Origin of the sequence: Bacillus sp. FDAARGOS_527 (assembly GCF_003812125.1) — a bacterium.
In the GTDB taxonomy this organism is placed as follows: Bacteria; Bacillota; Bacilli; order Bacillales; family Bacillaceae_G; genus Bacillus_A; species Bacillus_A paranthracis.
On record NZ_CP033795.1, the window covers coordinates 4,577,501 to 4,625,000 of the forward strand.

Annotated in this window: 49 protein-coding genes, 2 tRNA genes and 2 rRNA genes (1 of these 53 only partly in view); 52 read left to right on the plus strand and 1 reads right to left on the minus strand. The window is 36.6% G+C overall.

The annotated features are described in order from the left end of the window. The 11 genes from EGX95_RS26470 to rsmI all read left to right on the plus strand — a co-directional run. Window positions 1-921 (plus strand): 23S ribosomal RNA (locus tag EGX95_RS26470); it begins 2,002 nt to the left of the window's first position. Window positions 922-970: 49 nt separating this feature from the next. After that, window positions 971-1,086, plus strand: a 5S ribosomal RNA gene (gene rrf / locus EGX95_RS26475). A 192-nt stretch (window positions 1,087-1,278) separates the two neighbouring features. Next, window positions 1,279-1,458, plus strand: coding sequence for a sigma factor G inhibitor Gin (locus EGX95_RS26480; RefSeq protein WP_000842028.1), 180 nt, complete (start codon window positions 1,279-1,281; stop codon window positions 1,456-1,458). 72 nt (window positions 1,459-1,530) lie between these two features. Further along, on the plus strand, window positions 1,531-2,952 hold the full coding sequence (locus EGX95_RS26485; protein WP_001075283.1) for an aminotransferase class I/II-fold pyridoxal phosphate-dependent enzyme: 1,422 nt from the start codon (window positions 1,531-1,533) through the stop codon (window positions 2,950-2,952). Between the two features lies 1 nt (window position 2,953). Continuing rightward, window positions 2,954-3,580 carry a dTMP kinase gene (tmk, locus tag EGX95_RS26490; RefSeq protein WP_000677229.1) on the plus strand — a complete coding sequence of 209 codons (627 nt, stop codon included), beginning with the start codon at window positions 2,954-2,956 and terminating at the stop codon, window positions 3,578-3,580. A 35-nt stretch (window positions 3,581-3,615) separates the two neighbouring features. Beyond that, a complete protein-coding gene (gene holB, locus EGX95_RS26495; protein ID WP_000978581.1) occupies window positions 3,616-4,599 on the plus strand; it encodes a DNA polymerase III subunit delta' in 984 nt (327 codons plus the stop codon). A gap of 5 nt (window positions 4,600-4,604) precedes the next feature. After that, on the plus strand, window positions 4,605-5,432 hold the full coding sequence (locus tag EGX95_RS26500) for a PSP1 domain-containing protein (protein ID WP_000272429.1): 828 nt from the start codon (window positions 4,605-4,607) through the stop codon (window positions 5,430-5,432). 14 nt (window positions 5,433-5,446) lie between these two features. Then, the gene (gene yabA / locus EGX95_RS26505) at window positions 5,447-5,797 is read left to right on the plus strand and encodes a DNA replication initiation control protein YabA (RefSeq protein WP_000412056.1); all 351 of its coding nucleotides are present in this window, start codon (window positions 5,447-5,449) and stop codon (window positions 5,795-5,797) included. Between the two features lie 120 nt (window positions 5,798-5,917). After that, the gene (locus EGX95_RS26510; protein ID WP_001055351.1) at window positions 5,918-6,658 is read left to right on the plus strand and encodes a tRNA1(Val) (adenine(37)-N6)-methyltransferase; all 741 of its coding nucleotides are present in this window, start codon (window positions 5,918-5,920) and stop codon (window positions 6,656-6,658) included. Continuing rightward, a complete protein-coding gene (locus EGX95_RS26515) occupies window positions 6,645-6,935 on the plus strand; it encodes a GIY-YIG nuclease family protein (RefSeq protein ID WP_000414340.1) in 291 nt (96 codons plus the stop codon). The genes EGX95_RS26510 and EGX95_RS26515 overlap by 14 nt, the downstream gene beginning before the upstream one ends. After that, complete coding sequence (gene rsmI, locus EGX95_RS26520) at window positions 6,904-7,779, plus strand: 16S rRNA (cytidine(1402)-2'-O)-methyltransferase (protein ID WP_000267830.1); 876 nt, start codon at window positions 6,904-6,906, stop codon at window positions 7,777-7,779. The genes EGX95_RS26515 and rsmI overlap by 32 nt, the downstream gene beginning before the upstream one ends. Before the next feature lie 20 nt (window positions 7,780-7,799). Here the strand turns inward: rsmI and EGX95_RS26525 are convergent, their stop codons facing one another. Continuing rightward, window positions 7,800-8,084, minus strand: a complete 285-nt coding sequence (locus tag EGX95_RS26525) for a transition state genes transcriptional regulator AbrB (RefSeq protein ID WP_000843036.1) — start codon at window positions 8,082-8,084, stop codon at window positions 7,800-7,802. 517 nt (window positions 8,085-8,601) lie between these two features. Between EGX95_RS26525 and metG the strand changes: the two genes are divergently transcribed. From metG to dusB, 41 genes are all read left to right on the plus strand, one after another. After that, complete coding sequence (gene metG / locus EGX95_RS26530) at window positions 8,602-10,584, plus strand: methionine--tRNA ligase (RefSeq protein ID WP_000159681.1); 1,983 nt, start codon at window positions 8,602-8,604, stop codon at window positions 10,582-10,584. A 166-nt stretch (window positions 10,585-10,750) separates the two neighbouring features. Beyond that, entirely contained in the window at window positions 10,751-11,518 is a 768-nt protein-coding gene (locus EGX95_RS26535) for a TatD family hydrolase (RefSeq protein WP_000895835.1), read from the plus strand. A 217-nt stretch (window positions 11,519-11,735) separates the two neighbouring features. Further along, entirely contained in the window at window positions 11,736-12,293 is a 558-nt protein-coding gene (rnmV, locus tag EGX95_RS26540) for a ribonuclease M5 (RefSeq protein WP_000692830.1), read from the plus strand. Further along, the gene (gene rsmA, locus EGX95_RS26545) at window positions 12,290-13,168 is read left to right on the plus strand and encodes a 16S rRNA (adenine(1518)-N(6)/adenine(1519)-N(6))-dimethyltransferase RsmA (protein ID WP_000651552.1); all 879 of its coding nucleotides are present in this window, start codon (window positions 12,290-12,292) and stop codon (window positions 13,166-13,168) included. Before rnmV ends, rsmA begins: the two co-directional genes overlap by 4 nt. A 110-nt stretch (window positions 13,169-13,278) precedes the next feature. Beyond that, on the plus strand, window positions 13,279-14,142 hold the full coding sequence (gene yabG, locus EGX95_RS26550; RefSeq protein WP_123805782.1) for a sporulation peptidase YabG: 864 nt from the start codon (window positions 13,279-13,281) through the stop codon (window positions 14,140-14,142). 238 nt (window positions 14,143-14,380) lie between these two features. Continuing rightward, on the plus strand, window positions 14,381-14,641 hold the full coding sequence (gene veg, locus EGX95_RS26555; protein WP_000044342.1) for a biofilm formation stimulator Veg: 261 nt from the start codon (window positions 14,381-14,383) through the stop codon (window positions 14,639-14,641). A 91-nt stretch (window positions 14,642-14,732) separates the two neighbouring features. Further along, window positions 14,733-14,912, plus strand: coding sequence for an acid-soluble spore protein SspF (gene sspF / locus EGX95_RS26560; protein ID WP_001985066.1), 180 nt, complete (start codon window positions 14,733-14,735; stop codon window positions 14,910-14,912). 196 nt (window positions 14,913-15,108) lie between these two features. Continuing rightward, window positions 15,109-15,978: a 4-(cytidine 5'-diphospho)-2-C-methyl-D-erythritol kinase gene (gene ispE / locus EGX95_RS26565; RefSeq protein ID WP_000772094.1), complete on the plus strand. Its 870-nt coding sequence runs from the start codon at window positions 15,109-15,111 to the stop codon at window positions 15,976-15,978. A gap of 54 nt (window positions 15,979-16,032) precedes the next feature. After that, window positions 16,033-16,881, plus strand: coding sequence for a pur operon repressor (gene purR / locus EGX95_RS26570; RefSeq protein ID WP_000702473.1), 849 nt, complete (start codon window positions 16,033-16,035; stop codon window positions 16,879-16,881). Between the two features lie 122 nt (window positions 16,882-17,003). Then, complete coding sequence (locus tag EGX95_RS26575; protein WP_000869808.1) at window positions 17,004-17,378, plus strand: RidA family protein; 375 nt, start codon at window positions 17,004-17,006, stop codon at window positions 17,376-17,378. A gap of 152 nt (window positions 17,379-17,530) precedes the next feature. After that, a complete protein-coding gene (gene spoVG / locus EGX95_RS26580) occupies window positions 17,531-17,824 on the plus strand; it encodes a septation regulator SpoVG (RefSeq protein ID WP_000454041.1) in 294 nt (97 codons plus the stop codon). A gap of 322 nt (window positions 17,825-18,146) precedes the next feature. Continuing rightward, a complete protein-coding gene (gene glmU, locus EGX95_RS26585) occupies window positions 18,147-19,526 on the plus strand; it encodes a bifunctional UDP-N-acetylglucosamine diphosphorylase/glucosamine-1-phosphate N-acetyltransferase GlmU (protein WP_000071036.1) in 1,380 nt (459 codons plus the stop codon). Window positions 19,527-19,544: 18 nt separating this feature from the next. After that, window positions 19,545-20,498 carry a ribose-phosphate diphosphokinase gene (locus EGX95_RS26590; RefSeq protein ID WP_000107420.1) on the plus strand — a complete coding sequence of 318 codons (954 nt, stop codon included), beginning with the start codon at window positions 19,545-19,547 and terminating at the stop codon, window positions 20,496-20,498. Window positions 20,499-20,570: 72 nt separating this feature from the next. Next, window positions 20,571-21,131: an aminoacyl-tRNA hydrolase gene (gene pth, locus EGX95_RS26595; protein WP_001979768.1), complete on the plus strand. Its 561-nt coding sequence runs from the start codon at window positions 20,571-20,573 to the stop codon at window positions 21,129-21,131. 70 nt (window positions 21,132-21,201) lie between these two features. After that, complete coding sequence (locus EGX95_RS26600) at window positions 21,202-21,426, plus strand: anti-sigma-F factor Fin (RefSeq protein WP_000399440.1); 225 nt, start codon at window positions 21,202-21,204, stop codon at window positions 21,424-21,426. Window positions 21,427-21,532: 106 nt separating this feature from the next. After that, a complete protein-coding gene (gene mfd / locus EGX95_RS26605; protein ID WP_000579716.1) occupies window positions 21,533-25,063 on the plus strand; it encodes a transcription-repair coupling factor in 3,531 nt (1,176 codons plus the stop codon). Window positions 25,064-25,199: 136 nt separating this feature from the next. Continuing rightward, window positions 25,200-25,736, plus strand: a complete 537-nt coding sequence (spoVT, locus tag EGX95_RS26610) for a stage V sporulation protein T (RefSeq protein WP_000648302.1) — start codon at window positions 25,200-25,202, stop codon at window positions 25,734-25,736. 231 nt (window positions 25,737-25,967) lie between these two features. Further along, on the plus strand, window positions 25,968-27,569 hold the full coding sequence (locus EGX95_RS26615; protein ID WP_046951957.1) for a putative polysaccharide biosynthesis protein: 1,602 nt from the start codon (window positions 25,968-25,970) through the stop codon (window positions 27,567-27,569). 12 nt (window positions 27,570-27,581) lie between these two features. Next, window positions 27,582-29,042: a bifunctional methyltransferase/pyrophosphohydrolase YabN gene (mazG, locus tag EGX95_RS26620; protein ID WP_000014256.1), complete on the plus strand. Its 1,461-nt coding sequence runs from the start codon at window positions 27,582-27,584 to the stop codon at window positions 29,040-29,042. Between the two features lie 14 nt (window positions 29,043-29,056). After that, entirely contained in the window at window positions 29,057-29,332 is a 276-nt protein-coding gene (locus EGX95_RS26625; protein WP_001234876.1) for an RNA-binding S4 domain-containing protein, read from the plus strand. Window positions 29,333-29,390: 58 nt separating this feature from the next. Beyond that, window positions 29,391-29,699 (plus strand): sporulation protein YabP, encoded by a 309-nt coding sequence (gene yabP / locus EGX95_RS26630; RefSeq protein ID WP_001059101.1) that lies wholly within the window; start codon window positions 29,391-29,393, stop codon window positions 29,697-29,699. Continuing rightward, complete coding sequence (gene yabQ, locus EGX95_RS26635) at window positions 29,696-30,349, plus strand: spore cortex biosynthesis protein YabQ (RefSeq protein ID WP_000059762.1); 654 nt, start codon at window positions 29,696-29,698, stop codon at window positions 30,347-30,349. Before yabP ends, yabQ begins: the two co-directional genes overlap by 4 nt. Further along, a complete protein-coding gene (gene divIC / locus EGX95_RS26640; protein ID WP_001208736.1) occupies window positions 30,346-30,705 on the plus strand; it encodes a cell division protein DivIC in 360 nt (119 codons plus the stop codon). Before yabQ ends, divIC begins: the two co-directional genes overlap by 4 nt. An 87-nt stretch (window positions 30,706-30,792) precedes the next feature. Then, the gene (locus tag EGX95_RS26645; protein WP_000021452.1) at window positions 30,793-31,275 is read left to right on the plus strand and encodes a S1 domain-containing RNA-binding protein; all 483 of its coding nucleotides are present in this window, start codon (window positions 30,793-30,795) and stop codon (window positions 31,273-31,275) included. A 160-nt stretch (window positions 31,276-31,435) separates the two neighbouring features. Beyond that, a tRNA-Met gene (locus EGX95_RS26650) sits at window positions 31,436-31,509 on the plus strand. A 13-nt stretch (window positions 31,510-31,522) separates the two neighbouring features. Continuing rightward, window positions 31,523-31,594, plus strand: a tRNA-Glu gene (locus EGX95_RS26655). A 259-nt stretch (window positions 31,595-31,853) separates the two neighbouring features. Then, window positions 31,854-34,325: a stage II sporulation protein E gene (gene spoIIE, locus EGX95_RS26660; protein ID WP_001123529.1), complete on the plus strand. Its 2,472-nt coding sequence runs from the start codon at window positions 31,854-31,856 to the stop codon at window positions 34,323-34,325. A gap of 224 nt (window positions 34,326-34,549) precedes the next feature. Then, a complete protein-coding gene (gene tilS / locus EGX95_RS26665; protein ID WP_000655455.1) occupies window positions 34,550-35,980 on the plus strand; it encodes a tRNA lysidine(34) synthetase TilS in 1,431 nt (476 codons plus the stop codon). Further along, the gene (gene hpt, locus EGX95_RS26670) at window positions 35,977-36,519 is read left to right on the plus strand and encodes a hypoxanthine phosphoribosyltransferase (RefSeq protein WP_000981838.1); all 543 of its coding nucleotides are present in this window, start codon (window positions 35,977-35,979) and stop codon (window positions 36,517-36,519) included. The genes tilS and hpt overlap by 4 nt, the downstream gene beginning before the upstream one ends. Before the next feature lie 85 nt (window positions 36,520-36,604). Next, window positions 36,605-38,506 (plus strand): ATP-dependent zinc metalloprotease FtsH, encoded by a 1,902-nt coding sequence (gene ftsH, locus EGX95_RS26675; RefSeq protein WP_001079659.1) that lies wholly within the window; start codon window positions 36,605-36,607, stop codon window positions 38,504-38,506. A 227-nt stretch (window positions 38,507-38,733) separates the two neighbouring features. Beyond that, the gene (locus EGX95_RS26680) at window positions 38,734-39,522 is read left to right on the plus strand and encodes a type III pantothenate kinase (protein ID WP_000578367.1); all 789 of its coding nucleotides are present in this window, start codon (window positions 38,734-38,736) and stop codon (window positions 39,520-39,522) included. 6 nt (window positions 39,523-39,528) lie between these two features. Then, window positions 39,529-40,404, plus strand: coding sequence for a redox-regulated molecular chaperone HslO (gene hslO, locus EGX95_RS26685; protein WP_000656366.1), 876 nt, complete (start codon window positions 39,529-39,531; stop codon window positions 40,402-40,404). Between the two features lie 104 nt (window positions 40,405-40,508). Further along, window positions 40,509-41,432: a cysteine synthase A gene (gene cysK, locus EGX95_RS26690; RefSeq protein ID WP_001261703.1), complete on the plus strand. Its 924-nt coding sequence runs from the start codon at window positions 40,509-40,511 to the stop codon at window positions 41,430-41,432. 220 nt (window positions 41,433-41,652) lie between these two features. Next, on the plus strand, window positions 41,653-43,050 hold the full coding sequence (gene pabB / locus EGX95_RS26695; RefSeq protein WP_001189678.1) for an aminodeoxychorismate synthase component I: 1,398 nt from the start codon (window positions 41,653-41,655) through the stop codon (window positions 43,048-43,050). Between the two features lie 5 nt (window positions 43,051-43,055). Then, the gene (gene pabA, locus EGX95_RS26700) at window positions 43,056-43,643 is read left to right on the plus strand and encodes an aminodeoxychorismate/anthranilate synthase component II (RefSeq protein ID WP_000602276.1); all 588 of its coding nucleotides are present in this window, start codon (window positions 43,056-43,058) and stop codon (window positions 43,641-43,643) included. Continuing rightward, window positions 43,637-44,509, plus strand: coding sequence for an aminodeoxychorismate lyase (gene pabC, locus EGX95_RS26705; protein ID WP_000909890.1), 873 nt, complete (start codon window positions 43,637-43,639; stop codon window positions 44,507-44,509). Before pabA ends, pabC begins: the two co-directional genes overlap by 7 nt. Next, entirely contained in the window at window positions 44,484-45,344 is an 861-nt protein-coding gene (gene folP, locus EGX95_RS26710) for a dihydropteroate synthase (protein WP_002081846.1), read from the plus strand. The genes pabC and folP overlap by 26 nt, the downstream gene beginning before the upstream one ends. Further along, window positions 45,345-45,707 carry a dihydroneopterin aldolase gene (folB, locus tag EGX95_RS26715; RefSeq protein ID WP_000358059.1) on the plus strand — a complete coding sequence of 121 codons (363 nt, stop codon included), beginning with the start codon at window positions 45,345-45,347 and terminating at the stop codon, window positions 45,705-45,707. Further along, window positions 45,704-46,219: a 2-amino-4-hydroxy-6-hydroxymethyldihydropteridine diphosphokinase gene (folK, locus tag EGX95_RS26720; RefSeq protein ID WP_001059445.1), complete on the plus strand. Its 516-nt coding sequence runs from the start codon at window positions 45,704-45,706 to the stop codon at window positions 46,217-46,219. Before folB ends, folK begins: the two co-directional genes overlap by 4 nt. Then, complete coding sequence (locus EGX95_RS26725; protein ID WP_000387027.1) at window positions 46,171-46,374, plus strand: helix-turn-helix domain-containing protein; 204 nt, start codon at window positions 46,171-46,173, stop codon at window positions 46,372-46,374. Before folK ends, EGX95_RS26725 begins: the two co-directional genes overlap by 49 nt. A gap of 23 nt (window positions 46,375-46,397) precedes the next feature. Next, window positions 46,398-47,396, plus strand: coding sequence for a tRNA dihydrouridine synthase DusB (dusB, locus tag EGX95_RS26730; RefSeq protein ID WP_000912258.1), 999 nt, complete (start codon window positions 46,398-46,400; stop codon window positions 47,394-47,396). Window positions 47,397-47,500 lie beyond the last annotated feature (104 nt).

Here is a 47,500-nt window from a genome sequence, read left to right on the forward strand (position 1 = left end):
CGATTTGGGCACTGTCTCAACCAGAGACTCGGTGAAATTATAGTACCTGTGAAGATGCAGGTTACCCGCGACAGGACGGAAAGACCCCGTGGAGCTTTACTGTAGCCTGATATTGAATTTTGGTACAGTTTGTACAGGATAGGCGGGAGCCTTTGAAACCGGAGCGCTAGCTTCGGTGGAGGCGCTGGTGGGATACCGCCCTGACTGTATTGAAATTCTAACCTACGGGTCTTATCGACCCGGGAGACAGTGTCAGGTGGGCAGTTTGACTGGGGCGGTCGCCTCCTAAAGTGTAACGGAGGCGCCCAAAGGTTCCCTCAGAATGGTTGGAAATCATTCGTAGAGTGCAAAGGCATAAGGGAGCTTGACTGCGAGACCTACAAGTCGAGCAGGGACGAAAGTCGGGCTTAGTGATCCGGTGGTTCCGCATGGAAGGGCCATCGCTCAACGGATAAAAGCTACCCCGGGGATAACAGGCTTATCTCCCCCAAGAGTCCACATCGACGGGGAGGTTTGGCACCTCGATGTCGGCTCATCGCATCCTGGGGCTGTAGTCGGTCCCAAGGGTTGGGCTGTTCGCCCATTAAAGCGGTACGCGAGCTGGGTTCAGAACGTCGTGAGACAGTTCGGTCCCTATCCGTCGTGGGCGTAGGAAATTTGAGAGGAGCTGTCCTTAGTACGAGAGGACCGGGATGGACGCACCGCTGGTGTACCAGTTGTTCTGCCAAGGGCATAGCTGGGTAGCTATGTGCGGAAGGGATAAGTGCTGAAAGCATCTAAGCATGAAGCCCCCCTCAAGATGAGATTTCCCATAGCGTAAGCTAGTAAGATCCCTGAAAGATGATCAGGTTGATAGGTTCGAGGTGGAAGCATGGTGACATGTGGAGCTGACGAATACTAATAGATCGAGGACTTAACCATATAATATGTAGCAAATGTTATCTAGTTTTGAAGGAATATGCCTTCATAGTTTGGTGATGATGGCAGAGAGGTCACACCCGTTCCCATACCGAACACGGAAGTTAAGCTCTCTAGCGCCGATGGTAGTTGGGACCTTGTCCCTGTGAGAGTAGGACGTCGCCAAGCAACTAAAAACACAAGTCTTTTGACTTGTGTTTTTTTTTGTGTTTTCAAACAGTATGCAAAAAGAAGTAATGGTAATACAAACACGTTGCCCAAGGATGAATCATATTATATAAGAAATCGATGTATATTTTTCTGTAAATTGTTAAGGAATAGAAGTATAAAATATGTCCATTTAAATAGGGAGGGAAAGATATGAAATCACAAAACGAAGTTTGTATTGTTTGTGAGACAGAAAGAAAAGAAGGGATATATGTTTATAATAATTTAATATGTTATGAATGTGAAAAGGACATGGTGAATACAGAAACAAATGATCCGAAGTATATATATTATTTAAAACAGCTTCGGAAATTAGAAGTATCATATTTTTAAATAGGCATATGCCTATTATTTTTTTTGTTCTGTATAATAGATAAAGAATGAAATAATAAGGAAGAGATATAGATGAATCAAAATCGCATACCTTTATATGAAGCATTAATAGAGTTTAAAGAAAGAAGGCCGTTATCCTTTCATGTCCCAGGTCATAAAAATGGTTTAAACTTCCCTCAAGGGGCAGTAGAGGAGTTTAAAGATATACTATCTATCGATGTAACTGAGTTATCAGGATTAGATGATTTACATAGTCCGTTTGAATGTATAGATGAGGCACAACAATTATTAGCTGATGTATATGGAGTGAACAAAAGTTATTTTTTAATTAATGGTTCAACAGTCGGGAACTTAGCAATGATTTTGTCTTGCTGTAGGGAACATGATATTGTTCTTGTACAAAGAAATTGTCATAAATCAATTATTAATGGTTTAAAATTAGCAGGAGCCAATCCAATTTTTTTAGATCCATGGATTGATGAAGCTTATAACGTACCCGTGGGAATTCATGATGACATTATTAAGGAAGCAATTGAAAAATACCCAAATGCGAAAGCACTTATTTTAACACATCCTAATTATTATGGTATGGGGATGGATTTAGAGGCAAGCATTGCTTATGCACATGCACATAAAATTCCTGTGTTAGTAGATGAAGCGCATGGAGCTCATTTTTGTTTAGGTGGGGCATTTCCAAAGTCAGCTTTAGCATATGGTGCAGATATTGTAGTTCATTCCGCACATAAAACATTACCTGCGATGACGATGGGATCCTATTTACATATAAATAGCCGCTTAGTGAAAGAAGAAAAAGTTTCTACTTATTTAAGTATGCTACAATCTAGTAGTCCATCGTATCCAATTATGGCTTCTCTTGATATTGCACGCTTTACGATAGCACGTATAAAAGAAAAGGGACATGATGAAATTGTCGAGTTTTTACAGGAATTTAAAGAAGAATTGTCTTCTATCCCACAATTAGCTATTTTACAATATCCATTACAAGACGAGCTAAAAGTTACCGTGCAGACGCGTTGTCAGTTATCAGGATACGAATTACAGTCTGTATTAGAAAAGGTTGGTATATATACCGAAATGGCAGATCCATATAATGTCTTATTTATTTTGCCTTTGCAAGTAAATAAGAAGTATATGAAGGCTATAGAGATGATCCGAGTGGCATTGCAATCTTATGAGGTGAAAGACAAGACGGAATCTATTCGTTATACTTATAAAGGAGAAATTTCTCCCCTGCCGTATACATATAAACAACTGGAAGGATATGAAACAAAAGTAGTATCTGTAGAAGAAGCAGTTGGGATGATAGCAGCAGAAATGGTAATTCCGTATCCACCTGGTATTCCATTGATTATGTATGGGGAAAGAATTACTTCAGAACATAAAGAGCAAATTATGCATTTAGAGAAAGCTGGAGCTCGTTTTCAAGGCAGCACGAAATATATGAAAGTGTATGATATAGAAAGTAGGTTTTAGAATGAAGGGATTATTTGTAACAATTGAAGGTCCAGAAGGTTCGGGTAAAACAACGCTAATTCAAGGTTTATTGCCATACTTTGAACAAAAGGAACAAAAGGTAATGGCGACGAGAGAACCAGGTGGTATTGCAATTTCTGAGGATATTAGAACGATTTTGCATAAACAAGAATATACGATGATGGAAGCACGTACAGAGGCATTGTTATATGCTGCTGCACGTAGACAGCATTTAGTAGAAAAAGTTATGCCGGCACTTAATGAGGATTACCTTGTATTATGTGATCGTTTTATAGATAGCTCTTTAGCGTATCAAGGATATGCAAGAGGGTTAGGTATGGATAAGGTATTTGAAATCAATCGTTTCGCAACAGAGGACTGTATGCCTAGTTTAACAATTTACTTAGATATTGAGCCAGAGGTTGGCTTAGCTCGAATTGCAAAAGATGCAGGACGTGAAGTGAATAGGTTAGATATGGAAGATATCTCTTTCCATAAACGTGTGCGTGAAGGGTATTTACAAGTTGTAGAACGTTTCTCGGATCGTATTGTATTAGTAAATGCTGATCAACCAATGGAAAAACTTATAGAAGAAGTTATTCAGGTTATAGAAGATAAATTGTTATAATAGAAGGAAAGAATGAAATAAGTGAGGTATGCATTATGATGAAGACGTGGGAGCAGCTTTCTGCTATACAACCCATCGGTGTAAAAATGTTGATGAATAGCATCGCAAAAGAGCGTATATCCCACGCTTACTTGTTAGAGGGAGGGAAAGGGACAGGAAAGTTTGCGACGGCAATTCAAATGGCAAAGAGTTTCCTCTGTTCTCAGCGGAATGGGGTAGAACCTTGTCATGTATGTACAAATTGTAAGCGAATTGATTCAGGTAACCACCCAAACTTACATATTGTAAAACCAGACGGATTATCTATTAAGAAGCAGCAAATTCATGATTTACAAGAAGAGTTTTCCAAAACAGGATTAGAAGCAAATAAAAAAGTATATATTATTGAGCACGCAGACCGTATGACGGCAAACGCAGCGAATACACTGTTGAAATTTTTAGAAGAACCAAGTAGTGATACAACAGCTATTTTACTTACTGAACAAAGTCATCAAATTTTAAATACGATTTTATCTCGTTGTCAAGTTGTTACATTTAGACCGTTACCTACGGAATCTTTAATTAGAAGATTACAGGATGAAGGTGTTACGACATCTTTATCGACACTTGCTGCACAACTCACAAATAGTTTTGATGAAGCTTTAGCTTTATGTAGTGATGAATGGTTTGCACAAGCACGAGCTTTAGTGATAAAATTATGTGAAGCGCTCGAAAAAGATAAAGCCTCTGTTTTTTTTGTACAAGAAAAATGGGGAAAACACTTTGGAGAGAAAGAACAATTACAGCAAGGTTTAGATATGTTACTCCTTATTTATAAGGATTTATTATATGTTCAACTTGGAGAAGAAGATCGTCTTGTTTTTCATGAGCAGAAAGAGATGTTTGAATCTTTCTCCTACGCTCAGAAGCGCATTGTATCAGCTCTCTTTAATATATTAGAGGCAAAAAATAGAATCAACGCTAATGTAAATGCGCAGCTTGTGTTCGAACAGTTAGTGTTGCGGTTGCAGGAGGGATGACCGTTTTGTATGATGTAGTAGGTGTTCGCTTTAAGAAGGCCGGAAAGGTGTATTACTTTGATCCGAATCAGTTCGATATCTCTGAAAATGAGTTTGTAATTGTAGAAACGGTAAGAGGTATTGAATACGGAAAAGTAGTTATTACCAAAAAGCAAGTTGATGAAAACGACGTTGTATTACCACTAAAAAAGGTTATTCGCATTGCAAATGAAAACGATCGTACCATTGTTGAAGAGAACAAACATGCTGCAAAAGAAGCATATCAAGTTTGTCAGCAAAAGGTGGTAGAACATAATCTTGATATGAAACTTGTAGATGTAGAGTATACGTTCGATCGCAATAAAATTATTTTCTACTTTACTGCGGATGGTCGGATTGATTTTCGCGAACTAGTGAAGGACTTAGCAGCAATTTTTAGGACAAGAATTGAACTAAGACAAATCGGTGTTCGTGATGAAGCGAAAATGCTTGGTGGTATTGGTCCATGTGGTCGTATGCTTTGTTGTTCTACTTTTTTAGGGGATTTTGAACCTGTATCCATTAAGATGGCAAAGGATCAAAATTTATCATTAAATCCTGCAAAAATCTCTGGTTTATGTGGTCGCTTAATGTGTTGCTTAAAATATGAGAACGATGAATATGAGGCAGCAAAGGAACAACTTCCTGATTTAGATCAACGTATACAAACCCCGCATGGTACTGGCCGTGTTATCGGATTAAATATTTTAGAAAGATTAATTCAAGTGGAACTAGTAGACAAGGAACGGATAGTAGAATATACGTTAGATGAGTTAGTGAATAAAGGGGTCGTTTCGAGTCAAACCACAGATTAATGAGGTGGGTGCTTGTGGAGAAAAAAGATATTTTTGCATCGGTTTCTAGTATGGAAGAGCAAATTGGACATTTATACAAACAGTTGGGAGAATTAAAACAACATCTTGCAGAGTTACTGGAAGAAAACCAACATATAAAAATGGAAAATGAAAATTTGCGACACCGCTTTGAAGAAGTACAGATTAAAGAAAAACAAAAAACTCAAAAACGTAAAGAAGTGAAGCCGAAGACAGATATTGGTGAAGGCTACGATAATTTAGCAAGACTATATCAAGAAGGTTTTCATATTTGTAATCTGCATTATGGAAGTGTACGTAAAGAGGGAGATTGTTTATTCTGCCTGTCATTTTTAAATAAAAAGTGAAATTACCTTTCCAATAATAATTGGAAAGGTAATTTTTTATACATGAGAGTAGAATCGAATATGTTTTTTATTAGTAGAAGATGAAATAGGGTAGGTTAAGTGTAAGAAAAGGAGCAACATATGAATTTATATGAAGATGAACGTTTAGATTACTTATTAGCACAAGATTTGAAGATTATACAAAGCCCATCAGTATTTAATTTCTCGTTAGATGCTGTTTTACTTGCAGACTTTGCTTGGGTGCCAATTCAAAAAGGTAATTTACTTGATTTGTGTACAGGTAATGCAGTTGTGCCCCTTCTATTAAGTACAAGGACGAAAGGGAATATTACTGGTGTAGAAATTCAAGAACGCTTATATGATATGGGAATAAGAAGTGTCCAATACAATAAGTTGGAAGAAAGAATTCACTTAATACACGGGGATTTGAAAGATATGCCGGAGAAACTTGGGCGTCATCAATATGATGTTGTCACATGTAATCCGCCTTATTTCCAAACACCTGCAACTTCTGAAAAAAATATGAATGAACATTTAGCGATAGCTCGTCATGAAATTATGTGTACACTAGAGGATGTTGTATCTGCAAGTAGTCAGCTAGTAAAGCAAGGCGGGAAAGTAGCATTTGTACATCGTCCAGGTCGTTTATTAGATATTGTTACATTAATGCGTAAATACAAAATTGAACCGAAGCGTGTACGATTTGTTTATCCTAAGGCAGGGAAAGAAGCGAATACATTGTTAATTGAAGGAATTAAGGACGGAAACGCAGATTTGAAAATATTGCCACCTCTTTTTGTATATGAAGAAAATAATGAATATACAAAGGAGATTCGCTCGATTTTATATGGAGAAGAATAAGCATTGTTTTTATGTAGTGGAGTGCTCTGATGGAAGTTACTATGCTGGATATACAAATCATATAGAGAAGCGGATTGAGACCCATAATAGCGGAAAAGGGGCTAAGTATACGCGTGCTAGACTTCCTGTTGCTTTAAAATACGTAGAATTTCATGAAGATAAGCGTACAGCTATGCAAGCAGAGTATTATTTTAAGCAATTAAATAGAAAACAAAAAGAAGAATATATGCAAAAAGGAGAACGCTATGTGGCAACAAAAAAGCTTTCAACAAAGTGAAAAGGGAGTTTTATATTTAGTACCAACTCCTATTGGAAATTTAGAAGATATGACATTTCGTGCAATCCGAATTTTAAAAGAAGCGGATTTAATTGCTGCTGAAGATACGAGACAAACGAAAAAACTTTGTAATTATTTTGAAATTGAAACGCCTGTTATGAGTTACCACGAGCATAATAAAGAAGTAAGTGGAAAGAAAATATTAGAGAAGTTAGATGAAGGAAAGACTGTAGCACTTGTTAGTGACGCTGGTATGCCGTGTATTTCCGATCCAGGCTATGATATTGTTGTCGAGGCAGTAGCTGAGCAATATCATGTAATCCCGCTTCCTGGGGCAAATGCAGCCCTTACAGCATTAATTGCATCAGGACTTGAAACAAAACAGTTTTATTTCTATGGGTTTTTACAAAGAAATAAAAAAGAAAGGAAAATGGAGTTAGAGAAGCTTCGTTACATACAAACTACAATGATGTTTTATGAAGCGCCTCACCGCTTGGATGATACTTTAATCTCGATGCAAGAAGTATTGGGAAATAGAGAAATTGTATTATGTCGAGAGTTAACGAAAAAATTCGAGGAATTTATTCGTGGAACAGTTGAAGAAGCAATTGAGTGGACGAAACAAAATGAAGTTCGTGGTGAGTTTTGTATTTTAGTAGCTGGTTCAACGGAAGAACCTGCTCCAGAGGAACAATGGTGGGAATCTATTTCGGTATATGACCATATTGAACATTATATAAACGAAAAAGGTATGAATTCAAAAGAGGCGATAAAAACAGTTGCTAAAGATCGAGATTTGTCGAAACGCGATGTATATCAAATCTATCATGTCGATAAAAAATAAGCTTCTCATAATTGAGAAGCTTATTTTGCTGTTTCGATATAATCTTGAAGCTCGTTTAAGATTTGCTCAGCGCCTTCTTTGCTTAAGATAATTTTACCTTCAGCTAAAGATAGGTTACCATCAGATACTTCACCAGTTACTTGGCAAGTCATGTTTGGCTTATATTTTTTTAAGATGATTTTCTCGTCATCAACATAGATTTCAAGAGCATCCTTTTCTGCAATACCTAAAGTACGGCGTAATTCGATTGGAATTACTACACGACCTAATTCATCAACTTTACGAACGATACCAGTAGATTTCATAATTCTTTTCCTCCTAAAGAAATAGTTTATAAGTTTCGAGTCTATTTTTAGATTCGTCATTTTTCGACAAAATACCCTATGGACATATGATACCAATCATTTACATTTCCGTCAATTCTTTAATTCTATATTTTTTAAAAAGATTTATAGATTTCTTACTTCTTATATATAATAGAGTTTGAGTAATTTCTACTATTATTTCACTTTATTTTCGGAAAAATCAAGAAATTATAGGTAATGACTGTATATTTTCTTGAAATATGAGTAATAGATGATAAATATAAAAATATGAACTTGTTTTTATCCTGCATTAACGAGTAGTAAGATTTTAAATTTTAAATTCGGCTGGGCCAAAGAAGTTAAGTGGAAGTCGGATTGCTCGTAAAAGTCCGATTGGTGTGGGTTGATAATCCGTGGGAATGAACAAGACCCTCACAGATTAAAGTTTCACTTTATATATAAGTTTTTGATATACTATTTATAAATACATATGAGGTTATCCGGGAGGTTCAAAACAATGACAAAGGAAAACAAATCCTTTTATATTACTACCCCAATTTATTATCCAAGTGGAAAATTACACATTGGACATGCTTATACAACAGTAGCAGGAGATGCGATGGCACGATATAAGCGTATGCAAGGATATAATGTTCATTATTTAACAGGAACTGATGAGCATGGACAGAAGATCCAAAAGAAAGCAGAAGAATTAAATGTTACACCACAAGCATATGTGGATAACATCGTTGCAGGAATTAAAGAACTTTGGGAGAAGATGGATATCTCCTATGATGACTTTATCCGTACAACGGAAGATCGTCATAAAGATGTTGTCGAAAAAATCTTCAAGCAACTAGTAGATCAAGGTGATATTTATCTTGATGAATATGAAGGTTGGTATTCTGTACAAGATGAGACATTCTATACAGAGCATCAATTAGTAGATCCAATTATGGAAGGTGACAAAGTAGTTGGGGGAAAAAGTCCAGACAGTGGTCATGATGTAGAACTTGTTCGTGAAGAATCATATTTCTTTAGAATGGGTAAATATGTTGACAGACTATTAAAGTTCTATGAAGAGAATCCACATTTCATTCAGCCAGAGTCTCGTAAGAATGAAATGATTAATAACTTTATTAAACCAGGATTGGAAGATTTAGCAGTTTCCCGTACTTCATTTGACTGGGGAGTTCGTGTTCCAAGTAATCCGAAACACGTTATTTACGTATGGGTTGACGCATTATCTAACTACATTACAGCATTAGGTTATGGAACAGAAAATGAAGAGATGTATAAGAAGTTCTGGCCAGCAGATGTGCATTTAGTTGGAAAAGAAATCGTTCGTTTCCATACGATTTATTGGCCAATCATTTTAATGGCATTAGATTTACCTCTTCCGAAAAAAGTCTTTGCTCACGGTTGGATTTTAATGAAGGATGGAAAGATGAGTAAGTCAAAAGGAAATGTAGTAGATCCAGTTACATTAATTGATCGTTACGGATTAGATGCATTACGTTATTACTTACTTCGTGAAGTTCCATTTGGATCTGATGGCGTATTCACACCAGAAGGATTTGTGGAGCGTATTAATTTCGATTTAGCAAATGACTTAGGTAACTTATTAAATCGTACAGTAGCTATGATTGATAAGTACTTTAACGGAGAAATCCCTGCATTTAAAGAAAATGTAACGGAATTTGATGAAACGTTAGTAACATTTGCGAAAGATACATTAAAAAAAGTGGAAGAAGCAATGGAGAATATGGAATTCTCTGTAGCTCTAAGCTCAATTTGGCAATTGGTTAGCCGTACGAATAAATATATTGACGAAACACAACCGTGGGTATTAGCGAAAGATGAGAATGATCGCGAAAAGTTAGCCTCTGTAATGGCTCACTTAGCAGAAGTACTTCGTCAAACGGGTATTATGCTTATGCCATTCTTAACAGTAGCACCAAGCAAAATGTTTGCTCAGCTTGGCCTTACTGATGAAGCACATATATCTTGGGGAAGCCTATCTACAATCGGCTGTATTCCAGCTGGAACAAAAGTAGAAAAAGGACAACCAATTTTCCCTCGTTTAGAAATGGACGTGGAAGTGGCGTACATTAAAGAACAAATGAAAGCCTCTGCTCCTAAAGTAGAAGAGAAAAAAGAAGAAGAACCGAAGGCAGAAGAAATTACAATTGATGATTTCTTTAAAGTAGAATTGCGTGTAGCTGAAGTTCTATCTGCGGAACCTGTGAAAAAAGCAGACAAGTTGTTAAAAATTCAACTAGACTTAGGTACAGAAAAGCGTCAAGTTGTTTCTGGAATTGCAAAATTCTATTCGCCAGAAGACCTAAAAGGTAAAAAGGTTATTTGTGTAACAAATTTAAAACCTGTAAAATTACGCGGTGAATTATCGCAAGGTATGATTTTAGCGGGTGAAGAGAATGGCGTATTGTCATTAGCATCGATTGACCAAAATCTACCAAATGGTACAAAAATTAAGTAATTAAGACAAGAAAAGAGATGTTTCACGTGTAACATGTGTGAAGCGTCTTTTTTCTTTTTACACTCTCAATTTTTGCATTAAGATTGTAGTATTGTTATCGTTAAGTTATAAAAGAGCTTATTTACGTAGAATAAATTTGATTTCAATATAAAAGGAGTTATGTATTATGTTGTTTGATACACATTCACATTTGAATGCAGAGCAATTTGAAGAAGACTTACAAGAAGTTATTGCCCGAATGAAAGAAGCGGGGGTTACTTATACAGTTGTTGTTGGTTTTGATGAAGTAACGATAAAAAAGGCGATTGAATTAGCTGAAGCCTATGATTTTATTTATGCCGCGGTTGGATGGCACCCAGTTGATGCAGTCGACATGACAGAAGAGCATTTAGCTTGGTTAGAAGAACTTGCTTCTCATCCTAAAGTCGTTGCACTTGGAGAAATGGGCTTAGATTATCACTGGGATAAGTCTCCAAAAGAAATACAGAAAGAAGTATTCCGTAAACAAATTGCATTAGCGAAAAAAGTAAAATTGCCGATTATTATACATAACCGCGATGCAACCCAAGATATTGTTGATATTCTAGAAGAAGAGAATGCGGCTGAAGTAGGAGGCATTATGCATTGCTTTAGCGGCAGCGTAGAGGTAGCAGAGCGATGTGTTGATATGAACTTTTTAATTTCGTTAGGTGGACCAGTTACATTTAAAAATGCTAAGAAGCCGAAAGAAGTTGCTACTGAGATTCCATTAGAAAAATTGTTAATAGAGACGGATTGTCCGTATTTAACACCACATCCATTTCGAGGAAAACGAAATGAACCAAGTTATGTAAAACTCGTAGCAGAAGAAATTGCAAACTTAAAAGGAATTTCTTATGAAGAGGTAGCGGAAGTAACAACTAAGAATGCAAAAGCTTTATTTGGTGTCGAATAAAAAGAATGGGGAGAGCCCATTCTTTTTATTTTTTGAGAAACGTAATAGTAGAAGTGGTAGAGAAACCGAGGGTGAATGAGTAAGTGTTACAATAAGGAGAGAGAACAAAGTTTTGGACATTCTATTTTTTAAAATGTAACAATGGGGAAAATAATAATGGAAAAGTCGTCATTTTTTTGTTTTACTAAGTAGAGACGAAACGAGTGTGGAGGCAAGCATGAAAATTAAAGAGATTATCGTTGTAGAAGGTAAAGATGATACAGTTGCGATTAAGCGTGCTGTTGATGCGGATACAATTGAAACGAACGGTTCAGCAATCGGTGATCATGTTATTGAACAAGTAAAATTAGCGCTGCAAAAACGAGGCGTTATTATTTTCACAGATCCGGATTATCCTGGAGAGCGTATTCGAAAAATTATTTCTGATAAGGTGCCTGGATGTAAACATGCTTTTTTACCGAAGGAAGAAGCACTTGCTAAGAGGAAAAAAGGTGTCGGAATTGAACATGCTTCTAATGAATCAATTCGCCGTGCTTTAGAGAATATACATGAAGAAATGGAAGCTTACACAAGTGAAATTAGTTGGAGCGATTTAGTCGATGCAGGTTTAGTGGGCGGAGAAATGGCAAAGAGTCGCAGAGAAAGAATGGGTAAGCTATTAAAGATTGGTTATACAAACGCAAAACAGTTACATAAACGTTTACAAATGTTTCAAGTTTCAAAAGAATCATTTGCAGAAGCTTATAAGCAAGTCATACAGGAGGAAAGAAAATGAAGGATATCGCAACGCCAAATCGTACGAAAGATATTGTTGAAAAGTATGGATTTTCATTCAAAAAAAGTTTAGGACAAAATTTTTTAATTGATACGAATGTATTAAATCGTATCGTTGATCACGCTGAAATTGGTTCAGAAAGTGGTGCAATTGAAATTGGACCAGGTATCGGTGCATTAACAGAACAATTAGCGAAGCGTGCTAAAAAAGTAGTGGCTTTTGAAATTGATCAAAGGTTATTACCGATTTTAGATGAGACGTTAGCTCCATATGGCAACGTTACTGTTATCAATAAAGATGTACTAAAGGCAGATGTACATGAGGTGTTTAGTGAGCAATTTGAAGAAGGGCAAGATGTAATGGTAGTAGCTAACTTACCATACTATATTACGACGCCAATTTTATTTAAATTGCTGGAAGAGAAATTACCGGTTCGTGGATTCGTTGTTATGATGCAAAAAGAAGTTGGGGATCGTTTAGCAGCTAAGCCTGGAACGAAAGAGTATGGTTCTTTATCCATTGCTATTCAGTATTATACAGAGGTAGAAACAGTTATGACTGTACCGCGTACAGTGTTTGTGCCACAACCGAATGTTGATTCTGCAATTATTCGCCTCCTAAAGCGTCCTAAACCAGTGGTAGAGGTAACAGATGAGACATTCTTCTTTGAAGTAGTACGAGCAAGTTTTGCACAGCGTCGTAAAACTTTAATGAATAATTTATCAAATAATTTAAATGGTTTCCCGAAAGATAAAGAGCTGTTGGATCGGATTTTAACAGAAGTAGGAATTGATCCAAAACGAAGAGGCGAAACGCTATCTATCGAAGAGTTTGCGACATTAAGTAATGCATTAGTTCTTCATAAGTTATCATAAGGGTACAAAAGGGACAGTTCAATTTGAACTGTCCCTTTTGTCACCTTTCTCCTCCTAAATTCATACTTTAAAAACAGGTAAGATGGCCTAACGAGTTTGGAGGTAGGAGAATGGCTTTACATGTTGGAGAATTAGTGGAACGATATTCTCATAATAGGGATATCCTTTTTCGTATTATAGAAATAAAAGGTGAGATAGCTATATTGTTTGGAGAGGAAATTAGATTAGTGGCAGATGCGCCACTTGAAGATTTAATTAGTATAGATCAACGAGAACATAAAAAGAGAGCAAAGCGTGAGAAAGAAACAATGGAGCGGACGTATCGTTTGTTTCAACAAGATTACGTATTAATGAAACAAAGGCATGAACACACTTCAACTGGTGGATATACAAGTGAAGTGAATTATTTTCAAATGCCAGGGCGTGTCTTGCATATAGATGGAGACCCGTTATATTTACGCAAGTGCCTAGATTTATATAATAAAATTGGTGTTCCTGTACAAGGTATTCATTGTAAAGAAACGGAGATGCATGAAAAGGTAGTAGATTTAATAGATCATTTTCGTCCGGACATTTTAGTTATTACAGGGCACGATGCGTATACAAAATCAAAAGGCGTAAAGGGAGATTTAGCAGCATATAGGCATTCAAGGCATTTTGTACAGGCTGTTCGAGAAGTGCGAAAAAAATATCCATCGTTGGATCAACTCGTTATTTTTGCTGGGGCATGTCAATCACACTTTGAAGCATTAATTCGAGCAGGTGCTAATTTTGCTAGTTCTCCATCTAGAATTAATATTCACTCACTAGATCCTGTATATGTGGTTGGCAAAATTAGTTTTACGTCATTTATGGAAAGGGTTAATGTATGGGATGTTGTACGTAATACGATTACTGGTGAAAAGGGGCTTGGCGGGATTGAGACGAGGGGGATTTTACGAACTGGATTACCTTTTCAACATTATGAAGAATAAGCAAGGTACATATGTATCTTGCTTTTTTATTTGGAGAGGATTTAAATCAGTTTGGATAAAAAGAGACAAGAACGCACAGACTACATAATGATACTTTTACAATATAGTATTTCTTCTATCTATTCGAACGCATGATGCTTTTATAATGATATTGTCTGTGAGTTGCGGTTAATAATTGGGATAGATATATCGTGTTTTAAGTGTTCAATCTAAATTACAGCGAGGTGTAACGAAGTATATGTCAAAACGTTTAGATGAAATTAAAAACGAATTAGATCACCATCTTGGACAGAGACTGATGTTAAAGGCGAACAGTGGGAGAAGAAAAACTGTAGAACAATCGGGTGTACTTGCAGAAACGTACCGTTCTGTTTTTGTTGTACAACTGGATCAACAAGAAGATGCGTTACAACGTGTATCGTATAGTTATGCGGATGTTTTAACAGAGACAGTAGAGTTAACATTTTATGGTGAATCTCATAATGAAGTGATTTTATAATTCATGTATCGTTACATATATTCCCACAAATGAAAAGCTATATTATTTTGCATACTAATGATACCGTAGCAAAATAAGGAGGGACTCTGCATTGAGTAGACGAAGAGGTGTCATGTCGAATCAATTTAAAGAAGAGCTTGCAAAAGAGCTAGGCTTTTATGATGTTGTTCAGAAAGAAGGATGGGGCGGAATTCGTGCGAAAGATGCTGGTAACATGGTGAAACGTGCTATAGAAATTGCAGAACAGCAATTAATGAAACAAAACCAGTAGTTGTAAGATACTTTCTATGCTACGGTAGCCGAGGAGTGATTCCTCGGCTTTTTGTACTATAAAAGGTGCCATCATTTTACATAAGTAGTTTCATTCTGAATGCTTTTCGTTATAATTAGGGAAGTGTCATCGTCTTACTATAAATTTATGGTAAAATAAACGATAAAAGATTGAGTACATAGAGTGGGTGAATAGATTGAAGCTACTAGTGAAAGCACCAGCAAAGATTAATCTGTCGTTAGATGTACTGGGAAAAAGACAAGACGGATATCATGAAGTGAAAATGATTATGACAACAATTGATTTAGCGGATCGTTTAGAACTAATGGAATTAGCAGAAGACCGTATTGAAATTTTATCCCATAATCGGTATGTCCCAGACGACCAAAGAAATCTGGCTTATCAAGCAGCGAAATTATTAAAAGAGAAGTTTAATGTGAAAAAAGGTGTATCTATTACTATTGAAAAAACGATTCCAGTAGCAGCTGGATTAGCGGGTGGAAGTAGTGATGCAGCAGCGACATTACGTGGTCTTAATAAATTATGGAATTTAGGGCTTACAATTGATCAGTTAGCAGAGCTTGGCGCAGAAATTGGGTCAGACGTATCGTTTTGCGTATATGGTGGGACAGCAATTGCCACTGGAAGAGGGGAGCAGATTGAGCACATAAAAACTCCACCTTCTTGTTGGGTTATTTTAGCAAAACCCCATATTGGTGTATCTACTGCTGATGTGTATGGAAATTTAAAGTTAAATCGAGTTACACATCCAAATGTAGATAAAATGGTGGATGTTATAAATGCTGGAGACTACAAAGGGATTTGTGATACTGTCGGTAACGTTTTAGAAGATGTAACGTTTGCGATGCATCCTGAAGTTGCACGTATTAAGGCACAGATGAAGCGATTTGGAGCAGATGCCGTATTAATGAGTGGTAGTGGTCCAACTGTATTCGGTCTGGTGCACCATGATTCGCGAATGCATCGTATATATAACGGATTAAAAGGATTTTGTGAACAAGTATACGCAGTACGTTTATTAGGAGAGCGAGAAACGCTTGAATAAAGACGTATAATACGTTATGATTTGTTTAGAATATTCGTGATTTGAGGTGAGAGTATGAAAATTAGACGAAGTACAAGATTGGTCGATATGACTTATTACTTGTTACAAAACCCTCGTCAGCTAGTTTCTCTCACTTTTTTTGCTGAAAGGTATCAATCAGCTAAGTCTTCTATTAGTGAAGATTTAGTTATTATTAAGCAAACGTTTGAACAACAAGGGGTCGGCACATTGCAAACGATACCAGGAGCAGCAGGAGGAGTGAAATATATACCATATATAAGTGAAGAAGAGGCAGATCTAATTATTGGTGAGCTGTGTAGCTTATTTGAAAATCCAGATCGTATTTTGCCTGGTGGTTACTTATATATGACAGATCTTTTAAGTAATCCTCGTCATATTAATGGCGCAGGTCGTTTGTTTGCTTCTGTTTTTGCTAGGCAACCAATTGATGCAGTTATGACGGTGGCAACGAAGGGGATTCCACTTGCATATGCAGTGGCGAACTACTTAGATGTACCGGTAGTGATTGCAAGAAAAGATAATAAGGTAACAGAAGGCCCCACTGTTAGTATTAACTATGTATCAGGTTCTTCTAAGCGAATTCAAACAATGACGTTAGCGAAGCGTAGCCTTCCAGAAGGATCCAATGTTTTAATTATTGATGACTTCATGAAAGCTGGCGGAACCATTCAAGGTATGATGAGTATGTTAGAAGAGTTTAAAGCTAATGTTGTTGGTATTGGTGTATTAGTAGAGTCTACGGATATTGAAGAAAGACTAATTAATAATTTTGTATCATTAATTCGTCTATCGGAAGTTGATGTGAAAGAAAAAGCGATTCAAGTGGAAAAGGGAAATTATTCACTGGCACCATTTGATGAAGGGCTTGTAGAGGCTGAGTAAAAAGGTAAAGCAAATAGCTTTATCTTTTTTTATTCTATTTATAAGTTATAAAATAGATGGACAAACTGCTTTTCGTGCACTATTTTTAAAGAGTAAAAATAAATAATAAAAGGGTGAAAAGTATGAAAGTTGTTCAAACAAACAATGCACCACAAGCGATTGGACCATATTCACAAGGGATTATTGTAAATAATATGTTTTACAGTTCAGGACAAATTCCGTTGACTGCAAGTGGAGAGCTTGTAGCAGGAGACGTAACAGTACAAACAGAGCAAGTATTTCAAAATTTACAAGCAGTATTAGAAGAAGCAGGTGCTTCATTTGATACGGTAGTAAAAACAACAGTATTCTTAAAAGACATGGATGATTTTAATGCTGTTAATGAAGTATATGGATCTTATTTCTCTGCTCATAAGCCAGCTCGTTCTTGCGTACAAGTAGCAAAATTACCGAAAGATGTTTCAGTTGAAATTGAAGTAATTGCCCTAGTTAAGTAATTCTTTGTAAGCGATAACCTCCACTAATCTCTATATTCAATTACACTAAAAATTTTTATCTTAAAAATTTTTAAAAAATTAAAGGGAAAATAGAAATTTTGTGGAATTTATACAAATATATCGCTTATTTAGAAAAGGGTGGTGAACACAAGATGGAAGTGACTGACGTAAGATTACGCCGCGTAAACACAGAAGGCCGCATGAGAGCAATTGCCTCTATTACTCTAGACCATGAATTTGTTGTTCATGATATTCGTGTAATTGATGGTAATAATGGATTATTTGTAGCAATGCCAAGTAAACGTACTCCAGATGGAGAATTCCGTGACATTGCACATCCAATTAATTCTGGTACACGCTCTAAAATTCAAGATGCGGTTTTAACAGAGTATCATCGTTTAGGCGAGTTAGAAGAGGTTGAGTTTGAAGAAGCGGGCGCTTCGTAAAATTCGAATGAAAAGGGCTTTTTAAAGGAAGCCCTATAATTTTGCAACAAACTCCTGTAAGCATTTACAGGGGTTTGTTTTTTTGTGTTTATACATATATCTAGTTTAGAAAATTCCGAATTAAATAAAATAAAGAGGGGAACTTCTAATTTTTTCAAAATCATTTTAAATAGTATAGCTTATTTCTTAAAAAAGATACTAAAGAGTAAAACATCTTATAAGAATTATGGTAAAATTTAATAGTTAAAATGTGTTTCTTGAAATATATGATGATTTAGGATAATATCGTTAATGGATAAATAGGTTGCGATGGAGGGTCTATATGTCAAACAGATTTGCAGTGATTCTAGCGGCAGGTAAAGGCACACGTATGAAGTCTAAGCTATACAAGGTGCTTCATCCTGTATGTGGAAAACCTATGGTACAACATGTTGTCGATCAAGTATCTCAATTAGGATTGCAGAAACTTGTAACAGTCGTAGGACATGGTGCTGAAATGGTACAAGAACAGCTAGGAAACGTAAGTGAGTTTGCATTACAAGCAGAACAACTTGGTACAGCGCATGCTGTAGATCAAGCTGCAAGTGTACTTGCAAACGAAGAAGGAACAACTTTAGTTATTTGTGGTGATACACCGCTAATAACTGCTGAAACGATGGAAGCATTACTTCAGCAACATAAAGAAGCAGGGGCAATGGCAACGGTATTAACAGCTTACATAGAAGAACCTGCTGGATATGGTCGTATCGTTCGTAATGAGAATGGTCATGTTGAAAAGATTGTTGAGCATAAGGATGCAAATGAGAAAGAATTAGCTATTAAAGAAATCAATACAGGTACGTATTGTTTTGATAATAAAGCTTTATTCGCTTCACTTTCTAAAGTTTCAAATGATAACGTACAAGGTGAATATTACCTGCCAGATGTTATTGAAATTTTAAAAAATGAAGGTCATATTGTATCAGCTTATCAAACAGAGCACTTCGATGAAACGTTAGGTGTTAACGACAGAGTCGCTCTATCGCAAGCGGAAATTATTATGAAAAACCGTATCAACCGAAAGAACATGGTAAATGGTGTTACTATTATTGATCCAAGTAACACGTATATTTCTGCTGATGCAATTATCGGTAGTGATACAGTTCTTCATCCAGGAACAATTATTGAGGGGAACACTGTAATTGGTTCTGATTGTGAGATTGGACCGCATACAGTAATTCGCGATAGTGAAATTGGAGATCGTACGACAATTCGTCAATCTACTGTACATGATAGTAAGCTTGGTACAGAAGTATCGGTTGGCCCATTTGCACATATTCGCCCAGATTCAGTTATTGGAGATGAAGTACGCGTTGGAAACTTCGTGGAAATCAAAAAAACTGTTTTTGGTAATAGAAGTAAAGCTTCACACTTAAGTTATATCGGGGATGCACAAGTTGGAGAAGACGTGAATCTTGGTTGTGGTTCAATTACGGTGAACTATGACGGTAAGAATAAATTCAAAACTGTGATTGGTAACGGGGTATTTATTGGATGTAATTCAAACCTTGTTGCTCCTGTAACAGTTGAAGACGGTGCTTATGTGGCAGCAGGCTCTACAATTACAGAGAATGTTCCATCAAAAGCATTGTCTGTAGCACGTGCACGTCAAGTTAACAAAGAAGACTATGTTGATCAATTGCTGAATAAGAAAAAATCATAATGTGGAGGGTTAATCTAGATGTCGACTCAATATCTAAATTCTAATTTGAAAGTATTCTCTTTAAACTCTAATAAGGAACTTGCTGAGCAAATTGCAAAGCATATTGGAGTAGGACTAGGAAAATGTTCTGTTGATCGTTTTAGTGATGGAGAAGTTCAAATTAACATTGAAGAAAGTATCCGTGGTTGCGATGTATTCATTATTCAATCTACAAGCTTCCCAGTAAACGAACATATCATGGAATTACTTATTATGATCGATGCATTAAAGCGTGCATCTGCAAAAACAATTAATATTGTTATTCCTTACTATGGTTATGCGCGTCAAGACCGTAAAGCGCGTTCTCGTGAACCAATTACATCGAAACTTGTAGCAAACTTGCTTGAAACAGCAGGTGCAACTCGTGTAATCACTCTAGATTTACATGCTCCACAAATTCAAGGGTTCTTTGATATCCCAATCGACCACCTAATGGGTGTACCGATTCTTTCAGATTACTTTGAAACAAAAGGTCTTAAAGATATCGTAATCGTGTCACCTGACCACGGTGGAGTAACTCGTGCTAGAAAAATGGCAGATCGCCTAAAAGCACCAATCGCTATTATTGATAAGCGTCGTCCTCGTCCGAATGTATCTGAGGTAATGAACATTATCGGTAATATTGAAGGTAAAACAGCAATTTTAATTGATGACATCATTGATACAGCTGGTACAATTACATTAGCAGCAAACGCTCTTGTTGAGAACGGTGCTTCTGAAGTATATGCTTGCTGTACACACCCAGTATTATCTGGTCCAGCAATTGAGCGTATCCAAAACTCAAATATTAAAGAGTTAGTTGTAACGAACTCTATCGTATTACCAGAAGAGAAGAAAATCGACAAAGTACATGAACTTTCAGTTGCTCCACTAATCGGAGAAGCAATCATTCGTGTATACGAAGAAGAATCTGTAAGTGTATTATTCAATTAATTGGATAGAATGAGACGTAACCAAGATTGGTTACGTCTTTTCGTATCGAAAAAAGAAAGTAGTGGTACAAGAATGAAATTGATAGTAGGACTTGGGAACCCAGGTAGAGAATATGAATTAACAAGGCATAATATTGGATTTATGGCGATTGATGAACTTGCAAAGCGTTGGAATATTTCTTTGAACGAACAAAAGTTTAAAGGAGTATTTGGTGCAGGATTTGTTAATGGAGAAAAAGTAATCTTATTAAAGCCACTTACATATATGAATTTATCTGGAGAAAGTATTCGTCCGTTAATGGATTACTATAAAATTGATGTAGAGGACTTCGTTGTTCTGTACGATGATTTAGACATCCCTGTAGGTAAATTACGCCTTCGTATGAAAGGCAGTGCGGGTGGACATAATGGTGTGAAATCAACAATTTCACATTTAGGAACACAAGAGTTTCAACGTATCCGCATGGGAATCGATCGTCCAAAAAATGGAATGAAGGTAGTAGATTACGTATTAGGACGTTTTACATCAGAAGAGATTCCTGATGTAAATCATTCTATTGAAAAAGCAGCAGATGCATGTGAAGAATGGTTAAATAAACCTTTTCTTCAAATTATGAATACTTTCAATAGTTAAGAGTACGATTGGGAATATTTTATTTTATTTTTACCCATACTAGCAGTAATTGGATTTTTAGGAGGCTAGTATGGAAGGGTATTATTATTGCAGACATTGCGGGAGTAATGTAGGCTCCGTTACCGCAGAAAAAGTATATAGCGACGTTTTATTTCAACTAACAGAGCAAGAAGTAGTAGAAATGATTCATTTTCATGAGAATGGAAATATATATATAAAAACGATTTGTGAATTGTGTCAAGAAACGCTCGCATCTTATCCTGAGTATTATGAATATGAAAAATTTCTACAATAAAATGTTGTCGCTTTGGCATGTCCAAAGCATTTTTCTGTTTTCTTTTTCCGAAATATTTGCATAAAATATAGTGGCTTGCTCTTTTATGTTGAGAGGGGTTTTGAAAATGATAGGTTTATTAGAGCAATTTTATAAAAATGAAGAGATCCAATCGGTCATTAATGGATTAGAAGATGGTTTAAAAGAGCAACTTGTATCAGGTATGGCAACCTCTTCTCGTTCGTTATTAATGGCGGCCTTATATAAAAAAACAAAAAAATCACAACTTATTGTGACGCATAATTTATATCAAGCACAAAAAGTACATGAAGATTTAGTGGCGTTACTTGGTGAAAAAGATGTATGGCTATATCCAGTAAATGAATTGATAGCATCAGAACTTGGTGTTGCAAGCCCAGAATTGAAGGCGCAACGTATTGAAGTGTTAAATCGCTTAGCTGCAGGAGAGCATGGGATTATTGTAGCACCAGTTGCAGGACTACGCAGATTTTTACCAATGAAAGAGTTGTGGAAGCAAAGGCAAATCGAAATCAGTCTAGGGCAAGAGATTGATTTAGATACATTTTTGCATACTTTACATCATATTGGCTATGAGCGTAAGTCTATGGTAGAAGCTCCTGGAGAATTTAGTTTGCGTGGGGGAATATTAGATATATATCCACTAACTGAAGAGTTACCATTTCGTATTGAATTTTTCGATACAGAAGTCGATTCTATTCGATTATTTGATGTGGATGAACAGCGCTCTCAAGATAAAAAAGAAAGTGTTAGATTTGGTCCAGCAACAGAGTTTTTATTTTCGCAGGAAGAATTGAAATCAGGAATTAAGCATCTTGAAGAAGGTCTGACTAAGACGATGCAAAAACTTTCTGATGATAAGTTGAAGACTACAGTGCTTGAGACGGTAAGTCATGAAATTGAGATGTTAAAAAACGGGCAAAGTATAGAACAGATGTTTAAATATTTATCTATTTTCTATAACGAACCTGCTAGTCTGATAGATTATTTACCAGAAGATGGTGTTGTGATTCTAGATGAGATTTCACGTATTCAAGAAACAGCATCACATCTTGAAACGGAAGAGGCGGAATGGTATATATCCCTTCTCGGTGAGGGAACAATCATTCAAGATTTATCCTTCTCTCATTCGTTTGAAGAATTTCTTCATCATAAAAAAAGAAGTTTTGTATATTTAACGTTATTCTTACGTCATATAGCACATACACATCCGCAAAACATTGTGAATGTGACATGTAAAACAATGCAAGATTTCCATGGGCAGATGCAGTTGTTGAAAACTGAAATTGATAGATGGAACGAAGGGCATTTTACGACTGTTGTGTTAGGTACAGATGATGAACGTGTGAAAAAACTACAACATATTTTAAGTGATTATGATATTGAGGCAGATATTGTAGAAGGCACAGATATATTATTGCCTGGAAGGTTACAAATTGCTGTAGGTGATTTACATGCAGGATTTGAAATGCCGATGCAAAAGCTTGTTGTCATTACTGAAAAAGAGCTTTTTCATAAGAAAGTTAAAAAATCACAACGTAAGCAAAAGTTATCGAATGCTGAACGTATTAAAAGTTATTCGGAATTAAAAGTTGGGGATTATGTAGTTCATGTAAATCATGGTATAGGTAAATTCTTAGGTATTGAAACATTAGAGATTAACGGTGTTCATAAAGATTATTTGAATATTAAATATCAAGGTAATGATAAGTTATACGTTCCAATTGAACAAATTGACCAAGTGCAAAAATATGTAGGATCTGAGGGTAAGGATCCGAAAGTTTATAAATTGGGCGGGAATGATTGGAAGAAGGTCAAAACGAAAGTTGAAAAATCTGTACAAGACATTGCGGATGACCTAATTAAACTATATGCTGAGCGCGAAGCTTCAAAGGGTTATGCATATACACCGGATACGGCAGAACAACAAGAATTCGAGTCCTCTTTCCCGTATCAAGAGACAGAGGATCAATTACGTTCTATTGAAGAGATTAAAAAGGATATGGAACGTGGACGTCCGATGGATAGGCTTCTTTGTGGTGATGTAGGATATGGAAAGACGGAAGTAGCTATTCGTGCGGCGTTTAAAGCAATTATGGATGAAAAACAAGTTGCAATTTTAGTGCCGACAACGATCCTTGCACAACAACACTATGAAACAATTCGAGAGCGTTTTCAAGATTATCCAATCAATATAGGATTATTAAGTAGATTCCGTACGAGAAAGCAGCAAAATGAAACAATTAAAGGTTTAAAAGATGGCACAGTAGATATTGTAATCGGAACGCACCGTATTTTATCTAAAGATGTTACTTATAAAGATTTAGGTCTTCTTATTATTGATGAAGAACAAAGATTTGGTGTAACGCATAAAGAAAAAATTAAACAATTAAAAGCAAATGTTGACGTATTAACATTAACGGCAACTCCGATTCCGCGTACGCTCCATATGTCTATGCTTGGTGTGCGTGATTTATCTGTTATTGAGACGCCGCCGGAAAATCGTTTCCCGGTTCAAACATATGTAGTAGAGTATAATCCAGCATTAATGCGAGAAGCGATAGAACGGGAGCTTGCAAGAGGTGGTCAAGTTTACTTCCTATATAATCGTGTAGAGGATATCGAACGAAAAGCAGATGAAATTTCGATGTTAGTTCCAGATGCGCGTGTAACTTATGCACATGGGAAAATGAACGAGAGTGAATTAGAGTCTGTTATGCTATCGTTTTTAGAAGGACAGCATGATGTTCTTGTAAGTACAACGATTATTGAGACGGGTGTAGATATTCCAAATGTAAATACATTAATTGTATTTGATGCAGATCGTATGGGATTATCGCAGTTGTATCAGCTTCGTGGGCGTGTTGGACGTTCTAATCGTGTTGCATATGCTTACTTTGCATACAAACGGGATAAAGTGTTATCGGAAGTTGCGGAGAAGCGCCTGCAAGCCATTAAGGAGTTCACAGAGCTTGGATCTGGTTTCAAAATTGCGATGCGAGATTTATCAATTCGTGGTGCTGGTAACTTGTTAGGAGCCGAACAACATGGATTTATTGATTCTGTCGGATTTGATTTATATTCTCAAATGTTAAAAGATGCAATTGAACAGCGTAGAGGAACAGATGGAGTTGAAAATACAGTTAATGTTGAAATTGATTTAGAAGTAGATGCATATTTACCGGATGCTTATATTTCTGATAGTAAACAAAAAATTATGATGTATAAACAGTTTAGAGGTGTTTCTGCAATTGAGGATATTGAAGAGTTGCAGGAAGAGATGATAGATAGATTTGGTGATTACCCGCAAGAAGTTGGTTACTTATTGCAAATCGCAAATATTAAAGTATTAGCAATGAAAGAACAAATTGAATTAATTAAGCAAAATAAATTTGAAGTAACAATTCTGTTCTCAGAACAAGCGAGTCAAAACATTGATGGCGGAAAATTATTCATGCTTGGAAATAGTTTTGGACGAATGATCGGTCTAGGAATGGAAGGATCACAATTGAAAATCGTCATGAAAACAAATGGCTTAGAGACATCGAAGTGGTTAACAATTGCTGAAAATTTATTAAAAGGCTTGCCAGATGTAAAAAAAGAAGTCATAAATGCCTAATATTAGATAAAAAAATGCAATTCGACGTGCATAGAAGAACTAATGTGTAAAATACTATGTCTAACAGTTGGTGATTTTTACATGAACAGGTAAATTCACCACTTTGATCATCAGTAGAAAGTGAGGCAGCATTAGAATGAAAGCAACTGGAATCGTACGTCGAATTGATGATTTAGGTAGGGTAGTAATCCCGAAGGAAATTCGTAGAACTTTACGTATTCGAGAAGGGGACCCACTAGAAATATTTGTAGATCGCGATGGAGAAGTAATTTTAAAGAAATATTCTCCAATTAGCGAGCTAGGTGATTTTGCAAAAGAATATGCAGATGCTTTATATGATAGCTTAGGACATAATGTGCTTGTATGTGATCGAGATTCTATTATCGCAGTATCAGGTGTATCAAAAAAAGAATACTTAAATAAAAGCGTAGGCGATCTAATTGAAAAAACGATGGAAGAAAGAAAGTCTGTTATTATGACGGACGAAAGTGATATTTCCATTATTGATGGTGTAACAGAAAAGGTTCATTCTTATACAGTTGGGCCGATTGTTGCAAATGGAGACCCAATTGGAGCTGTCATTATTTTTTCAAAAGAAGCGATTATAAGCGAAATAGAGCACAAAGCGGTCAATACTGCTGCCAGTTTCTTAGCGAAACAAATGGAACAGTAAAGGTGTATAATTTTTAGAAGTAGCAATCTTTCCTAATTATGATATTTCTTCTTGAGAAATCAATTATTTGGAGATATATGTATATTGAATGAAGGTAGCGCTTTGCTACCTTTTTTCATTGAATATTTCTAACGTTGCACGAACGTATTCTTACTTGTGTAGGTAAGGAAGCTTGTCCTTTTCTTTATGATATAATACGAGGGGTGAGAATAGAAAAAGGAGTTTTCTTGCATGGAATCGAAGAAGTATCAAGCCTTTTGGCGTGGGGCTATTATATTAACAATCGCAAGTTTTGTTACAAAGGTATTAAGCGCCTTTTACCGTATTCCATATCAAAATATAGCGGGTGACGTTGGTTTTTATATTTACCAACAAATTTATCCGTTTTATGGATTTTGTTTAATTTTAGCTACTTATGGGTTCCCTATTATAATTTCAAAAGTGGTTGCGGAACGATTAGAGCGAGGGAAAAAACAAGAAGCAGAGGAAATTATTTGTGTATCTTTTTGGTTTTTATTAGGGATTGGTTTCATAGGATTTTTTACATTGTTCTTTGGTGCCGAAGCAATTGCGATAGCTATGGGCGATATACACTTAGATAAGCTATTACGCGTTATTTCCTTTTCATTCATATTGATGCCGTTTTTATCTGTAGCAAGAGGATATTTCCAGGGATTCAATAATATGATGCCAACAGCTGTTTCGCAAGTGATAGAACAAACGATTCGTGTTTCTATTATTGTATTTTTATCTCTATTCCTAATTGCTCACGAATTTGATTTATATACAGTTGGTGCAGGTGCTATGCTCGGTTCAATCGCAGGTGGATTGATTGGGATTATCGTACTTATACTTTATATGCGTCATGACTTTCGTTCTATATTCTTCAAAAGTGTAAAGAGGATTAAAGGGAAAAAGAAGATTATAAAAATCCTGTTTTGGCAGGGGTTAGCGATTTGTGTTAGTAACTTAGTGCTTATTTTTATACAAATGGCTGATTCTATTTCTTTCTATTCTCTACTTATTGGAGCGGGAGAGCCAGCTGAAAGTGCAAAGGTGTTAAAAGGTGTTTATGACAGAAGTATCCCGCTTATGCAATTAGGTACTGTCGTGACAACTTCCTTCTCGTTGTCGCTTATTCCAATTATTACAGCAGCGAAGGAAAGAGGAGATCTTACCTTTATTCGAGAAAAGGTAAGGTTAGCGATGAAAATAACATTTGTTATCGGGTTTGCAGCAGCCATTGGATTAACTTGTATTATCCAACCTACGAATATTATGTTGTTTGAAAATAGTGATGGGTCAGATGTTTTATCTATTTTATCTTTATCTATTCTATTTAGTTCATTGTCGATTACAACTGCTTCTATTTTGCAAGGGTTAGGACAAACATTAAAACCAGCAATATTCGTTATATTTGGCGGTTGTTTAAAGTTAGCTTTAAATTATATATTAATGCCATATTTTAGTGTGAAGGGAGCTGCAATTGCGACGCTAGTTGCGTTAATTGTAATTTCTGTACTAAATAGTGTATTACTTATGCGAGCTGTATCCGAATCGCTTATCGACAAACGGAATATGTTAGGTGTAGTTATTAGTGGTATCGGTATGGGATTTGTACTAATAATGTTTATGCGTGTATTGCAAATGTCTGGATTAGTGATGGATACAAGTCATAGAGGTGTTGCAACACTTGAGGCGTTGTTAGGTGTAGCCATCGGCGGATTGGCATATATGTTTTTCATTTTAAAATTACGTGTATTTACAAAAGCGGAAATAGGAACCGTTATGAAAAAAGAGAAAAAAGAAGGTTCATTGAAGAAGAGTGGATAGAGGTGGCAGGTTGTGAGTGGAATCATTACTATTTTAGGATTAGGTGCTGGTGAATTAGATCAGTTAACGATGGGTGTATATCGAAAAATAAAAGAAGCAGATCACATGTTTGTTAGAACGAAGGAACATCCCGTTATAGAAGAGTTGGAGAAAGAAGGTATACAATATACTGCCTTTGACAATGTATATGAAGCACATGATACATTTGAAATTGTATATGAAACAATTGCGAATACATTGTTAGAACAAGCTGAAGATACAGAAATCATCTATGCTGTTCCAGGGCATCCGCTTGTAGCGGAAAGAACGGTTCAGCTACTATTGGAAAAAAGTGAAGTAGCGAATGTTGAAGTGCGAATTGAAGGTGGGCAAAGTTTCCTTGATCCTATGTTTGCAAGTCTTAAGATTGATCCGATTGAAGGGTTCCAATTAATTGACGCCACATCATTTGAAAGAGGACAATTAGAATTACGTCAACACTTAATCTTTTGCCAAGTATATGACGCATTCGTTGCATCAGATGTGAAATTAACATTAATGGAGATGCTGCCAGATGATTATGAAGTGTATATCGTAACAGCTGCGGGGACTTCATTTGAGCAAGTGAAAAAGGTGCCGTTGTACATGTTAGATCATGAAACGGAGTTGAATAACTTAACGAGTGTATATGTACCACCAGTTCAGGAACGTGCGTCCTTATATCAACAGTTTGATGTACTTCGAGAAATTATTGCAGACCTTCGTGGTCCAAATGGTTGTCCGTGGGATAAAAAGCAAACACATCAATCTTTAAAGAAGTATTTAATTGAGGAAGCGTATGAAGTGTTAGAAGCAATTGATGAAGAGGATGATGATCACTTAGTAGAAGAACTGGGTGATGTATTATTACAAGTTATGCTTCATGCCCAAATCGGAGAGGACGAAGGTTGGTTCTCTATAGATGATATTATTCGAACTTTATCTGAGAAAATGGTTCGTCGTCATCCGCATGTATTTGGGAATACGGATGTAAATAATGCCGATGAAGTAATTGCCAATTGGGAAGAAATTAAAAAACAAGAAAAAGGGTTTGTAAAAGAATCTGTTTTAAATGGAGTTCCAAAAAGTTTGCCGCAGTTACTACGCGCTTATGAAATCCAGAAAAAAGCTGGTAAGGTTGGTTTCGATTGGGTGGATGTACAGCCGATGATAGAGAAAGCCTTAGAAGAATGGCAAGAGTTCCAACAAGAAGTCGCAAACATGGATGAGGCGAAGATGTTAAGTGAATTTGGCGATTTACTATTTGCGTTTGTTAATATAGCTCGTCATTATAAAATAGATCCAGAAGAAGCGTTACGTTCAACAAATGAGAAATTCGTCAGTCGTTTTTTATACATGGAAGCAAAGGTAGCTGAAATGAATAAAGAGATGCAAGATTTATCATTAGAGCAGTTAGATGTTTTCTGGGAAGAGGCAAAACAAACAGAGCGTTAATAGGGGGATTTAATATGCGTCTAGATAAGTTTTTAAAAGTATCACGTTTAATTAAAAGAAGAACATTGGCGAAAGAAGTAGCTGATCAAGGAAGAATATCCATTAACGGTCAAGTGGCAAAAGCGAGTTCGGATGTGAAAGTAGCTGATGAATTAACAATTCGTTTTGGTCAAAAAATAGTAACTGTAAAAATAAATGAATTGAAAGAAACGACTAAAAAAGAAGATGCAGCAAATATGTATAGCTTAGTTCGTGAAGAAAAAGTAAAGGCCGAAGAAGGCTTGTTCTAAAACCGATTATCCCTTCATACATTACTATTAGCTAGTATAAATGTATGGGGGGATTTACGTGAATAATGGTTACTCACCTATGTCTTCTAATCAACAAAATGTTTCTGTAGAGCATGATATTATTATGCGTGGCAGACGTGTAATTGATATTACCGGTGTAAAGCAGGTAGAGAGTTTTGATAGCGAAGAGTTTTTACTTGAGACTGTAATGGGCTTTTTAACAATTCGTGGTCAAAATTTGCAAATGAAAAATTTAGATGTAGAAAAAGGTGTTGTATCGATTAAAGGGAAAGTTCATGAGATGCTGTATATTGATGAGAATCAAGGGGAGAAAACTAAAGGCTTCTTTAGTAAGTTGTTTAAATGAGTCTAACAATTCAGTTGTATACGATGCTCTCAATGATCGGAATGGGTGCTTGGATTGGAGCGTCTTTAGATACATACCAACGATTTTTAAAACGTCAAGAACGTAAGCGTTGGATTGTATTTATACATGATATACTATTTTGGATTGTCCAAGCATTATTCGTTTTTTACGTATTGCTTCTTGTAAATGAAGCTGAACTACGTATATATGTATTTTTAGCATTATTATGTGGTTTTGCGGCATATCAAAGCATGTTGAAAGCAATATACATGAGACTGTTAAATTTTCTCATCTATATTTTTGTGCAAACAACACACTTTTTTGTTCAAATTATACAGCTACTCATGATAAAACCTGTTATTATTATAGCGCAGCTATTTATTGCATTTATATTATTCTTATTTCGTATACTGCTTTCAATTGGACATGTGTTATGGAAAATGGTGATTTGGATATTACTTTTCATATGGAAAGTTTTTTTCTGGCCTGTTCGATTTATTGCTTCGCTCATATGGAAACTTCTCCCTAATCGTGTTAAACTTTTTATAATGAAGCATGTAGGGTTCCTGCAATATATAGCAAAATTGAAGGGACATATCTTCCAATTATGGGAGCGTATAAAAAAGAAGTTAGGGGGACCTCGGAAATGAGGGAACTGAGACAAAGAACAATCGAAAAACAGAGTCCAAATCCTGTTAAAGAGCATATAATACAAACGGATGAGAACAGGAAGCGACTTTATCGCCGTTTAGCGGTTTTTCTTGTCTTTGCTTTTACAATTATTGCGAGTATTAGTGTAACGTTTTATCAACAAAACAGTTCCATTAAAGCAAAAGAAGCAAAAGTTAAGGACATGAAAAAAGAACTGGATTCATTAACGAACAAAGAAAAGAGTCTAAAAGACGAAGTTCAAAAGTTAAATGATGAAGAGTACGTATTAAAGATTGCTAGAAGGGATTATTTCTTCTCTGGAAAAGGGGAGATAATTTTTCCTGTTTCTAAGTAGAGTATGTCTTATTGACACTATATTTTAGGATTATATATAATAAAGTAAAATTTGACTTTTTAACCACTAAGGAGGAGCATTTTTTTTATGTCAATCGAGGTAGGCAGCAAGTTACAGGGTAAAGTAACAGGTATTACAAATTTTGGGGCTTTTGTGGAGCTGCCAGAAGGCTTAACGGGTCTTGTTCATATTAGTGAAGTTGCTGATAATTATGTGAAAGATATTAACGATCACTTAAAAGTGGGCGACCAAGTAGAAGTAAAAGTTATTAACGTTGAAAAAGATGGTAAGATCGGTCTATCTATTAAAAAAGCGAAAGAGCGTGAAAAAACAGAAGGAGATCGTCCACGTGGTGAATACCAACGCGGTGGTGATCAACAACGTTCTGGACGTCCACAACGTAATCGTTCTTTCAACAGAGATAACCGTGGTGGCGGTAACGACCGCGCTCCAAAAGAAACATTCGAGCAAAAGATGGCACGTTTCTTAAAGGACAGTGAAGATCGTTTAACTTCTTTAAAGCGTAACACTGAATCTAAACGTGGTGGCCGTGGCGCACGTCGCGGATAATAAGAACGTTTAATTCTTAGAATATAGAGAGGTGCCCAGGGCGATTGCTCAGGGTGCTTTTTTATATGTGAAAATATATTTTTAAAAAAGTTTTCAAGATGTATTGACTTTAAATTATATCTGAGGTAAGATATTAATTGTCCGTTAAATAAGACGACATGGCGGTGTAGCTCAGCTGGCTAGAGCGTACGGTTCATACCCGTGAGGTCGGGGGTTCGATCCCCTCCGCCGCTATATTTAATTTAACGGCCCGTTGGTCAAGTGGTTAAGACACCGCCCTTTCACGGCGGTAACACGGGTTCGAATCCCGTACGGGTCATCTAAAAAGATCATGCAAATGCGCATGATCTTTTTTTGTTAAATAAATTAAGACATACGACACTTCTACAAAATCACCCTATATTTTCTGAATGTTCGATTAAAATATTAAAAATAAAATACATACTGTGTATATATGTAGAGTTATTTCGAATAAAAAGTCGAACGATTATAAAAGTGAAAACTGTTGTTTTGACAAAAATCCCAATAATCATCTTTTATAATGACAGTAATTAAACTATGCAGGTGGTGTTAAAAATATGCCTAAAGCAGGAAGGAATACTATGAATACAAGTGCATTGGCAATGAATGAAGGTCAGCTTGGAGGAGTAAAGTGGACGAGTAAGTTGCGAATGAAGTTTGAGCAAGTTTTCTTTAGATGGGGATTTATTATTGTTGTTATTGGTTTTCTTTTGGGACGAGCATATATATTAACAAACATTTTACCGTTTGCACTGCCGTTTTTTGCAGCTGTTTATGTTATGAAGCGGGATAAAATGCCGCTCGCGTTCTTGGCTCTAATGGGGGGCGCACTTTCAGTTTCGATAGATAATTTATTCTTTACCTTTGCATCTATTTTTACTTTCTTCATTTATAATATCTTCTTTAGTCGGTTTACACGTAAAACTGTTGGACTTGTACCATTCCAAGTATTTATCTCCGCATTAACTGCACATTTAGTTGTCGTATATTTTGCACAACAAACTGTTACCATGTACGATTTACTCGTTAGTACGATTGAGGCAGGGCTTAGCTTCGTATTAACTATGATATTTTTACAAAGTGTCCCGCTTTTAGTAGAAAGAAAAGGGAAACAACAAGCGTTAGAGACAGAAGAAATTGTTTGTTTAATTATATTACTAGCATCTGTTTTAACTGGTACAACAGATTGGTTCATATATGACGCTTCTATTCAACATATTTTTACTAGGTATTTAGTGCTTGTGTTTGCGTTTATCGCAGGAGCGGCTACAGGATCTACAGTAGGGGTCGTCACTGGGTTAATATTAAGCTTAGCAAATGTCTCTAGTTTGTCCCAACTTAGTCTGCTTGCTTTTTCTGGATTGCTTGGTGGTTTGTTAAAAGAAGGGAAACGCTTAGGTGTTAGTTTAGGTTTATTAATTGGGACAAGCTTGATTACGCTATATGTAGACAAGCAAACAAACATTGTGACAACTTTAATTGAATCTGGTGTGGCGATTGCTTTCTTTTTATTAACACCGAAACTTGTTATGGATCGTATTGCTAAATTTATGCCAGGCACACAGGAGCATTCGCAAGATCAACAACAGTATTTAAGAAGAATGCGTGATGTTACAGCGAATAAAATCAATCAATTTGCCAATGTATTTGCTGCTTTATCTAATAGCTTTTCTGTATATGGATATGTGGAGGAGGAAGATAAAGAGACGGAGGCAGATTTGTTCTTAAGTACAATTACTGCAAAAACATGTCAAACATGCTTTAAAAAGGACCAATGCTGGGTAGTTAATTTCGATAAAACGTATGATTATATGAAACAAATAATGAGTGAAACGGAAGAAGGAACTCTGCAGCATAATCGGAAGCTAGTTCGTGAATGGGACAAGCATTGTGTGAGAGGCAAGAAAGTGACGGATTTAGTAGCGGGTGAATTAGATCACTTCTATGAAGGACAAAAATTACGAAAACAAATGAAAGAAAATCGTAGAATAGTAGCAGAGCAATTGTTAGGTGTATCAAAAGTTATGGAGGATTTTGCCAAGGAGATACAAAGGGAAAGAGAAAATCATCAAGTACAGGAAGAGCAGATTCTGCAAGCATTTCGTGATTTTGGTGTAGAAATAGAGCATGTTGATATTTATTGTTTAGATAGAGGAAGTATTGATATTGAAATGTTGATTCCAGTTGCATCTAATGAACATGGAGAGTGTGAAAAATTAGTTGCACCAATGCTTTCTGATATCCTGAGGGAAAACATAGTTGTGAAACATGAAGAAAAATCTTCTTATCCGAACGGCCACAGTTTAATATCATTTGGTTCAGCAAAAACGTATTCCCTTGATACCGGCTTGGCCACAGCCGCGAAAGGCGGTGGGTTTGTTTCGGGTGATTCTTATGCAATGATGGATTTAAGTGTTGGGAAATATGCCCTTGCAATTAGTGATGGCATGGGAAATGGGCAAAGAGCTCATATGGAGAGTAAAGAAACAGTGAAATTATTACAAAAAATACTTCAGTCAGGCATTGATGAGGAGATAGCGATTAAATCTATTAACTCTATTCTTTCTTTAAGAACAACAGAAGAGATGTTTACGACATTAGACTTAGCTATGGTAGATTTGCGGGATGCGAGTGCGAAGTTTTTAAAGATTGGATCGACGCCGAGTTTTGTTAAACGCGCAAATAATATTTTGAAAATTGAAGCAAGTAATTTACCAATGGGAATTATTGAGGATGTTGAAGTTGATGTAGTGGGTGAGCAATTAAAAACAGGTGATATTCTTATTATGATGAGTGATGGGATTTTTGAGGGCGCGCAGCATGTGGAGAATCATGAATTATGGATGAAGCGGAAAATTAAAGAATTACAAACTGAAGATCCGCAAGAAATTGCTGATATCATTATGGAAGAGGTGATTCGATCTGGCGATGGTTATATAAATGATGATATGACTATTGTAGTAGCGAAAGTGAAGAAAAATATGCCGAAGTGGGCTACCATTCCAATTGTAGGAATGCAAGCGCAATAAAGTGAAACTTGAAATATGATGTTTCTTTCTAAAAACCTAGGTGGATGCCTAGGTTTTTTGCTTTAAAAGATAATATTATTATTTTTGTGAATATGTACGAATGATGTAAGATAAAAATGTAATTTTTGTATATCTTTTTTTTGCACAATGTTTGTAAAAGTTGTACCATTATAAACAAGGTAACTAACGTTGCTGTTCTTGTTTAATGAAAGGTGATTACGAAGTTGAAAGATACATTTGTTGAAAAGGTAGATGACTTTGTAAAGCAGCATGATGTATTAAAGGAACGCTCAACAATTGTTGTGGGTGTTTCTGGTGGTCCTGACTCTGTGGCTCTTCTATATTATTTGTTAGAAAAAAGAGCAGCAAAACAGTTTGAGATTGTAGTGGCGCATGTGGATCATATGTTTCGAGGTGATGAATCTCATGAGGACCTACAGTTTGTGCAAGACCTTTGTAAAGAGCTAGGAGTTATTTGCGAAACGATAAGGATTAATGTGTCGCAATATCAACAGCAATACGGGATGAATGCACAAGTTGCTGCTAGAGAATGCAGATATGCATTTTTGGAAAGAATAATGAAGAAATATGATGCGAGGTATGTAGCTCTTGGACATCATGGTGATGATCAAGTAGAGACAATTTTAATGCGCCTTGTACGAGGGAGTACTCCGAAAGGATATGCAGGCATTGCAGTGAAGCGTCCTTTTCATAATGGGTATTTAATTAGGCCGTTACTTGGAGTAACGAAGGAAGAGATTGTTGATTACTGTCATAAGTTAAAAATAATTCCTCGTATAGATCCAAGTAATAAAAAGGAAGTATATACAAGGAATCGATTACGTAAATATGTTCTTCCTCATTTGAAAGAAGAAAATCCACAAGTGCATGAGAAATTCCAAAAATTTAGCATGCAGATGCAAGAGGATGAGGCGTATTTGCAGGAATTAGCTTTTGAGAAAATGAATAAAGTAATTACAAAAAAAAGTGATAAACAAATTAGCTTATCAATTCCTGCCTTTGAATCCATGTCTATGCCTTTACAAAGAAGAGGGATTCAACTAATATTAAACTATCTTTATGAATATAAGATTCCATCTTCTCTTTCCTCTATACATATTGACAAAGTGATTGAGTTTTTTAAGCGGACACAACCTTCGGGTTCACTTGATTTCCCAGGTGATTTAAAAATTGTTCGCGCATACGAGGAGTGCAGCTTTGGATTTAAACAAGAAATTGTTTCCCCTTTTTTACAAGATTTATCAGTGCCCGGGACAATTACGCTATCGAACGGGGATAAGCTTGTAACAGAGGTGAGCGAAGATATACCAAGTAACATGAATGAAACAGTTTTTGTTGCTAAGTATAATGATATATCATATCCACTTCGTGTTCGTTCTAGAGAAAATGGAGATCGCATGTCAATACAAGGTATGAATGGCACCAAAAAGATAAAAGCTATTTTTATCGAAGCGAAAGTACCAAGAGAAAAAAGAGAAGAATGGCCGGTCGTTTGTGATGCAAGAGGGAATGTTATTTGGTTACCCTTGTTGAAGCGATCTGCATTTGCTATCTCGAAAGAGACAGCAAAGAAGGATAAATATATGATTATTCACTACAAAAGCAAGGAGTCTTCCGGGAGGATAATGAAATGATGAATCAAGATATCGAAAAAGTATTAATTTCTGAAGAGCAAATACAAGAAAAGGTGCTCGAATTAGGCGCGATTATTGCAGAGGATTATAAAAACACAGTACCTCTTGCGATTGGTGTACTAAAGGGTGCAATGCCATTCATGGCAGATTTATTAAAGAGAACAGATACATATCTTGAAATGGATTTTATGGCTGTATCTAGTTACGGTCACTCAACTGTTTCAACAGGCGAAGTGAAAATTTTAAAAGACCTTGATACTTCTGTAGAAGGTCGCGATATTTTAATCGTTGAAGATATTATTGATAGTGGTCTTACGCTAAGCTACTTAGTAGACCTATTTAAATATCGTAAAGCGAAGTCTGTAAAAATTGTTACGTTATTAGATAAACCAACAGGCCGTAAGGTAGATTTGAAAGCGGATTATGTTGGATTTACTGTACCGCATGAATTTGTTGTAGGGTATGGATTAGATTATAAAGAGCAGTACCGTAATCTTCCTTATGTAGGAGTACTAAAACCAAGCGTTTACTCAAATTAATTAAATACAGGCGTCACAATTGTATAGGAAAGTTTTTCTATGTTACGATTTACTATAGTGTTTATGCCGTGAGAGGAGGTTAGGAATGAATCGTATCTTCCGTAATACCATCTTTTATTTACTGATATTCCTAGTAGTAATTGGAATCGTGAGCTATTTTAATGGTTCGACACAAAAAACGACATCAGTTAGCTACGATAAATTCATTACTAAACTAGAAAAAGGTGAAGTTCGTAATGTGCAACTTCAACCGAAAAATGGTGTGTTTGAGGTAAAAGGACAATTTAACAACTCTAGCCAAGGAGAACAATTTGTTACTTACGCACCAAATACTGAGGAATTACAAAAGAAAATTAATGACAAAGCGCAAGGTGCTGAAGTTAAGTATCAACCAGCAGAAGAAACAAGTGCTTGGGTAACATTCTTTACTTCTATCATTCCGTTTGTTATTATCTTCATTTTATTCTTCTTCTTGTTAAACCAAGCTCAGGGCGGCGGTAGCCGTGTTATGAACTTCGGGAAAAGTAAGGCGAAGTTATATAATGACGAAAAGAAAAAGGTTCGTTTCAGAGATGTTGCTGGGGCGGATGAAGAGAAACAAGAGCTTGTTGAGGTAGTTGAATTCTTGAAAGATCCTCGTAAGTTCGCTGAAGTTGGTGCCCGTATTCCGAAGGGTGTTCTATTAGTTGGACCTCCAGGTACAGGTAAAACTTTATTAGCACGTGCTGTTGCAGGTGAGGCAGGCGTTCCGTTCTTCTCTATCAGTGGTTCTGACTTCGTAGAGATGTTCGTCGGTGTCGGTGCATCACGTGTACGTGATTTATTCGAAAATGCAAAGAAAAATGCTCCTTGTATCATTTTCATTGATGAAATTGATGCAGTAGGACGTCAACGTGGTGCGGGTCTTGGTGGTGGCCATGATGAGCGCGAGCAAACGTTGAACCAATTACTTGTTGAAATGGATGGCTTCGGTGCAAACGAAGGTATTATTATCATCGCTGCGACAAACCGTCCTGATATTCTTGACCCAGCATTATTACGTCCAGGTCGTTTTGACCGTCAAATTACAGTAGATCGTCCAGATGTAAATGGCCGTGAAGCTGTACTGAAAGTACATGCTCGTAATAAACCGCTTGATGAGAATATCAACTTAAGAGCAATTGCAACTCGTACACCGGGATTCTCTGGTGCCGATCTTGAAAACTTATTAAACGAAGCTGCGTTAGTAGCTGCGCGTCAAGATAAGAAGAAAATTGATATGAGTGACATTGATGAAGCAACGGATCGTGTTATTGCAGGTCCGGCTAAGAAAAGTCGTGTTATCTCTGAAAAAGAACGTAATATCGTTGCTTTCCATGAAGCAGGCCATACTGTAATTGGTGTTGTTCTTGATGAAGCAGATGTCGTTCATAAAGTAACAATTGTCCCTCGTGGTCAAGCTGGTGGATATGCAGTAATGCTTCCAAAAGAAGATCGTTACTTCATGACAAAACCAGAGTTACTTGATAAAATCACTGGTTTACTTGGTGGTCGAGTAGCTGAAGAGATTGTATTTGGTGAAGTAAGTACAGGTGCTCATAATGACTTCCAACGTGCGACTGGTATTGCAAGACGTATGGTAACGGAATTTGGTATGAGTGATAAGCTTGGACCAATGCAATTTGGTAGCTCACAAGGTGGTCAAGTGTTCTTAGGAAGAGACTTCCATTCAGAACAAAACTATAGTGATGCGATTGCACACGAAATCGATATGGAAATGCAAACGATTATGAAAGAATGTTATGCTCGTGCAAAACAAATTCTTACTGACAATCGTGATAAACTAGATCTTATTGCGAAAACGTTACTTGAAGTAGAAACGTTAGATGCAGAGCAAATCAATCATTTATGTGACTATGGCAGATTGCCAGAACGTCCAACATCTTCAGCTGATGTGAAAGTAAACATCAACATGAAGAAGGACGATGAAGAATCAGAAGATAAGTAAGAAGAGATGAAGGAGTGACGATAGTCACTCCTTTTTTATTTGTAGAAGGGAACTAAGTAGAAAAAGAATTTAAATAAATCTGGTACTAAAAATTGAAATAGGGAGTAATCTTTTTGTAAAATGATGAGGATAGAAAAGCTGATTATATAAGTATGTGTGATATGATGTTTTTATAAGTTTTATACATACTGCACAAATATAGATTAAATAAGATAAGTGGTGAGAATATGATTTTTGTATTGGATGTAGGGAACACAAATGCTGTACTGGGCGTGTTTGAAGAGGGGGAACTTCGTCAACATTGGCGTATGGAAACAGATCGTCATAAGACAGAAGATGAATATGGAATGCTTGTAAAACAGTTGCTTGAGCATGAGGGTCTTTCGTTTGAAGATGTGAAAGGTATTATCGTGTCTTCAGTCGTACCACCAATTATGTTTGCTTTAGAGCGCATGTGTGAAAAGTATTTTAAAATTAAGCCGCTTGTAGTAGGTCCTGGAATAAAAACGGGGCTAAATATTAAATATGAAAATCCACGTGAAGTAGGTGCGGATCGAATCGTAAATGCAGTAGCAGGAATCCACTTATATGGAAGTCCTCTTATTATTGTCGATTTTGGTACGGCTACTACATATTGTTATATTAACGAAGAAAAGCATTATATGGGTGGAGTTATTACACCAGGAATTATGATTTCAGCAGAGGCTTTATATAGTAGAGCGGCAAAACTTCCTCGTATTGAAATTACAAAACCAAGCAGTGTAGTTGGGAAGAATACGGTAAGTGCGATGCAATCTGGTATTCTTTATGGTTATGTTGGACAAGTGGAAGGTATTGTTAAGCGCATGAAAGAGGAAGCTAAACAAGAACCAAAAGTTATTGCAACAGGTGGATTAGCGAAATTAATTTCAGAAGAATCGAATGTAATTGATGTTGTAGATCCATTCTTAACATTAAAAGGTTTGTATATGTTATACGAGCGTAATGCAAATTTACAGCATGAGAAAGGTGAATAAATAAGTATGAAAGATTATTTAGTAAAAGCGTTAGCATTTGATGGGGAAGTGCGTGCGTATAGTGTACGTACTACAAACACGGTAAGCGAGGCGCAAAGACGTCATGATACATGGAGAACAGCTTCAGCGGCACTTGGTCGTTCTTTAACTGCAGGTACAATGATGGGGGCAATGTTAAAAGGTGACCAAAAGCTAACAATTAAGGTAGAAGGAAATGGTCCGATTGGTCCTATCTTAGTAGATGCTCATGCAAATGGAGATGTACGTGGTTATGTAACGAACCCACATGTTGACTTTGAAGGAACAGAACAAGGGAAATTACGTGTATATCAAGCGGTAGGTACTGAAGGATTTGTAACGGTAATTAAAGATATTGGTATGCGTGAGCCGTTTATTGGTCAATCTCCAATTGTTTCAGGAGAATTAGGAGAAGACTTCACGTATTATTTTGCAGTTTCTGAGCAGACGCCTTCTTCTGTAGGTGTTGGTGTCCTTGTAAATGGAGACGATAGCATATTAGCGGCAGGTGGATTTATCCTTCAAATTATGCCGGGTGCACAGGAAGAGACAATTTCATTCATTGAAGAGCGTTTGCAGAAGATTCCTCCTGTATCAACATTGATCGAACAAGGGCTTTCTCCAGAAGAGTTACTGTATGCAGTCCTTGGAGAAGATAAGGTAAAAGTATTAGAAACGATGGATGTTCAATTTAATTGCACATGCTCACGCGAACGTATCGAGAGTGTGTTAATTAGTTTAGGTAAAACGGAGTTAGAGCAAGTTCGTGAAGAAGAAGAAGAAACAGAAGTTCATTGTCATTTCTGTAATGAGCGATACAAGTTCTCTAAAGAAGATATTACAAATTTAATTGAGAATTTGTAATAAGGGAATTTACCCTCTAAATACATTGACAAACAGGGAATTTTCTGACAAAATCTAAATATAGACAAAACCAATAAAAATACTCGGTGTTAGGAGTGACAGGAATGCGAGTGGCACAATCAGTTTCAGAATTAATCGGGAAAACGCCGATCGTTAAGTTGAACCGCATCGTAGAATCAGACAGCGCAGATATATACTTAAAATTAGAATTTATGAATCCGGGGAGCAGCGTTAAAGATCGTATCGCATTAGCTATGATTGAAGATGCTGAGAAAAAAGGATTATTAAAAGAAGGCGATACAATCATTGAGCCGACAAGTGGTAACACAGGAATTGGTTTAGCGATGGTAGCAGCTGCTAAAGGATATAAGGCAATTTTAGTAATGCCAGAAACAATGAGCGTTGAGCGTCGCAATTTATTACGTGCTTATGGCGCTGAATTAGTATTGACTCCAGGGCCTGAAGGAATGGGCGGAGCAATTCGTAAAGCGACTGAATTGGCAAAAGAACATGGCTACTTTATACCGCAACAGTTCAAAAATCAATCAAATCCAGAAATTCATCGTTTAACAACAGGTCCAGAAATTGTTGAGCAAATGGGCGACCAATTAGATGCATTTATTGCAGGTATTGGTACAGGTGGAACGATTACTGGTGCTGGTGAAGTGCTGAAGGAAGCATATAAAGATATTAAAATTTATGCAGTAGAACCTGCGGATTCACCAGTGTTATCTGGTGGAAAACCGGGTCCACATAAAATCCAAGGAATTGGGGCTGGATTTGTTCCAGAAACATTGGATGTAGAAGTATATGATGAAATCATTCAAGTGAAAACAGAGCAAGCGTTCGAATACGCAAGAAGAGTGGCTAAAGAGGAAGGTATTTTAGTTGGTATCTCTTCAGGAGCAGTTATTTATGCAGCGACAGAAGTTGCGAAAAAGTTAGGTAAAGGGAAAAAGGTACTTGTTATTATCCCAAGTAATGGTGAACGTTATTTAAGTACACCACTTTATCAATTTGAGTCTTAATTACATGTGATTGAAAAAGCATCCTTAAAAAAGGATGCTTTTTCTTTTTGGATTGGAAATAGGAAAAGAGTGAATGACTAGAAAACTTCATGTAAAATAAGAGGTAGTATCATTAATTTATTTTCACTAGCCTTCGAATATAACCCTTCTATATACATAACGAATGTAGCTTGAAGTGGTTAATATAAGAGGGTGGGATAAAAGAAGACGGGGTGTTGATATGCAACGAAGAAAATCTTTAGCGCTTTCTATTCCATATCAGTTAGATTTCTTTAAGCAATATAAATTTCTTTCTAAGGATAAACCGCAACATATTTTGTTAGAGAGTGGACGTGGCGGTCGTTATAACATCGTGGGATTAAACCCAGTAGCGGTAATCCGAGGGAAGGATGAAACGTTACATATAAGTGAAAGTGGTAAGGAAACAATAAAGCAAGGAAACCCATTAGATTTAATGCAGGAATATATGGAGCGATGGAAAACGGATTATAATCCGGAATACCCGCCTTTTCAAGGTGGTGCAATTGGTTACTTTAGTTATGATTGCATCCGTTATATTGAAAAACTTCCTTCTCTTGCGGAGGATGATATTAATATACCTGATATATTCTTTTTATTATTTGATGATGTGTTTGTGTATGATCAAGAAGAAAAAGTATTATGGATTATTACACATTATGTCGATAAGCACGAAGAGGCAAAAGAGCGATTAAATGAATGGAAGGTTCTTTGGGCGACAGAGGCGCCGGAAGTGACTATACCGTTTGCGTGCCCTGAAAAGAAAAATGAAGCAGTTGCTTTTACTGAAGAAAGCTTTATGAAGGCGGTTGAATGTATTCAAGAATATATTGGGGCTGGTGATGTGTTCCAAGTAAACTTGTCAACAAGACAAGAAAGAACGTTACAAACACACCCACTAGAAATATATACAAGTCTTCGTGAAATTAATCCATCTCCATATATGGGTTACTTGGAGCTTGGGGATTTTCAAATTGTAAGTGGATCGCCAGAGTTGCTAATTAAGAAACAGGGAACTGAAGTAAGTACAAGACCAATTGCTGGAACGAGATCTAGAGGGGCAAATGAGCAAGAGGATGAAGAATTGGCAAGGGAATTAATTGAGAATGAAAAAGAAAGAGCAGAGCACGTCATGCTTGTGGATTTAGAGCGAAATGATTTAGGACGTGTTTGTAAATATGGCACTGTAGAAGTAGACGAGTTTATGGTAATTGAGAAATACTCACATGTTATGCATATTGTTTCTAATGTGCGTGGTGAGGTGGAAGAAGATAAAGATGCTTTCGATTTAGTGAAGGCTGTATTCCCTGGAGGAACAATTACGGGTGCTCCGAAAATACGTACGATGGAAATTATTGAAGAATTAGAACCTGTTCGCCGAGGGATTTATACAGGTTCAATCGGTTGGATCGGTTATTCTGGAGATACAGAATTGAATATTGTAATTAGGACACTTCTTGCTAAAGACGGAAAAGCGCATGTACAAGCAGGGGCGGGAATTGTAATTGATTCAAATCCGGAAAATGAATATAAAGAGTCGTTAAAAAAGGCGATTGCTTTATGGCGTGCAAAAGAACGTAGTGAAGAAACGGTTAGGTGAGAGAAATGATATTAATGATTGATAATTATGATTCTTTTACATTTAATTTAGTGCAGTTTCTTGGAGAACTTGGACAAGATCTTGTTGTTAAACGTAACGATGAAGTGACTATTTCAGATATTGAGAATATGAAACCAGACTTTTTAATGATTTCGCCAGGTCCATGTAGTCCGAATGAGGCAGGAATTAGTATGGAAGTTATTCGATACTTTGCTGGAAAGATTCCGATTTTTGGGGTTTGTCTCGGGCATCAATCTATTGCGCAAGTGTTTGGTGGAGAGGTTGTTCGTGCAGAGCGATTAATGCATGGGAAAACATCGCTTATGCATCATGATGAGAAGACGATTTTTTCGGATATCCCTAATCCGTTTACCGCGACGCGCTATCATTCCCTTATTGTTAAGAAAGAGACGTTACCTGATTGTTTAGAGGTAACGTCTTGGACAGAAGAAGGGGAAATTATGGCGCTCCGCCATACAACATTACCGATTGAAGGTGTGCAGTTCCACCCGGAATCTATTATGACTTCTCACGGGAAAGAGTTGTTGCAGAATTTCATTCGTAAATATAGTCCAAGTGTGACATCATGTTAATTTACGTAAATGGTCAGTATGTAGAATCGAGTGAAGCGAGAATTTCTCCTTATGATCATGGTTATTTATATGGTCTTGGAGTTTTTGAGACTTTTCGTATTTATAATGGTCATCCTTTCTTATTGGATGATCATTATGACCGTTTAATAGATGCGCTGGATACATTGCAAATAAAATGGACAATGACGAAAGATGAAGTAATGCTTATTTTGAAGAATTTAATCGTTAAGAATAAATTAGAGCATGCGTATGTCCGTTTTAATGTATCGGCGGGTATAGATGAAATTGGATTGCAAACAGAAATGTATGAAGAGCCGTCTATTATTGTTTTTATAAAACCTTTAGCGGCCCCGGGAGATGTAGTGGAAAAAGAAGGGGTTGTCTTAAATCAAGTGAGAAATACCCCAGAGGGTGCATCTCGCTTGAAGTCTCACCATTATTTAAATAACATTTTGGGGAAACGTGAAATTGGAAATGGTGTGAATAAGGAAGGGATTTTCCTGACTGAAGTAGGTTATGTTGCAGAGGGTATTGTTTCGAATCTCTTTTTTGTGAAAGGTGATATTTTATATACACCTTCGCTTGAAACAGGGATTTTAAATGGTATCACTCGTGCGTTTATTATAAAGGTTGCTGAAGAGATTGGTATAGAAGTAAAAGAAGGTTTCTTTACAAAAGATGAATTACTTTCAGCCGATGAAGTCTTCGTAACAAACTCGATTCAAGAAATTGTTCCGCTTAATCGTATAGAGGGACGAGATTTCCCGGGTAAAGTAGGTATGGTTACAAAAAGATTTATGAACCTTTATGAAATGCAGAGAGAGAAATTGTGGAGCAGAAATGAATTACGAAGAGGAGATGTGTAGTTTGAAGTGGGATTATGATTTGCGCTGCGGCGAATATACATTGAACTTAAATGAAAAAACGTTAATTATGGGGATTTTAAATGTAACACCAGATTCGTTTTCTGATGGTGGGAGTTACAACGAGGTAGATGCTGCAGTGCGCCATGCGAAAGAAATGCGAGATGAAGGTGCTCATATTATTGATATTGGTGGCGAATCTACTCGTCCGGGCTTTGCTAAAGTGTCAGTGGAAGAAGAAATAAAACGAGTTGTTCCAATGATTCAGGCTGTTTCAAAAGAGGTGAAATTGCCTATTTCTATCGACACATATAAAGCGGAAGTTGCAAAACAAGCAATCGAAGCTGGTGCTCATATTATTAATGATGTTTGGGGAGCGAAGGCGGAACCGAAAATCGCTGAAGTTGCGGCTCATTACGATGTACCTATTATCTTAATGCATAATCGCGATAACATGAATTATCGTAATTTAATGGCTGATATGGTTGCTGATTTATATGACAGTATTAAAATTGCTAAAGATGCTGGTGTACGAGATGAGAATATCATTTTAGACCCGGGCATCGGTTTTGCTAAAACACCTGAACAAAATTTAGAAGCGATGCGTAATTTAGAACAGTTAAACGTACTAGGTTATCCAGTTCTCTTAGGTACTTCAAGAAAGTCCTTTATTGGGCATGTGCTAGATTTGCCGGTAGAAGAACGTCTTGAGGGGACGGGAGCTACCGTTTGTCTTGGTATTGAAAAGGGTTGTGAGTTTGTTCGTGTTCATGATGTGAAGGAAATGGCACGTATGGCTAAGATGATGGATGCGATGATCGGTAAGGGGGTAAAGTAATTGGATAAAATTTATATTCATGATATGGAGTTTTACGGTTATCATGGTGTATTCCCAGAGGAAAATAAATTGGGCCAGAGATTTAAAGTGGACTTAACGGTGGAATTGGATTTGAAACAAGCAGGAGAAAGTGATGACTTAGAGCATTCTGTTAATTATGGAGAGCTTTTCGAATTATGTAGGAAAGTTGTAGAAGATAGAACATATAAGCTTGTAGAGAGTATTGCTGAAAATATTGCTACAGATATATTGAAACAATATGAGAGTATTTCAAGATGTACGATAAAGGTAATTAAACCAGATCCGCCGATACCAGGACATTATCGTGCTGTAGCGGTAGAAATTACGAGAGAACGTCCATGAATAATATAGCTTACATTGCATTAGGTTCAAATATTGGAGAGCGTTATACGTATTTAACTGAAGCGATTCAGTTTCTGAATAAAAATCCTTATATCAAAGTTGAGGATGTTTCGTCTGTATATGAGACGGAACCGGTTGGCTATACTGACCAAAGTTGCTTTTTAAATTTAGTTATAAAAATTTCTACCAATTTATCACCGCAAGAATTATTGAAAGTAACGCAAAAAGTAGAAAATGATCTAGGAAGAAAAAGGGAAATTAGGTGGGGACCTAGGACTATCGACCTTGACATTTTACTATATAATCAAGAAAATATTGAAGCAGAGAATCTTATTGTTCCGCATCCGCGGATGTTCGAAAGAGCTTTTGTTATCGTTCCGTTGTTAGAGATTAATCAAGATATAAAACAAAACATTTCACGTTCACAAGTAGAAGAAATGAAAAGGCGAGAGGGAGTAACGGTATGGAAGCAGAAAAATGGGGAAGACGCATTCGTGCTTTTCGAAAACTAAAAGGTTATACGCAAGAAGGTTTTGCAAAAGAATTAGGGGTATCTGTATCTGTTTTAGGTGAAGTTGAGCGAGGAAATCGATCGCCTTCCCAAGACTTTGTAGTGGAAGTTGCTAAAGCATTAAAGGTCTCGATAGATGAGCTAATGCCAAAGTGACCATGAAGGAAGGAGTAAATCGAGTGTTAAAAATCGCAAATATTGAGATGAAAAATCCGGTTGTATTAGCACCGATGGCGGGAGTGTGTAACTCTGCATTCCGTTTGACAGTAAAAGAATTCGGTGCAGGCCTAGTTTGTGCTGAAATGGTAAGTGATAAGGCGATACTACTGAACAATAAAAGAACATTAGATATGTTATATATTGATGAGAGAGAAAAGCCATTAAGTTTACAAATTTTTGGTGGCGAGAAAGAAACTCTTGTAGATGCTGCGAAATACGTAGATCAATATACGACAGCAGACATCATTGATATTAATATGGGGTGCCCAGTACCAAAAATCGTTAAGTGTGATGCAGGAGCAAAGTGGCTTTTAGACCCAAATAAAATATATGAAATGGTAGCGGCAGTTGTAGATGCTGTAGAAAAACCAGTTACAGTAAAAATGCGTATCGGTTGGGATGAGGATCATATTTTCGCAATCGAGAATGCGAAAGCTGTTGAGCGTGCTGGTGGACAAGCGGTAGCAGTTCATGGGCGCACACGAGTACAAATGTATGAAGGAAAAGCGGATTGGGATATTATTAAACAAGTAAAGCAAGCTGTAAATATCCCGGTTATCGGAAATGGCGATGTCGCAACGCCGCAAGATGCAAAGCGTATGCTTGATGAAATTGGTGTAGATGGTGTTATGATTGGCCGCGCTGCCCTTGGAGATCCATGGATGATTTATCGTACGGTAAAGTATTTAGAGACTGGTGAATTAATGCCGGAACCGACAGTACGTGAGAAAATTGACGTATGTATGTTGCATCTAGATCGTCTGATCGATTTAAAGAATGAAAATGTCGCTGTAAGAGAGATGAGAAAGCACGCAGCTTGGTATTTAAAGGGCATTCGTGGTAATGCAACTGTACGTAATGGTATCAATGCTTGTAATACGCGTGAAGACCTTGCAAATGTATTAGGTACATTTGTAGAAGAAGTAGAAGCGAAACAACAAACAATTCACGTTGGTTAATAATAGGAAGGGAAGATTGACATTCTTCTATACACTTCCTATAATTACGTGAAAGAAAGAAGAACTGCCAGTTAGTTGCTGGCAGTTTTTCTAGTTGAGTAGAA

Bases quoted from the DNA above. Each gene is read 5' to 3' on its own strand.
- rsmA (WP_000651552.1), top strand. From the start codon at position 12,290: ATGAAGGATATCGCAACGCCAAATCGTACGAAAGATATTGTTGAAAAG.
- pabA (WP_000602276.1), top strand. From the start codon at position 43,056: ATGATATTAATGATTGATAATTATGATTCTTTTACATTTAATTTAGTG.
- hpt (WP_000981838.1), top strand. From the start codon at position 35,977: ATGATGAATCAAGATATCGAAAAAGTATTAATTTCTGAAGAGCAAATA.
- cysK (WP_001261703.1), top strand. From the start codon at position 40,509: ATGCGAGTGGCACAATCAGTTTCAGAATTAATCGGGAAAACGCCGATC.
- EGX95_RS26680 (WP_000578367.1), top strand. From the start codon at position 38,734: ATGATTTTTGTATTGGATGTAGGGAACACAAATGCTGTACTGGGCGTG.
- EGX95_RS26600 (WP_000399440.1), top strand. From the start codon at position 21,202: ATGGAAGGGTATTATTATTGCAGACATTGCGGGAGTAATGTAGGCTCC.
- tmk (WP_000677229.1), top strand. From the start codon at position 2,954: ATGAAGGGATTATTTGTAACAATTGAAGGTCCAGAAGGTTCGGGTAAA.
- folP (WP_002081846.1), top strand. From the start codon at position 44,484: ATGAATTACGAAGAGGAGATGTGTAGTTTGAAGTGGGATTATGATTTG.
- mfd (WP_000579716.1), top strand. From the start codon at position 21,533: ATGATAGGTTTATTAGAGCAATTTTATAAAAATGAAGAGATCCAATCG.
- holB (WP_000978581.1), top strand. From the start codon at position 3,616: ATGATGAAGACGTGGGAGCAGCTTTCTGCTATACAACCCATCGGTGTA.
- pth (WP_001979768.1), top strand. From the start codon at position 20,571: ATGAAATTGATAGTAGGACTTGGGAACCCAGGTAGAGAATATGAATTA.
- hslO (WP_000656366.1), top strand. From the start codon at position 39,529: ATGAAAGATTATTTAGTAAAAGCGTTAGCATTTGATGGGGAAGTGCGT.
- EGX95_RS26480 (WP_000842028.1), top strand. From the start codon at position 1,279: ATGAAATCACAAAACGAAGTTTGTATTGTTTGTGAGACAGAAAGAAAA.
- spoVG (WP_000454041.1), top strand. From the start codon at position 17,531: ATGGAAGTGACTGACGTAAGATTACGCCGCGTAAACACAGAAGGCCGC.
- rsmI (WP_000267830.1), top strand. From the start codon at position 6,904: ATGTGGCAACAAAAAAGCTTTCAACAAAGTGAAAAGGGAGTTTTATAT.
- EGX95_RS26510 (WP_001055351.1), top strand. From the start codon at position 5,918: ATGAATTTATATGAAGATGAACGTTTAGATTACTTATTAGCACAAGAT.
- yabG (WP_123805782.1), top strand. From the start codon at position 13,279: ATGGCTTTACATGTTGGAGAATTAGTGGAACGATATTCTCATAATAGG.
- folK (WP_001059445.1), top strand. From the start codon at position 45,704: ATGAATAATATAGCTTACATTGCATTAGGTTCAAATATTGGAGAGCGT.
- spoVT (WP_000648302.1), top strand. From the start codon at position 25,200: ATGAAAGCAACTGGAATCGTACGTCGAATTGATGATTTAGGTAGGGTA.
- divIC (WP_001208736.1), top strand. From the start codon at position 30,346: ATGAGGGAACTGAGACAAAGAACAATCGAAAAACAGAGTCCAAATCCT.
- EGX95_RS26525 (WP_000843036.1), bottom strand. From the start codon at position 8,084: ATGAAATCTACTGGTATCGTTCGTAAAGTTGATGAATTAGGTCGTGTA.
- EGX95_RS26535 (WP_000895835.1), top strand. From the start codon at position 10,751: ATGTTGTTTGATACACATTCACATTTGAATGCAGAGCAATTTGAAGAA.
- purR (WP_000702473.1), top strand. From the start codon at position 16,033: ATGAAAATTAGACGAAGTACAAGATTGGTCGATATGACTTATTACTTG.
- EGX95_RS26615 (WP_046951957.1), top strand. From the start codon at position 25,968: ATGGAATCGAAGAAGTATCAAGCCTTTTGGCGTGGGGCTATTATATTA.
- EGX95_RS26515 (WP_000414340.1), top strand. From the start codon at position 6,645: ATGGAGAAGAATAAGCATTGTTTTTATGTAGTGGAGTGCTCTGATGGA.
- glmU (WP_000071036.1), top strand. From the start codon at position 18,147: ATGTCAAACAGATTTGCAGTGATTCTAGCGGCAGGTAAAGGCACACGT.
- pabC (WP_000909890.1), top strand. From the start codon at position 43,637: ATGTTAATTTACGTAAATGGTCAGTATGTAGAATCGAGTGAAGCGAGA.
- metG (WP_000159681.1), top strand. From the start codon at position 8,602: ATGACAAAGGAAAACAAATCCTTTTATATTACTACCCCAATTTATTAT.
- EGX95_RS26485 (WP_001075283.1), top strand. From the start codon at position 1,531: ATGAATCAAAATCGCATACCTTTATATGAAGCATTAATAGAGTTTAAA.
- rnmV (WP_000692830.1), top strand. From the start codon at position 11,736: ATGAAAATTAAAGAGATTATCGTTGTAGAAGGTAAAGATGATACAGTT.
- veg (WP_000044342.1), top strand. From the start codon at position 14,381: ATGTCAAAACGTTTAGATGAAATTAAAAACGAATTAGATCACCATCTT.
- EGX95_RS26575 (WP_000869808.1), top strand. From the start codon at position 17,004: ATGAAAGTTGTTCAAACAAACAATGCACCACAAGCGATTGGACCATAT.
- yabQ (WP_000059762.1), top strand. From the start codon at position 29,696: ATGAGTCTAACAATTCAGTTGTATACGATGCTCTCAATGATCGGAATG.
- pabB (WP_001189678.1), top strand. From the start codon at position 41,653: ATGCAACGAAGAAAATCTTTAGCGCTTTCTATTCCATATCAGTTAGAT.
- spoIIE (WP_001123529.1), top strand. From the start codon at position 31,854: ATGCCTAAAGCAGGAAGGAATACTATGAATACAAGTGCATTGGCAATG.
- EGX95_RS26725 (WP_000387027.1), top strand. From the start codon at position 46,171: ATGGAAGCAGAAAAATGGGGAAGACGCATTCGTGCTTTTCGAAAACTA.
- EGX95_RS26645 (WP_000021452.1), top strand. From the start codon at position 30,793: ATGTCAATCGAGGTAGGCAGCAAGTTACAGGGTAAAGTAACAGGTATT.
- ftsH (WP_001079659.1), top strand. From the start codon at position 36,605: ATGAATCGTATCTTCCGTAATACCATCTTTTATTTACTGATATTCCTA.
- EGX95_RS26590 (WP_000107420.1), top strand. From the start codon at position 19,545: ATGTCGACTCAATATCTAAATTCTAATTTGAAAGTATTCTCTTTAAAC.
- EGX95_RS26625 (WP_001234876.1), top strand. From the start codon at position 29,057: ATGCGTCTAGATAAGTTTTTAAAAGTATCACGTTTAATTAAAAGAAGA.